The following is a 53,570-nucleotide window of genomic DNA, read 5'->3' on the forward strand; positions in this document are numbered from 1 at the left end:
AGCGCCCTCTACGACCAACTCCTCTCCGCCTCCCCCGCCAACCCCCACCTGATCAAGGCCCGCCAGGCCGCGAACCTGTGGGAGTACGGCCACGAGGCCGAGGCCCGCGCCCTGATCTCCGGCATCCGCGCCGCCGCCCCGACGGACCCGGCGCCCTGGGAGGTCATCGCGGAAGCCCTCGAATCCCACGACGAACTCGAGGCCTCCCACGAGTGCTTCACCGAGGCGGCCACCCTCCTCACCTCGGAGGCGACCCCCCTCACCCGCGCCACCACCGCGCTCCTGACGGGCCGCCACCGCGTCCGCCGGCTCCTGGCCCTCCCCCACGACGACTGGGACATGGTGGCCGACACCCGCCACATCGGCCCGATCCCGCTGGACGAACTCCACGACCCGAAGCGCATCTGGGCCCTGGGCTCCAACGACCCGGCCGAACTCCGCGCCGAGATCGCCCGCCTCCGCGCCGAACTCGGCGACCGCCGCGCCGCCCTGTCCCGCCCCTTCCCGGTGGCCATCCTCCACTGGCCGGCCCGCGAACTGTCCGAGCTCCTCACCTCGTACCCCACCCTCTCGACGGAGTACCCCTCCCACGACGCCCACCTCACGGCAGTGGAATCCTCCCTCCGCGCCCTGGCCGCCTCGGGCACCACGAACCTCGGCATCGTGACGGGCAGCGTCCCCTCGTACGAAGCCTTCGCGGCCTCGGAGAAAACCTCCCCGGCCTCCCCGGCCCTCCTCCCGGAATACGCCACCACCCTGGCCGCCCGAGGCAAAGCCACCCCCTGGCCCCCCACCCCCACGGCCCCCTGCTGGTGCACCTCGGGCAAGCCGTACGCGGAGTGCCACGGCGAGAGCACGGGGGCCGCGCGCGCATGAGCAAGGGACGTCTCGTCCTCCAGAAGCCGGGCGAGATCTGTACGAACACGGACCCGAGCGAGCACGTACTGCTCGCTCCAGGTGATGACACCGACGCTCAGACCGTCCTGAACTGGCTGCAGTCCTTCGATGTGGCCAGCGTGTACACGGGAGCCATCGCCAACGCGATCGACTACGTGCTGGACGGAGCACGCACCGGCCGTTACGACCTGCTCTCCCGCGAGGTCCACCCGGGCGAGAGGGCCTCGGTGGGAGCGAAGCTCGAGTACGAAGTCCTTCGGTCGTTCGGCCTTCCGAAGGAGCCTCCACTCGACACGCTCATCGGGAAGGTGCCGGTCGACATCAAGGCGACCGTCGGTTCGAACTGGGCGATACCGTCCGAGGCCCATTGCCAGCTCTGCATCTGCACTCAGATACAGCTCGGGCGGAGCCGGCACCGCTCATGGCTGGTACGCGCCCACCGCTCATGGCTCTACCGGGGCAAGGGCAACAAGGACGGCAAGCGGGGACTTGCCGTAGACGCCCGCAACCTGTGGAGCATTCCGCTCTACGACTGGACTCCGCTTCCGGTCAATCCGCTGACACTGCTCACCGCGGAACAGGCTGGCCGTGTCCTCGCGAAGCGACCCGGGCAGGAACACCGGTTCGCCATGATGTTCCGCTACCTGGAAGGCCACGTAATCCCGCGCAGCGTCATCTCCACGGTCGGCGCCGGCAACCTTGATCCGCTGCGCCGGGCCCGGAACATCAGAAAGCATCTCGCGCGGGATGGTCTTACGCTGCTGTGCGGGAAGTGGCGGGACCAGCAGGATCTGGCTGCCGCGCACAAGATCACACTGGGCCCGGAGGACTGGGTGGCGCTGCGGCTGGAGGAAGGGCGAACCCATGACGGGTGAGAGCCCGTGGCAGCCTCCCGAGGGTTCCTGGGCCTCCTCGGCTGCCCGGCGGCGCAACATGCAGGCGATCCGCAGCCGTGACACCAAGCCGGAGTGGGTCATCAGGCGTCTCGTTCACGCGCGCGGACTGCGCTACCGGGTCGCTGCCCGGCCGCTGCCCCAGCTCCGGAGGACGGCTGATCTTGTCTTCGGACCAGCGAAAGTGGCGGTCTTCGTCGACGGCTGCTACTGGCACGGATGCCCCGAGCACTATGTACCGCCCAAGACCAATCAGGGCTACTGGTCGGAGAAGGTCGCCCGGAACATCGCGAGGGACCGCGATACCGACCAGCAGCTAGCGGAAGCCGGGTGGCTCGTGCTCCGGTTCTGGGAGCACGAGGGATCCGAAGCCTGCGCGGCGGCGATCGCCGCCGCCGTGCAGGAGCGCCGACGTTAGTTCCCGGACGGCTTGGCCGCAGCTGCGCCGCGCAGCACCTGGGCGATGGCCTCGCCGACCTTGTGGGCCACGGGCGGCGGGAAGGCGTTGCCGACCTGGCGGTACTGCGCGGTCTTGCCGGGGAGCCTGCCCTCGGACCGGTCGCCCTCGAAGTCCCACTCCGGCGGGAAGCCCTGGATGATCGCGGCCTGCGTGACCGTGAGCATGGGGCCGGCGCGGAAAAGATCTCGCTCTGCGCTGTCCTTTTCCTCAACGTCCTTGGGTGAGTTTGCGACGCCGAGGGCGTTCACCCCCAGCTTCGCCCAGGCGGCCTTGGCCCGGCTCGGCCCGAGGTCGGCACCGCCGTGCTTCTTGGATCCTCCGACAAGGGTGGGCGCGATGCCGGTCGCCGCTTCGCGCCACTTCCTGAGCTTCGTTGCAGCCTCGTCGCCCGTCTTGCCGCCCTTTGCGATGAACGGCGCGTACCTCTCGGTCATCGTGGCCTCGAGGGCTTCACCCACCGTGGTGACCTTGTCGTTCGGTGCAGGCCACTCGAACTTCTGGCCGTCAAGGAACTCGGTGCGGATGGCAACCAGGATCGCTCGGGGCCGCAGCTGCGGCACGCCGAAATCGCTCGCTTCCAGGACCCTCCAGCCGCATACCTCATACCCGGCGCCGTCATATTCTTTCCGGACGCCCGTCACGGGATCAGTGGCCATGCCGCCTTCGAGACGCGCTTGGACCCATTCCCGGTATTCGCTGAATTTTTCGTCCTTGATACCGCGGACATTCTCAATCATTACTGCTTTGGGGAGCAGTTCGTCTACGAGATCCAGCATCCGCGGGAAGAGATCACGCTCATCGTCCTTCCCTAGCTGCTTTCCCGCGTGCGAAAAAGGAGGACACGGAACGCCGCCGGCGAGGAGATCCAGCTCCTTCTGCCTCAGTGGACGCTTAAGGAACTTCAGGGCCTTTTCCAGCTGCACCATCGGCTTGAAATCATTGACATCACCCTCGACGACGTCACAGAAATCCCGCTCGAAACCCCAGCCCTCCCGGTGGGTGATGTTGCGCCGGAGGGTTGCCGCGGCATGCGGGTCGATCTCAACGAGTGCGAGGTGCTTGAATCCAGCCTGATGGAGGCCGATGGCCTGCCCACCGGCGCCAGCACAAATCTCAATCGAGGTCAGCGCGTCGTCGCGGGCGCCCATCGAGTCCTCCAGGGGTGTAGCAGATGCAGACAGGCAAGTGTCGCATCTGCCACTGACAGCTGGGGCCACCTCAGTCCGCGAGGGTGTGCCAGCCCTCATCCGGCACACCCGTCGCCATTCGTTTCAGCGGGCGCCCGCGACTCGCACGTGCTCCAGCAGGGCTCGCATGTCCGCTTCGTCCATACCGGCGGTCACCGGCTGTTCCGTCTGCAGATCGCCCAGCTGCCGCACCGAGGGGTCATCCAGGATGGCTCCCATGAACTCCAGTTTCTCGGCGAGACGCAGGGCGACCACCTCGTCTATGGTGCCCTCCGACGCGAGCACCGTGACGCGGGTCTCGGTATCGGGAGCGAGGCCCAGGCGGTGGATGCGGTCCAGGCTCTGCAGGAACCGTCCCGCCATGAAGTCACGGTCCACGTAAACCGCGTCGTGACAGTGACGGTGCAGACTGATGCCCTCGCCCAGCGTGGCCGGGTTGGAGATCAGTACGAGGCAGTCGGGATCGTTACGGAACCGGCTGATCTGCTCCTCCCGGTCCTGCGTGCCGCCGTGCACCACGGCAGGGTGGAACTCACCCAGCAGCAGCTCCAGGCTCGTAATATTACGGACGAAGGTCGACCACACCAGGGTTTTCCGGCCTGCTGCCGCGTTCCTGGAAACGATTTCCCTGAGCTCCCTGTACTTGGGCGGCATCTCATACTGAGGAAGCCTTTGCAACAGGTTGTAGAGCGGCTCGTCCGCTGGAATGTCCAGCGGCGGTACCTGGAAATTGAGGGCCTCGTGCCTGCTGCTTCCCTCCACCAGCAGTGCGGGGCTGGTGGCAGCCATCAGCAGCCTGAGCATCGCCTTCCCGAGCGCGTCAAAGTCCTCCCTCGACAACTCGGCGCGCGCGGTGAACCGGCCGACGAGGGCATCGTAGATCTCCCGGTGCAGCCCCTCCAGCGGTACCGTCCGGATGACCGGCTGAAAGGGCGGCAGCCCCAGCTCCTTCTTCGTCGTGCGGGTGAACAGGGGACGGAGCACCGAACTCGCGTGGGCCAGATCGCCGCCCGCCACCGCCTGCGTGACTACCCGGCGTCCGTGACCAGGCCAGACGAACGACAGCAGGTTCTCGAGATCGCGGGCTCCGTTGGGGGCTGGCGTACCTGTAAGGATCAGGCGGCGCCTGCTCAGCGGGCCCAGCGCCATACAGGCACTCCCGTATGTGCCTTCGGCCCCCAGCTTCATCCGGTGCGCCTCGTCAAGGATCACCATCGACGGGACAGCCCGCAGCCATCCGGCGAGTCCCGTCAACGAGCGGTCGAGACGCTCGTAGTTGACCACCAGGATTTCGGCGTGCGGATCAGGGGTTCTGCCCATGACCGCGGTCACAGGCGGGTTCCCGAAGCACTCCCGGCTCTCGGAGATCCAGGACTCGTAGGCCGACTTCGGGCTCACCACGAGCAGCCGCCTGGCTGTCCCGCGTTCCTTCATCGCCGCGTAGACCGCCAGCCCGACTCTCGTCTTGCCGGCCCCGGGAACACTGAAGTTGGCGCCGTGCCGCATCGCGAGCAGTCGGGAGATGTCCCGCCGCTGGAAGCCGGTCAAGTCTGCGCGCCAGTCCTCACCGAGAAGACCGGGAACCGCGTCGGCATCCACTGGACCGGCTCCGCCGGAGCCGTCGGCCTGCGGAGCCTCGTCCAGGCAGGCAGCCGCCTGGTCCGCGTCGTCGAAGACGTCGTTGACGAGTGCGAGCAGGTCTTGCTCCCACTCGACGGAGTCGGGAGCCGGCCAGTCGGAGAGTACCTGCAGACCCGCCAGGAAGTCGTCGAGCGGGACCTCAAGCATGTGCGGACCGCGCTGTCCGCCGACCGGGAAGCCAGTGGCCACATGTGTCAGGTCAGCACCGAACGGCTCCGCAGCCCGCAGTACAGCCTTCGTCCGGGATACGTCGAAGGCCAAGTGCAGCGAGGGCTCGGTCACGCCTGCTCCTTCTCCTGCATGGCACCGAGCAGCCACACCACGCCATCACCGGGTTCCTGGATACGCGCCGCCTCGCGGGCGAGCTTCGTGAGGCTGGCCTTGAGCGCCAGAATCGCCTCGTCGAGCGTCTCCTCGTCCAGGTTGCGGGAAGCCCTGGCGAGGGTCATGTCAGTGACGCACTGATCGATGTCCTGAACGGCGTCGTGCAGCCGGTCAGGGGCAGCCTGCTTGCGCTTGCGCACACGTGCGTCCTTGCCCGCCGGAACAAGGGCCTCTTCCACCGCCTCCCTGGCCAGGCGCCACAGCTCGGCCGCCTCCTCGGACTCCTGCTGGTTCACCGCCCCGGGCGCCCGCTCCACCGCCTTCGCCTGAAGCAGCGAGTTGGTGAAAGCCTTCGCAACCGCCACGTGCGGGTTGTCTGCTGGGAGGGACCGGTTGAGGCCCGGGATGACGCGTGCCGCTGCGGGCTGGGCGGGCGCCTGCTTGAGCTGCTCCGGAAGGTGCCGCTGGAGGTACCGGCTGCGGAAGTCCACGTCCGCGAGGCGGACATCCGTCTTGGAGAACTCCAGAACGATGAGTGCGAGCCGGTTCTCCTTCAGCAGGTCAGCCTGCCCGGGATTCTGCCGGGACGCCTTGGCGAAGGCACGGTGCAGCTCGCGCAGCTTCTCCTGCTGGTCCTCGAAGTCCATCAGCTTGAGCTGGGCCGACGCCGTCTTGGACCGTGAGACGAGGTCATTGAGGGTGGACAGCACCCAGCGGTCCTGCTCAGCGGTCTCCGTCCGGATACGGAAGTCCTTTGCGATGTCGGCGAGCGGCCGGCCCGCCGTGGCCTGCTCCTCGATGGTGAGCAGCCGGTTGATGTACGAGTACGGCCGACGCGTGTCATGACGGAGCTGCAGCGACAGCTCGACCGCATTGATGTCGGACCATGTGCACGATTCCGGCAGCACGCCGACCCGGACGCTGGGAACCCCGAGTTCACGCAGGGCCGCGACGCGCGTGTTGCCGTTGACGAGGATCCCATCACGCGTGATGAGTCCGGGCTCGTTCTGGCGGTATTCCTTGAGGCTCGCCTTGAGCTCGTCGAAGTCTCCGTCACGCTTGGCCGGGTTCGAGGGGAGCGCCTGAAGCAAGAACCGGAGGTATTCCTGGCTCTCCGGCGCCCAGGGATTCGCGGTGAGCAGGCGGTCTTGCTCCATATCGAAGCTACGCTGAGCGCGGATCCGGTGTGTGGAGGGGTTGAAGTACAGCTGGTCGACCGGCATGTCGATGACCTGCACCACCTCCGGCTTCGTCCGCCATTCGACCGTCAGCGTCTCCTGGAGGCCGTCGCCCGCGCTGGCTTCCTTGAGCCGCTTCTCGACCAGTTCCTGGTTCTCAGCGGCACGGGGCGGCCGGCCGAAGTCCATGCTCACGGTGCGTTTCTCCTCTGACTGCATGTTCATGGGTACGTAGTTGGGCGGGGCGGTGGGGGCCGCGGCGCCACACGGCCCCCACGCCTACCTATTGTCAGACCGGCGGCAGCGAGAGGGCCGCACGGATCCTGTTCCTGGCTTCGGCCGGCAGGGTACGGAAGTCCGCCCAGAGGCGCTCCACCTCGGCGAACTCCCGCGCGTCGGCCGTAACCCACTCCGTCAAGGTCTTCCGGTCCAGCCCGCCGAGGCGGCTCAGGCGGGCAAGGACCGCTTCCAGATCAGCCGTCAGACCCTTTCCGCCCACGCGGCAACGGTTGCACTCAGCCACCTGTTCCACCTTGGTGCCGCCGTCCGGCTGGGTGACCGGCCGCCTGGCGATGTCGAGCTGGGCCGACACGAAGGTGCCGGCGTAGGTCTCCCCCGCGGTGATTCCACACGACCGGCAGTGGTGCCCGTCACGCGCCAGGATCTCCCGGCGCCGCGTATCCGTGATCGTCGAGGCCGGCCGGGTGCCCTTACCCGGTTCCCATACGGGCTCACCCTGGGAAACAAAGCGCTGTTCGTGCTGATTCAGCCCCAGGTCCTCACGGTTGGTGTCGATCCTCCACCCGAAGTCACGCAGATCACGCACCCGGCGGTCCGCCTGGCTCACGCCCGGGAAGGCCTGCTTCACGTCTTCCTTCGTGAAGACGTTCCCCTCCCCCACCACCGTGACGAGCCACAGCGCCGCGCGCTTCATCGTGCCGAACTTCGCATCCGTCCAGGACGGAAGAGTCATGCCCATCTCCTAATTTCTGGTCAGGGTGGAACTGTCCGGCTGTCTCCTCAGGCAGCTCGAGGAACCCCCCACCGGCACCTCAGCGAACGCCATAACTGTTGCTCAGCAGCACGCGGCAAAGCCAGTGTTGACGGGATATCGAGGGCAGATGAAAACTCCAGCCGGTTCACCTCACGCCCTTCTGCCGGAAGACTTCGGTGAGGAAATGAGGCTGGGACGAATGGAGTGGTGATGCCGCGGCGGACTCGTAAGTGGAAGGAACTGCCCGCGGAACTGTCGGCGGCACACCGGGAGCTCGTACAGATGCTGCGCAGGCTGCGCGACTGCAGCCGCAGGACCCAGGCCGAGATCGCCAAGTCGGGCTACCTGGTGCCGAGCAGTCTCTCCAACCACCTCAACGGCGGACGGATCCCGGAAGAGTCGCAGGTCACCGCCTTCTTCAAGGAGATTCTGAGTGAGTGCACGGGGCATGACGGAGGTGGGACGGAGCTGCCCTGTTCGCTCGATGAGCTGCTGGAGATGAGGCGACTGGCCCGTGTCCAGCACTGCGCTTGCGTCCCCCACACCACGGAGGCGGGAAACGAAGCAGCTGACACATCGCCGGCTCCCTCGGATTCCCGCCCTCCCGCGGATTTCACGGTCCGGCAACCACGCCGCGTAAGGCGCCAGCCCTCACAGGGAAGGGCCGCTACCCGCCGCACCCTGCAGAGGGCATTGGCCAGGGGTCAGGTGCCGGTCCCCCTCACGGAGGGGGACCGGCCGCGCCCCCAACTGCCAGCGGAGGCAGACTGGACCGAGCTGGAAACCTTGACGGCCTTTCTCACCGATGGCCGCTACCGCGACGCGGGACTGCTGCTGTGGCGGGCCGGGCGGACCCTCTCCGCGGCAGAACTCCTGCAAGCAGTCGGCGCCTGCCGGACCGCGGGACAGACCGATGCCGCCGAAGCCGTCCTGACCAGCGTGAGCGAACGCACAGACAAGCAGGCCGTCTTGAACATCGCGGCCGCGTTCCAGCACGCCGGACGGCCAGACGACGTGGCCTTCCTGCTGGCCGCTGCCCGGACCGCTAGCTGAACGGGAGCAACAGCTGCTGGTGGCCCCTGGCCAGGGCCGTGGGTGGGGTGGGGCGGGTGGCGGCCAGGGTGAGGAGGGTGCGGAGGGCTTCGATGACTTGCGTCGGGGTGTCGCGGATCATCGACGGGGTCGCGCTGACCACCAGGATCCCGTGGGCCTCCAGGCGCAGGCGCCGGCGGAGGGTGGCCTGCCAGGCGTCCCGCGTGTAGTGGTACTCCGCCGAGTCGACCTCCAGGGCCACGCCCTCGTCGGGCCAGTAGGCGTCCGGGCTGGCCAGGAAGGTGCCGTCCGGGGTGTGGAGGCGGGCATTCCACAGGGGGGTCGGGAGGTCGGTGCCGGTGAGGGCGTCGCGGGCGCGGGCCTCGGCCACCGAGCGGACCCCGGCCAGGAGTTCCGCCGCAGCGGCGCGGACGGCGGGGCGGGCCAGGAGGCGGGAAGCGCGGAGTTCGGCGTGGAGGTCGTGCGGGTGGCACCAGCCGGCCTGGACGACCTGGGCCAGGACCGAGCGGATCCGGTCGGGGTGCGCCTCGGGTCCCGGGCGGGCGGCGAAGTCGGCGGCGGCCCGGACCGGTCGGGCGCTGGGGACGCCCGCGACGGTGATGGTGCGTGGCCAGCGGGAGGTGGTCAGGGGCCGGACCTCCGGGGTGCCGGTGAGCCGGCGCCGGGCGCGGATCAGTACGTCGGCGGGGGCGGGCGGGGTGTCGCGGATGCCCAGGAGGGAGAGGGCGGCTGCGCCGGTGAGTGCGGCGGTCGCGCCGGAGAGCGGGTCCGCGGCCGGTTCGGCGGCGTAGAGGACCGCGGCCAGAGCCCGTTGCCGGTGGTCGGGCGGGCCCGTCTGGAGGAGGTAGACGCGGGGCAGCAGGCGTTGCCAGGGGCCGCCGGGGCGGGTGCGGGAGGTGATGGTGCCGCCGGGGACCCCGGCGGTGGTGGTGAGCTGGTGGCGGGTGGCGAGGCCGAGCTGGCGGCGGGCCACTTTGGCGGTTCCGGGCGTGATCATGGCCCGGGTATGCCCGTTCCGCATCCGGTCTAGCCGGGGCGGCCCGGGTGGGAGGGGGAGAGGAAGACGACCACGCCGGTCTGGGTGCCGGGCAGGGCCTGCACCTCGTGCCAGCCCAGGCGGCGGTACGTGGCCACCGTGTCCGTGGCCAGTCGGGAGGTGAGGAGCCAGGCCCGCTGCTGCGGCGCGTCCTCGGTGATCTCCGCGAGCAGGGCCCGCCCGGTGCCGCGGCCGCGCGCGTAGGCCCGTACGGCGAGCTCGTCGATCTCCAGCGCCCCGACGAGCAACTCCCGTACCCGGTCGGGTCCGAGCTGGGCCGCGACCTGGGGGTACGCGCGGTGCTGGGGGAAGGGATGCGGGGTCACCCAGGCGGTGGCGAAGCCGTCCACGCCGGTCTGGGACTGGGCGAAGGCCATACGGAACCCCGGGCGCCGGACGTCCGTCTGGAGGCGGGTGGAGAACTGACGAATGGTTTCTTCGCATTCGTTCCAGGGCGCGGCGGAGAAGACGTCGGCGTAGGCGTCGACCAGTTCGGCCTCAAGGTCCAGGACGGTGCGTCCATAGGAGATCACTGTGTCGACTCCTGGGTTGATTGGGCGTATTCCTGCTGGAAGACCGAATTTACGCCCAACAGGTTCCCGCGCCCGGCGATGCGCAGAACCGGCGAGTGTGCGACAAATCGCCTCCGCGGCGTCCGTGTCGCGGACCGGGGTGGGGCGTTGAGCAACCCGTGAACACGGACAGACTGCTGCTGGCGGCGGGCCGGTGCGCGCTCGCCTTCCTCCTCGTCCTCGGGATCGTCGCGCTGTTGCCGCGCGCGGTGCGGGAGGCGGTGCCGGACGCCGTGGTGGGCGGGGCGGTGCTCGTGCTCGGGGCGGTGGGGGTCCGGCGGGCGTCGAGGCGCCCGCGTTAGGTTTGACGGAGCGGGTGCGGCGCCGGTGGCGTGGCAGTGGCGGTGCCGGCCGTGTGCAGAGCAGTTCATGGGAAGACACGACGTGTGAGGGAGTTCGAGATGGCTCGGGTACCGAGTTCCGCGGTGGCGGCGGCAGGGCTGGTCGGCGGTTACGCCGTGGCCCGCTGGACGAAGAAGCGGCCGCTGGGCGGTGTCGTGCTCGGCGCCGCCGGGCTCGTGGCCGGGCGGGAGTGGCACAAGCGCGGCGGAGTGCCCGCGGCGGCCGGGCTGGGTGCGCTGTACCTCGCGGGCTTCGCGGGGGCGCATCCGCTGGCGAAGAAGGTCGGGGCGTGGCCGGCCGTTGTCGGGGCCGCCGGTGTCGTCGCCGCGACCGCCTGGGCCGTCGCGGACCGCACCGCCTGACCGGTCCCTCCGGGGTGGGGGGCCGCTCCCCTGGCGGGGTGTACGGGCATCCCGTTCCCCTGGCCGGAGCCGTTCCCCTGGCCGGGGGTGCGGGTGGGGCCGCTGCACGGAGCTGTCCCCTACCCGCCCTTCCACCGTTCCCCGGTCTCCGCCCGGACCCGCGCCTCAAACGCCGGCGAGGCTGGAGTTGCTGTAGCTGACGGGTATCAGCCACAGGCGGTCGCCGGACGCTGAGAAATGAGGAGCGCGTAGCGATCTGACGCGCCTGGGGGCACCGGAGGTCGCTTTCATCAGCCTCTCGTGCGCTTAGTCGCGCCCCGGCCCGGAATCTCGGCTCTTGAGGGCCCGGATGCCTGGCGGGCCGGCGCCCGGCCCCTCGCCTGGTCCCTGACACGGCCGTCCCTCCCACCATGGACCGTGCCGTTCTTTTGGGGGTTTCCCGGCAGTCTTTCGGCTTTCCGGGGCGGGTCGGTCGGTCAAGGGTGGCCGAAGGCCATCGCGTAGCGACGCGACCGAAGGGAGCGCTCTTGAGGGACCGGCCCGAACCGGAAGGACGATGGGACTGACGGGAAACCCCCAAGCCTCCCTGAGACCGCCCGAGGGGGTGCCGCTCCCCGGGCCCCCGCCCCACCCGCCCGCACCCGGGGAGGCGGGTGGGCAGCCACCGCCCGACCCCCACCCCTCGAGGGGGAGATAGCGGGCCCGCGCCGCAAGCCCCCCGCCCCGCCCCCTCCTCCCCCTACCCCCCCAACACCCGCGACACGGTATAGATCAGCAGCCCCGCCAGCGCGCCCACCACCGTGCCGTTGATGCGGATGAACTGGAGGTCGCGGCCGATGTGGGCCTCGATCTTGCGGGAGGTGTGTTCGGCGTCCCAGGCCGCCACCGTGTCCGTGATCAGCGAGGTGATCTCCCGGCGGTACGTTGTGACCACGTACACCACCGCGCCCTCGATCCAGCCCTCCACCTTCTCCTGCAGGCGGCCGTCCGTGGCGAGCCGGGCGCCCAGGGACATCAACGAGGACCGGACCCTCAGCCGCAGCTCGCTGTGCTCGTCCTCCGCCGCCGAGATGATCATCGTGCGGATCGCGGACCACGCCGAGGCGATCACGTCCTGGATCTCGTCCCGCGCCAGGACCTCGGACTTCATCCGCTCCACCCGCGCCCGCGTCTCCGTGTCCGACTGGAGGTCCGCCGCGAAGTCGCGCAGGAAGCGGTCCACCGCCCCGCGCGCCGGGTGGCCGGGCATGTCGCGCATCTCCGTGACGAAGCGCAGCAGTTCCTTGTACACCCGGTCGCCGACCTTGCGGTCGACGAAGCGCGGGGTCCAGCCCGGGGCTCCGCCCTGGACGGCGTCCATGACCGAGTCCCCGTGGGTGACCAGCCAGTCGTGGGCCTTGGCGCACACGAGGTCCACGGCGCGGTGGTGGCCCCCGTCGGCGACGACCCGCTCCAGGGTCTTGCCGATGCCCGGGGCGATCTCCGCCGCCTCCGCCCGCCGCGTGATCGCCTCGCCCACCACGGCCTGTACGTCGGAGTCCCGCAGCACGGTCAGGGCGCCGCGCAGCGCGGTGGCCAGCTCCGCCGTGACCCGGTCGGCGTGCGCGGGCTCGGCCAGCCAGGCGCCGAGCCGGCCGCCGATGCCGAGGGAGTGCAGCCGTGCGCGCACCACGTCCGCCGACAGGAAGTTCTCGCCGACGAACTCACCGAGGGAGATTCCCAGCTGGTCCTTCTTGGTGGGGATGATCGCGGTGTGCGGGATGGGCAGGCCCAGCGGCCGCCGGAAGAGGGCCGTCACCGCGAACCAGTCCGCGAGCGCGCCGACCATGCCGGCCTCCGCCGCGGCGGCCACGTACCCGGCCCAGGCGCCGGCTCCCCAGGCGTTCTGCGCGCACTTGGCCAGTACGTAGACCAGCGCGACCAGGATCAGCAGACCCGTCGCGGTCGCCTTCATCCGGCGGACGCCGCGCTGCCGCTCCTCGTCCGCCGTGTTGAAGACGAACCCGCCCCGTGGCGGGGCCGACGGGCCCCTCGTACGCTCACCCGTGCTGCTGTTCACGTGCTGCTCCTGCCCTTCCCCCGATGGCCGGTTTTGTCTGCATAGCATCCGACTCCCGGGAGGTCCGGGGAGTTCCCGGCGCGCCGCCGGAGGCGCTGTGACCGCCCTCCTAGAGCTCCTTGCGGGGCGTACTCCCGCCCAGCCCCTTCGCCCCCTTCGGCTCCTTGACCTTGACCGCGACCCCGCCCCAGAAGGCGAGGCCGTTCACGACGACGCGCGGGGCGCCCGGCTCCGGCCGGTTGTCCTGGGACTTGCCCTGGTCGAAGGCGCCCATGATGCCGATGCCGCGCACGTCGACCTCGACGCCCGGCGGGACGGTGATCTCGATGCCGCCCATGACGGCGACGCAGGTGATGACGACCTCGCGCTCCGCGAAGTCCGCCTCCCGCAGGTCCAGCTCACCTCCGCCCCAGATCGCCACGGCGTTGAACCGGGCGGGCACGGTCCAGCGGCCCTTGCGCTGGAAGCCCGACATGACGGCGACGGCGGTGGCGGAGGTCCCCGTACCGCCGATCCGCTCCGGCCATGCCGACGAGGGCGCCTGAGCAGAAGAAGGAACAGGAGAGGGGTCGGGCCCCGCCCCCGGCAGGTCGCGGGTCAGGGGTTCCAGCTCCGCGTACGTACGGGACTTGTACGCCGCCTCCAGCCGCTCCTCGAACTCGTCCATGTCGAGCCGGCCCTCGGCGACGGCGTCCCGCAGCCGGTCCACGACCCGCTCGCGGTCGGCGTCCGACGCCCTCAGCGCGGGCGGCTCCGCTGCCGCCTCCTCCGAAGAGGTCTTCTCCAAAGAGGTCTTCTCAAGCGAGGTCTTCTCCGGCAACGGCTTCTCCGGCCGCTCGTCACTCATATGGCCCACCCTATGCAGAGACCCGACGCCCCACCCCGGGGCGAACCCTGATTTCCCCCCTACCTCAAACCCCCATCCCTCACCCCCCACCCTCACCCCCATCCCTCACCTCCATCCCTCATCCCCGCCCCGCGTACATCCGCGCGATCACCTCCTCGATGTCCGGATCCCGCACCGACAGGTCCAGCAGCGGGTACCGGGCCGCCACCGCCGCCACCAGCGGCGCCGCCGACTCCCCCGCCGGGAACGCCAGCCACTGCCGCGGCCCCTCCACCCTCACCACCCGGGCCCCCGCCACCTCCACCGGCGGGAGCTCCCGCTCCAGGTCGACCACCAGCGTCCGCTCGCTGCCCTCCCCCAGGGCGTGCAGTCCGCCGAGCGCCCCGTCGTACATCAGCCGGCCGTGGTCGATCACCATCACCCGCTCGCACAGCTGCTCGATGTCCTGGAGGTCGTGCGTGGTGAGCAGCACCGTGGTCCCCAGCTCCTCGTTCAACTGCCGCAGGAAGCCCCGTACCTTCGCCTTGCTGACCACGTCCAGCCCGATCGTCGGCTCGTCCAGGTACAGCACCTCCGGATCGTGCAGCAGCGCCGCCGCGATGTCCCCCCGCATCCGCTGCCCCAGCGACAGCTGCCGTACCGGTACGTCGAGCAGCTCGGCCAGGTCCAGCCGCTCGACGCACCGCTCCAGGTTCTCCGCGAAGCGGGCGGCCGGGATCCGGTACATCCGGCGCATCAGCCCGTACGAGTCCTTCAGCGGCAGGTCCCACCACAGCGTCGTGCGCTGCCCGAACACCACCCCGATCCGGTGCGCGAGCCGCATCCGCTCCCGCGCCGGGTCGATGCCCGCGACGCGCAGCCGGCCGCCGCTCGGGGTGAGGATGCCGGTCAGCATCTTGATGGTGGTGGATTTCCCGGCACCGTTGGGCCCGATGTAGCCGACCACCTCCCCGCGCGCGATCTCGAAGCTGATCCCGTCCACGGCCCTTACCTGCCGTTTCTCCCGGCGCATCAGCCCCACCCGACGGCGCACGTCGAAGACCTTCTCGACCCCGTCCAAAGAAATCAGCGCATCACGGCCCACAGAAGCCACCGCCCCTAACTCCCCGTACTCCGGTACGAACGCACGCCCGCGCGCCACGCCAGCGACGCGGGCAGGAACACCGCGAAGGCCACCAGCGGGCTCAGGAACGCCACCCACCCCGGCAGTCCCAGCGGATCGGGCCGGCCCAGCACGTACAGCGCGGGCAGCCAGTTGACGAAGGCCAGCGGGACCACGAACGTCGCCCCGCGCAGCAGCTCCTTCGCGAACACCGTCGGCGGGTACTGGAGCATCGTGCAGCCCCCGTACGTGAAGGAGTTCTGCACCTCCGCCGCGTCCCCGGCGAGGAACTGGAAGGCCGCGCCGGCCACCAGCACCCCGCCGAAGATCCCCGCCCCGGCCACCACCATGACCGGCACCAGCAGCACCTTCGCCGGGCTCCAGTGCACGTCCAGCACCGAGACCGCCCAGCCCAGCACCCCCAGCCCCTGCACGATCCGCCCGAGCCGGCGCAGCGCGAACCGGTCCGCGGCGACCTGGGCGAGCAGCGGGACGGGGCGTACGAGCATGGTGTCGAGGGAGCCGTCGCGGATCCGGGCGCCGACCCGGTCGGTGTTGCCGAGGAGCAGGTCGGCGAGGCCCAGGGAGGCCGAGCAGGCCCCGTACAGCAGCGCGATCTCGGGCAGGGTGAAGCCGCCCAGCGCGTTCACGTGGGAGAACATGACGGCGATCGCGACGAAGTCGAGGGCCGTGATCGCCGCGTTCCCGAAGGTGGCCAGCAGGAACGACATCCGGTACGTCATCGTCGAGCGGATCCACATCCCGGCGATCAGCCCGTACCCGCGCAACCCCTCCCGGAACCGCCCGCCGGGCCCCGCCTTCCCCGCTTCTCCCGCCTTCCCCGTTTCTCCCGCCTTCCCCGCTTCTCCCGCCGACCCCGCTTCTCCCGCCTTCCCCCCTTCCCCGGCTTCCCCCTCCGCCCCCGTTTCCCGGGGACTCCGCCCCTCCCCCCGGGTCACCGCCGCCGCCTCAGCCACCCTGGACCACCACCTTCCGCGTCGCCGCCGACTGGACCAGCCGCCCCGCGCCCAGCAGGGCCAGCGCCCACGCGGCCTGGAAGCCGAGCGCCCGTACGGCTCCCCCTGCCCCGGTGTGGGTGCCGAGCAGCACGTCCAGCGGGACCTGGAGCATCGCGGCCCACGGCAGCAGCCGCACCAGTTCGCCGAAACCGCCCGGGAAGACGGTCAGCGGCAGCAGCATCCCCGAGCAGAAGATGGTCACGACGGTGGCCATCAGGTTGACGCCCGCGCCGTCCAGCAGCCAGAACGCCGCCAGCCCCAGCAGGTACCGCACCCCGAACCCGACGACCAGCCCGAGGCAGACCGACACCAGGAACAGCAGCCAGCGCAGCGGATCGGACGGCAGTGCCAGGGTGAAGGCGCACGCTCCGGCGACCAGGGGCACCACCCCGCGCCCCACCAGCTGGAAGGCCGCCCTGCCGAGGTCGGCCGCGAGCCACCACGCCTGGAGGTCGGCCGGGCGGTACAGGTCGACGGCGATGTCACCCGTACGGATGCGCTCCTGGAGTTCCTCCTGGAAGCCGCCGCCGATGAGCGAGCCGGCGGCCAGCAGGGACTGGCTGACCCAGACGAAGGTGAGGGCCTGGGCCTGGTCGTAGCCGCCGAGTCGGGGGCGCTCGTCCCACAGGGCGACGTACGTGTACGCGACGATGAAGCCGAAGACGGTGTTGGTGAACACCCCGGCGGCCGTCGCCGTCCCGTACGTGGCGTACCGCCGGAATCCGCCGGCCGCGACGGCCATGTACAGACGCACCGCATCCCCCCGTTTCCCACATCGTTCCCAGGTCGGCCAGAGCCATCGGCCTTACGTCGGCCGGAGTCATCGGCCTACGTCGGCCGGAGCCGTCGGCCTACGTCGGCCAAAGCGCGCGAGCTTAGTGCGGAGGGGCGAGCCACGCGACCGTTTTATGCCCGTCCGGAGCCAAATCACCGGCCATCGGGTAGACACCATGAGGTACGGATGTGGATATTTCTGACGGCCCCGAGGAGCCCCGGCGATGAGCGACCAGTCACCACCACCGGGCTGGACCCCTCGTGACCCGGACACCCCGGACCGACCCCCCGCCAGGAGTCCGGGCCCCAACTCCCGGCCCACCTCCCGGCCCAACTCCCGGCCCAACTCCCGGCCCGGCCCCCGGCGCACCGGGTGGCGCCGCTTCCTGCCCACCTGGCGCATGGTCGTCGGCACCCTGCTGCTGGTCGCCCTGCTGATCGGCGGCGCGCTCGTCGCCGGCTACCTGCTGGTCGACATCCCCCCGGCCAACGCCGCCGCCACCGCCCAGTCCAACGTGTACCTCTACGCCGACGGCTCCCAGCTCGCCCGCGACGGCGAGGTCAACCGCGTCAACGTCCCGCTGTCACAGGTCCCCCGGGGCGTCCAGGAGGCCGTACTGGCCGCCGAGGACCGGGACTTCTACTCCGAACGGGCGGTGGACCCCAAGGCGATGGTCCGCGCCGCCTGGAACACGGCGACCGGCAAGGGCACGCAGTCCGGTTCGACCATCACCCAGCAGTACGTCAAGAACTACTACCTGGGCCAGGAACAGACGATCAACCGGAAGGTCAAGGAGTTCTTCATCGCGATCAAACTCGGTCGCGAGAAGTCGAAGGACTACATCCTCGAGGGGTACCTGAACACCAGCTACTTCGGCCGCAACGCCTACGGCATCCAGGCCGCCTCCCAGGCCTACTACGGCAAGGACGCCAACAAGCTGACCACCGCCGAGGGCGCCTACCTCGCCACCCTCCTCAACTCCCCCAGCGCCTTCGACGTCGTCTCCCACCCCCAGAGCCGCGCCCGCGCCGTCGCCCGCTGGAACTACGTGCTCGACGGCATGGTCAAGAAGAAGTGGATGACGCCCGGGGAACGCTCCGCCGTGCAGTTCCCCGAGCCCGGCAAGGTCCGCGCGGCCGCCGGCCTGTCCGGGCAGCGCGGCTACCTCGTCGAAGCCGTCAAGGACTACATCTCCGAACACAAGATCCTCGACGACAAGACCCTCGCCGAGGGCGGCTACCGGATCACCACCACCATCGACAAGCGCCGCCAGACCGCCTTCGTCGACGCCGTCCAGAAGCAGCTGATGGACAAGCTCGACCCCGAGGGCCGCCCCGCGGACCGCGTGGTCCGGGCCGGCGGGGCCTCCATCGACCCTGCCACCGGCAAGGTCGTCGCCCTCTACGGCGGCATCGACTACACCAAGCAGTACGTGAACAACGCGACCCGGCACGACTACCAGGTCGCCTCCACCTTCAAGCCGTTCGTCTTCGCCTCGGCCGTCCAGAACGCCTCCCGCACCCAGGACGGCCGCCGGATCACCCCGAACACCATCTACAACGGCGACAACAAGCGCCGCGTCATCGGCACCCGCGGCACCTACGCCCCGGAGAACGAGGGCCAGCAGTCGTACGGGGACATCACCGTCAACACCGCCACCGACCTCTCCGTCAACACGGTCTTCGCCCAGATGGTCGTGGACGTCGGCACCGAGAAGGTCAAGCGGACCGCCATCGACCTCGGCATCCCCGAGAACACCCCGAACTTCGTCGTCGGCCCGGCCATGGCCCTCGGCACCATGCAGGCCAGCGTCGTGGACATGACCCAGGCCTACGCGACCCTCGCCGACCACGGCCGGTACACCCCCTACACCTTCCTGGAGAAGATCTCCAAGGACGGCGACGACGTCCACCTCCCCGACCGCACCCCCCGCCAGGCCGTCCCCCGCGAGGCCGCCGACACGACCACGTCCATGCTGATCAGCGTCGTCGACAACGGCACCGGCACGGAGGCCCTGGCCGCCGGCCACCCGGCCGCCGGCAAGACCGGCACCGCCGAGCTGGACCGCGCGGCCTGGTTCGCGGCGTACACCCCGGACCTCGTCACGGTGGTCTCGGTGATGGGCCAGGACCCCGACACCGGCACCCTCCAGTCCCTGTACGGGGCGCTCGGCGAGGCCCGCCTCGGCGGCGGCGGCTACCCCGCCCGGATCTGGGCCGCCTACACCAAGACGGCCCTGGAGGCCGCGGACCCCGAGGACTTCGACCTGGAGCTCCAGCCGGGCGCGGCCCAGCTCCCGCCGCCCCCGCCGGTCCAGCCCACCACCCCCCAGCAGCCCGAGGGCAGCCGCCCGCCGTGGCAGCGCCCCGACCGGCCGACCCCGCCGGGACCGCCCACCCCGCCGACCCCGCCGAACGGCGGCCAGACCGACGGGGGCCAGACCACCGGGGGCGAGACGACGGGCGGCCAGACCAACGGGGGCCAGACCACGGGGAGCGAGACGACGGGCGGCCAGACCAACGGGGGCCAGACGAACGGCGGCCAGACCACCGGAGGCGAGACGACGGGCGGCCAGACCACCGGAGGCGAGACCACCGGAGGCCAGACGAACGGCGGCACCACCCAGGGCCGCCGCCCGCCGTCACACTTCCTCGAATGAGGGTGATCAGTGCCCGGAGGTGGCCTTCAGACCCACCACCGCGACCAGCAGCAGACAGATGAAGAAGATCCGGGCGGCGGTGACGGGCTCCCCCAGCACCGCCATCCCGAGCACGGCCGCCCCGGCCGCGCCGATGCCCACCCACACGCCGTACGCCGTACCGATGGGCAGGGTCTTCGCCGCGTACGACAGCAGCACCATGCTGGCGACGATGCCGGCACCGGTGAACACCGACGGCCACAGCCGGGTGAAGCCCTCCGTGAACTTCATGCCGATCGACCAGCCGACCTCGAGCAGACCGGCGGCGAGAAGAAGAACCCAGGCCATGACAGGCACCTCCGGGACGAGACGGAAACGGGGGTGCGTCGTCTTTGCGTCCTGCTACCCGGTACGGCGCGTCTCGTCGGGGGTTCCGCCCCACCGTAGCAAAGGGCGGCAAAGGGCACACGAAAGGGCCGGTGACGCCGGTCACCGACCCTTTCGCAGATCCGAACCTCAGAGGTACAGCCCGGTGGAGTCCTTGGACCCCTCCAGCCGCTCCGCGGCCACGGCGTGCAGGTCCCGCTCGCGCATCAGCACGTACGTCGCCCCGCGCACCTCGACCTCGGCACGGTCCTCCGGGTCGTACAGCACGCGGTCGCCGGGCTCGACGCTGCGCACGTTCTGCCCGACCGCGACCACCTCGGCCCAGGCGAGCCGCTTGCCCACCGCGGCCGTCGCCGGAATCAGGATGCCGCCGCCGGAGCGCCGCTCTCCCTCGGGCGTGTCGGACTTCACGAGCACGCGGTCGTGGAGCATGCGGATGGGCAGCTTGTCGTGGGTGGTGTTCTCGCTCACGACCTGAACCTACCTGCCGCCGTCCACCCTGTATGCCGGAGGGTCGTCACCGCGTCGTCACCGCTTGCGGCGCGCGGAGGCCACGAGCAGCCCCACCACGCCGACCGCGAGGAGCGCGACCGGCACGATCCGCTCGAAGCGCGGGGCGCCGTCCTCGTGGCGCAGACCGTCCTTCACGTCGGTGACGAGCCGGTTCACGGCGACGAAGGCGCGGCCGGCGGTGTGGTCCACCGCCGAGGCGACCCGGGCCTTCGCGTCCCCGATGATCGTCTGCGGGTGCATGCGCACGCCGATCTCGTCGAGCGTCTCGGCGAGCTGCTCACGGCGGCGGACGATGTCCGCCTCGATCTGTGCGGGGGTCCTGGCTTCCGGCACCGCGCTGCCTCCGTCGTCGTTTCGTCGTCTGTGGGCTTGATCCGTCATGGACAGTCTGTCAGCTAAGTCAGCTTAGGCTCATGCCGTACGGATCCCCTCCCGAGGAGAGCACTGACATGAGCGAGCGACTCCAGCCGGGCGACATCGCCCCCGCCTTCACCCTGCCCGACGCGGACGGCAACGAGGTCTCGCTGGCCGACCACAAGGGCCGGAAGGTGATCGTGTACTTCTACCCGGCGGCCCTGACGCCGGGCTGCACCAAGCAGGCCTGCGACTTCACGGACAACCTGGACGTCCTGGCCACGGCCGGCTACGACGTCATCGGCGTCTCCCCGGACAAGCCGGAGAAGCTCGCGAAGTTCCGCGAGCAGGAGCACCTGAAGGTCACCCTGGTCGGGGACCCGGAGAAGGAGACCCTGACGGCGTACGGCGCCTTCGGCGAGAAGAAGCTGTACGGCAAGACGGTCACCGGGGTCATCCGCTCCACGGTGGTCGTGGACGAGGAGGGCAAGGTCGAGCACGCCTTCTACAACGTCAAGGCCACCGGTCACGTTGCGAAGATCATCAAGGACCTGGCCATCTGACCCCCGCTCGGCCCCGCACCCCCCGAAAGTCCCGCACCAGAAGTGGTGCGGGACTTTCCGTTTATCGCACGTAACCTCCCGTGATGCTGATCAGTTAGCCCGTACGAGGCCTCGCGAACGCGGGGCGGAGAACGGGGGCGGGATGCCGGCCAGTCCGTACACGAAGGAACGCCTGACGGAAGCGGCGAGCACGTCGAGAACGCTGTCCGAGGCACTGGAAAAGCTGGGGATGGATCCTCAGGGCGGATCCCGCCGGTACGTTCACGACAGGATGCGCAGGCTCGGCGTGGACGTCTCCCACTTCACGAAGGAGGGGGTGAAGTGGACCAAGGAGGTACTGGCGGAGGCAGTCGCGACCTCGACGAACATGTGCGAGGTACTGAGGCACCTGGGACTGGAAGTGGTGGGCGGCCACCACACGCACATCAGCCGCAAAGTGAAGGCCTACGGAATCGACACCTCACACTTCTTCCTGCCGTCTCCGGCAGGAAGAACCCGTACGCGCCGGACGCCCGAGACGGTTCTGGTCGAGCAACGCGGCGACAGCGCCCGACGGATCCCCGGCGACCGCCTCCGACACGCACTGACCACGCTCGGGGTACCCCAACGGTGCGCACTGTGCGGCAACGAGGGCACCTGGTCGGGACGGCCGCTCCCTCTGGAGGTGGACCACATCGACGGCAACTGGCGTGACAACCGCCGCGAAAACCTGCGCTTCCTCTGCCCGAACTGCCACTCCACCACGGACACCTACCGGGGACGCGCAAAGAGGCGGCGGCGGTGAGTACTCGCACGTATCATCCGAGGCCCTCAAGTACGGCGCTGCTCGAGGCCGTGGCCGCATCGGTCTCGCTGTCCGGAACCCTGAGCCTGCTCGGCCTTCCGGCGAACGGAACGCTCAACGAGAGGCTGAAGCGCTGGATACGCGAGGAGGGGCTCTCGACAGCGCACTTCCTGGGGCAGGCCCATCAGCGCGGCAAACCCGGCTTCTGCCTGCCGCGATCCGCTGACAAGATCCTCGTCAGGCGGGACGACGGGCGGCGCACGAAGACCGCGCAGCTGCGCCGCGCCCTCCGCGAAGTGGGTGTGCCCGAACGATGCGCCGAGTGCGGCGCTCCACCCGAATGGCTCGGGGTTCCCATGACCTTGGAGGTCGACCACGTCAATGGCGACCGGAGTGACGACAGGATCGGAAACCTCCGGCTGCTATGCCCCAACTGCCACGCAATCACCAGCACGTGGTGCCGAGGAGGTCGCCGCCGCAGTGAATGAGGCGTCCTTCGCCGCAGCTGATACTTGGCCGCTACCATGGCAGCACCTCGCGGCCGTGTCGTAACAGGCAGCCGAGCGGCGCTTAGAACGCCGTGGGAGAAATCCCGTGGGGGTTCGAATCCCCCCGGCCGCACCTGCCAGAAGGCCCCGTACACGCATCCGCGTACGGGGCCTTCGGCGCGTCCCGAGGACCTCAGCCCAGCAGCTCCCGCAGGACCGGGATCAGGCCGCGGAAGGCCTGGCCGCGGTGGGAGATGGCGTTCTTCTCGTCCGCCGTCAGTTCCGCGCAGGTGCGGGTCTCGCCCAGGGGCTGGAGGATCGGGTCGTAGCCGAAGCCGCCGCCGCCGACCGGGGTGTGGCGGAGGGTGCCCAGGAGGCGGCCCTCGACGACGCGTTCGGTGCCGTCCGGGAGGGCCAGGGCGGCGGCGCAGAAGAAGTGGGCGCCGCGGTGCTCGTCGGCGATGTCGCCCAGCTGGGCCAGCAGCAGTTCGAGGTTGGCGCGGTCGTCGCCGTGGGCGCCCGCCCAGCGGGCGGAGAAGATGCCGGGGGCGCCGTTCAGGACGTCGACGCACAGGCCGGAGTCGTCCGCGATGGCGGGGTGGCCGGTGGCCTGCGCCAGGGCGTGGGCCTTGAGGAGGGCGTTCTCGGCGAAGGTGACGCCGGTTTCCTTGACGTCGGGGATCTCGGGGTACGCGTCCGCGCCGACCAGCTCGTGCGGCAGGCCGGCGGCGGACAGGATGGCGCGGAGCTCGCTGACTTTGCCCGCGTTGCGGGTCGCGAGGATCAGGCGGGTCATGCTCCCCATTATCCCGGGGTGCAGACCTTGGAGATCTCCGCGGCGGCGTCGGCGACGGGCTTGACGTCGGGGGTGGTGTCGCCGTTGTTGACGGCGGTGCGGACGTTCTTGACGGCCGTGCTCATGGAGTCGACGGCCTTGCCGAGGTCGGCGTTGCCCGTCGTGTCCTTGATCTTCTTGAGGTTGGTGTCGATCCGGTCGAGCGCGTTCTGGGTGTCCTGGATGCTGTTGCCCGCGTTGGAGACGGCCTGCTGGAGGTCGTTGACGCTGTCCGCGATGGCGACGGCGGTGTTGGCGCAGTCCATGGCGGTGGCGACGGCGTCGCAGGCGGTCAGCGCCGGGACGGTGAGGGCGGCCGCCAGGGCGACGGCGGCGATGCGGAGTTTCGGCTTGCTCGGCTTCATTCGGGTCCCCCCGGGAAAGGCTCGGATGCGTGGACGGGCGCACGGTGGTGACACCGTGCGCCCGTACCCGACTAGACGCGCGCCCGCGCCCGGCGGTTGCCGGACACGACACCCCCTACGGGACCTGGAGGTCCAGGGCGCCGAGCTGGAGGGCCTCCAGGTCGGCGCAGCCGCCGGCGGCGAGGTCGAGGAGGGCGTTGAGTTCCTTGCGGTCGAAGGGCTCGCCCTCGGCGGTGCCCTGGACTTCGACGAAGCGGCCGTCGCCGGTGCAGACGACGTTCATGTCGGTCTCGGCGCGCACGTCCTCCTCGTAGCAGAGGTCGAGGAGCGGGACGCCGTCGACGATGCCGACGGAGACGGCGGCGACGGTGCCGGTGAGGGGCTTGCGGCCGGCCTTGATGAGCTTCTTCCGCTGGCCCCAGGCGATGGCGTCGGCGAGGGCGATGTAGGCGCCGGTGATGGCGGCGGTGCGGGTGCCGCCGTCGGCCTGGAGGACGTCGCAGTCCAGGACGATGGTGTTCTCGCCGAGGGCCTTGTAGTCGATGACGGCGCGCAGCGAGCGGCCGATGAGGCGGGAGATCTCGTGGGTGCGGCCGCCGATCTTGCCGCGGACGGATTCGCGGTCGCCGCGGGTGTTGGTGGAGCGGGGCAGCATCGAGTATTCGGAGGTGACCCAGCCTTCGCCGCTGCCCTTGCGCCAGCGCGGGACGCCTTCGGTGAAGGAGGCGGTGCAGAAGACCTTGGTGTCTCCGAAGGAGATGAGGACGGAGCCCTCGGCGTGCTTGCTCCATCCGCGTTCGATGGTGACCGGGCGGAGCTGTTCGGGCGTGCGGCCGTCGATGCGAGACATGGCTGTGAGCCTAGTCGGTGCGGGGGTACGCGTGGACCCCGTCCGGTGTTCCCGGTACGGGGTCCTCGTACTGCCTGGTGGTGCCTGCCGAGCGGTGGGCTCAGCTCACATCATGTCTTCGATCTCGCCGGCGATCGGGTCGGCGTCGGTGCCGATGACGACCTGGATGGCGGTGCCCATCTTGACGACGCCGTGGGCGCCGGCGGCCTTGAGGGCGGCTTCGTCGACGAGGGAGGGGTCGGCGACCTCGGTGCGCAGGCGGGTGATGCAGCCCTCGACCTCTTCGATGTTGTCGATGCCCCCGAGCCCGGCGACGATCTTCTCAGCCTTGGTGGCCATGTGTTTCTCCCTGAGTGGTTCGAAGAACGAGTCTCTGCGGCCGTGTCCGGCTACCCGCTGCGTCCGCTTTGTCACGGTAGCTCACGTCGCTCACGGTTGGCCTATCTGCGCGAGCGCGAGCCCGGCCCCTGCCGAAGGATGACGATCAGCAGCAGCCTGCCCACAACTGGTCTACACCAGTGTGCCGCACGTGCTGCCACCGCCAAAACGGGCCGGGCCGAGGAGGACGCGGATGAGCGCGAGCAGCGCAGCGGAGGTGCCGCGCAGGCAGTGGTGGAACGGCCTGTTCCAGGGTTTGCAGAAGATGGGGCGCAGTCTCCAGCTGCCGATCGCGGTGCTGCCGGCCGCGGGCATCCTGAACCGGCTCGGGCAGCCGGACGTGTTCGGCAAGGACGGTCTGGACTGGAGCGCGGTCGCGAAGGTGATGGCCGGTGCGGGCGGGGCGCTGCTGGACGCGGACCTCGGCCTGCCGCTGCTGTTCTGCGTGGGCGTCGCGATCGGCATGGCGAAGAAGGCGGACGGTTCGACGGCGCTGGCGGCGGTGGCGGGGTTCCTCGTGTACCGGGGGGTGCTGCACGCGTTCCCGAAGCCGTGCCCGTCGGGGACGAAGGACGTGGGGGGCGGCTGTCTGACGCCGACCGACACGTTCGCGGGGTACGCGTACCAGAACCCGGGGGTGTTCGGCGGCATCGTGATGGGTCTGCTGGCGGCCTGGTTCTGGCAGCGCTATCACCGGGTGAGGCTGGTGGACTGGCTGGGCTTCTTCAACGGGCGGCGGCTGGTGCCGATCATCATGTCGTTCGTGGCGATCGCGTTCGCGGCGCTGTGCCTGTGGATCTGGCCGCCGGTCGGTGATGCGCTGGAGAGCTTCTCGGACTGGCTGGTGGGGCTGGGCGCCTGGGGTGCGGGCATCTTCGGCGTCGCGAACCGGGCGCTGCTGGTGATCGGTCTGCACCAGTTCCTGAACGTGCCGGTGTGGTTCCAGTTCGGCAGCTACACGAAGCCGGACGGGGCGACGGTGCACGGCGACATCAACATGTTCCTGGCGGGCGACCCGGAGGCGGGGCTGTTCCTCTCGGGCTTCTTCCCCATCATGATGTTCGCGCTGCCTGCGGCGGCGCTGGCGATCACGCACTGCGCGAAGCCGCAGCGGCGCAAGGAGGTGGGCGGGCTGATGCTGTCGGTGGGCCTGACCTCGTTCGTCACGGGGATCACGGAGCCGCTGGAGTACTCGTTCCTGTTCGTGGCGCCGGCGCTGTACGTGGTCCACGCGGTGCTGACGGGTGTGTCGATGGCGGTGACGTGGGCGCTGGGGGTGCACGACGGGTTCAGCTTCTCGGCCGGTCTGATCGACTACGTCATCAACTGGGGGCTGGCGACCAGGCCGTGGCTGATCATTCCGATCGGGCTGGGGTTCGCGGTCGTCTACTACGCGGTGTTCCGCTTCGCGATCACCAGGTGGGACATCCCGACGCCGGGGCGGGAGTCGGACGAGGAGATCGCCGCGATGCAGGCGGAGAACACCAAGGCGTAGTACCCCGTGTGACACAAGGCCAGGGCCTTCGGATCCAGCGATCCGGAGGCCCTTCGTCCTGTGGCGTAGGCCACACAAAATCGAAGGTTCCTTATCTAACCCCGACCGTGCTACAACTGGTCTACACCACCCAATGGTGTAGACCATGCAGCTGCCGAGCAGCCATTGGTCCCCCACTTCCGAGACGCCGCCACCCCCATTTTCCATGTCCCCAGGCAGCGCCTTGTCCTCTGGAGGAACCCATGTCCACAGCGACCGCTGCGGAGAAGAAGAAGGGCGCTGGCGTGATGGCCGTCATGCAGCGCATCGGCCGGAGCCTCATGCTCCCCGTTGCCGTGCTTCCGGCCGGCGCTCTGCTCATCCGCCTCGGCCAGGACGACATGCTCGGCAAGGCGTCGCTGCCGGACTTCATCAACAAGATCGCCACCTACATGGCGGCCGGTGGTGACGCGATCATCGGCAACATGGCGCTGCTGTTCGCCGTCGGCATCGCGATCGGCTTCGCCAAGAAGTCCGACGGCTCGACGGCCCTGGCCGCCGTCACCGGTTACCTGGTCTTCCAGAAGGTGCTCGCCACGTTCACCGACCCGAGCCTGCCGAAGGTCGCCAAGGTGGTCGACGGCAAGATCGCTATGGTCGAGGCGCCCGTGGACGCCAAGGTCCTCGGCGGTGTCGTCATGGGCATCGTCGTCGCCCTGCTCTACCAGAAGTTCTACCGGACCAAGCTGCCGGACTGGGCGGGCTTCTTCGGCGGCCGCCGTCTGGTCCCGATCCTCTCCGCCTTCGCGGGCCTGTTCATCGGCATCGTCTTCGGTCTGATCTGGCCGGTCCTCGGCAAGGGCATCCACGGCTTCGGCGAGTGGCTGGTCGGCTCCGGCGCCGTCGGCGCGGGCATCTTCGGTGTCGCCAACCGCGCGCTGATCCCGGTCGGCATGCACCACCTGCTCAACTCCTTCCCGTGGTTCCAGGCGGGCGAGTACAACGGCAAGAGCGGCGACATCGGCCGCTTCCTCGCCGGCGACCCGAGCGCCGGACAGTTCATGACCGGCTTCTTCCCGATCATGATGTTCGCCCTCCCGGCGGCCTGCCTCGCGATCGTCCACTGTGCCCGCCCCGAGCGCCGCAAGGTCGTCGGCGGCATGATGTTCTCCCTCGCGCTCACCGCGTTCGTCACCGGTGTCACCGAGCCGATCGAGTTCACCTTCATGTTCATCGCCCCGGCGCTGTACGCGGTCCACGCGGTCCTGACCGGCGTGTCCATGGCCCTGACCTGGGCGCTCGGCATGAAGGACGGCTTCGGCTTCTCCGCCGGCGCGATCGACTTCTTCCTCAACCTCGGTATCGCGACCAAGCCGTGGATGCTCGTCCTGGTCGGCCTGTGCTTCGCGGCCCTCTACTACGTGATCTTCCGCTTCGCGATCACCAAGTGGAACCTCCCCACGCCGGGCCGCGAGTCCGACGAGGAGCTCGCCGAGCTGGCGAAGGCCGAGGCCAAGTAAGGCCCCGCCGGTCCGCCGGCCCCGCAGTTTTCGTAGGCGGCAACTACGCGACGGAGCCCCCGCTCTCCCGGAAGGGAGGCGGGGGCTCCGTCGTTGTGCCCACGGGGACCCGGGACCTCAGACCTCGTACACCGCGCCCGCGTGCGCGAGGTCGACCCGGCCGTCGTAGACCGCGCGGGCGTCCGCCAGGTTCTGCGCGGCGTCCGTCCACGGCGGGATGTGCGTCAGCACGAGCCGTCCGACCCGGCCGTCGCGCGCGTACTCGCCGGCCTCGCGGCCGTTGAGGTGGAGGTCCGGGATGTCCTCCTTGCCGTGCGTGAAGGAGGCCTCGCACAGGAACAGGTCGGCGCCCTCCGCCAGCATCTCCAGCTCGGGGCAGACCCCGGTGTCACCGGAGTACGCCAGCACGCGCCCGCCGTGCTCGACGCGGATGCCGTACGACTCGACCGGGTGGCAGACCTTCTCCGTGCGGACCGTGAACGGGCCGATCTCGAAGACGGCGGACTTCAGGGTCCGGAAGTCGAAGACCTCGCTCATCGAGCGCTCGTCCGGGACGTCCTCGTACGCCGTGGTCAGGCGCTGCTCGGTGCCCTCGGGGCCGTAGACGGGGATGGTTCCGCAGCGGCCGCCCTCGTGCCGGTAGTAGCGGGCCACGAAGTACGCGCACATGTCGATGCAGTGGTCGGCGTGCAGGTGGCTCAGGAAGATCGCGTCGAGGTCGTAGAGACCGCAGTGGCGCTGGAGCGCACCGAGGGAGCCGTTGCCCATGTCGAGGAGCAGCCGGAAGCCGTCGGCCTCGACGAGATAGCTCGAACATGCCGAATCCGCGGCCGGGAAGGACCCCGAACAGCCGACGACGGTGAGCTTCATGGAGCGTGAACCTCCGGGGACGGTCCGTGGACGGAATGCGGGCCGTGCGTGGGTCGAGCGTAAGGCGCGAAACCTCCGGTCGCTCCTCCGTGGCGGGCCGTTGTGGGGGGAATCACCTGTGCTGTCACCCAGGGGAGCGACGGGGGGCACGGGCGTTGCCGCGCCGGGGGCCGCGCGCGCGGCTACGGTCGGAATATGGACACGTCGTGGTGGCCCGCCGTACTGGCGGCGGTCGCCGTGGCGGTGGTGGTGCTGCTCCCCCGGCGGGCCACGGCGGTGGCGGTGGCGCCCCCGCCCCACGGGCAGGCGCCGCCGCCGCGGGTGCGGCCGGGTGAGCTGTGGCGGCTGGCGGACGGCCGGACGTGCCTGGTGCTGGCCGTGCGGGCGCACCGGGAGCAGCGGGCGCGGGTCGCGTGGGTCGCCGGGAAGTACGACGACCGGCGGGCCGGGGTGATCCCGCTGCCGCCGGGGATGGCCGGGTGGCACGGGCGGGGCGGTTTCCTGGAGGCGGACCGGCCCGAGGAGGTGTCGCTGTGGGAGTTCCGCACGCCGGTGGGGACACTGGACCCGGTGTTGTGGGACGAGGCCAAGGGGCTGGGAGGCGGTGCGGAGTGATCCGGCTGCGGCGCGTCTACGATCCCCCCGAGCCGGGGGCGGACGGCGTACGCGTACTCGTGGACCGGCTGTGGCCGCGGGGGCTGTCGAAGGAGGCGGCCGCGGTGGACGAGTGGCCGCGGGCGGTGACGCCGTCGGCGGAGCTGCGGAAGTGGTTCCACGCGGGCGGCTCGCCGGAGGAGTTCCGGCTGCGGTACGAGGCGGAGCTGGCGTCCCCCGAGGCGCGGGACGGCCTGGCCCGGCTGCGGGAACTGGCGGCGGCGGGCCCGCTGACCCTGCTGACGGCGGTCAAGGACCCGGACCACAGCCATGCGGCGGTGATCGCGGAGCTGCTGGACGGCGCATGAGCGCGTTCCCCGTTTCGCGTTCCGCCCCGCCCCTCCCCGCCGCGCGGGCGGCGGGGAGGGGCGGGGCGGAACGGAAGGCGCGGCGCGGGGCCGGGGTCAGATGTGGGCGACGGGCCGGTCCGTGCACAGGGCCCAGATGACGAACACCCCGATGGCGATCGCGATGAGCGCCCACAGGGGCTGGTAGGGCAGCCACAGGAAGTGGAAGATCACCGAGAGGGCGGCCAGGACGACGCCGGCGGCCCGGCCCCACTGGGCGCCCTTGAGGATCCCGACGCCGACGGCGAAGACGATGACGCCGAGGATCAGGTGGATCCAGCCCCAGGCCGTGAGGTCGAACTTGAAGGTGTAGTCGCCGACCGGCAGGTACACCTCGTCCTTGGCGAGGGCGGCGATGCCCTCGAAGACGCTGAACACGCCGTTGACGGCCATCAGGACACCGGCGAAGGTCGAACCGCCGGTGGCCCAGGCGTTGGGGGTGGTACTGCCCTGGGGGGTGGTACTGCCCGGGGTGGTGGTCATGTCGCCACCTTCCTGCTGGGGGGAACCGGTCGGTACCGAGCGTGCGCGCGCGGGGCCGGGCGGGCGACCCCGCGGGGGCCGGACGGGTGAACGGGGCCGCGGGCCGCCGGGCCGCGGCCCGGACGCAGGAACGCCGCCGGGCCCGCGTCGTGCGGGTCCGGCGGCGTCCGGTGCGTGCCGTGTGCACGGGCCGGGTCTACGGGCCGTGCGTGCGGGCCGTGCGGTACGGGCCGGGCGTGCGGGCCTCAGGCCCAGAGCTGCCCCTGGAGGACCTCGATGGCCTCTTCGGTCGTCGCCGCCGTGTAGACGCCGGTCGACAGGTACTTCCAGCCGCCGTCGGCCACGACGAAGACGATGTCGGCGGACTCCCCGGCGGCGACCGCCTTGCGGCCCACGCCGATCGCCGCGTGCAGCGCGGCTCCGGTGGAGACGCCCGCGAAGATGCCCTCCTGCTGGAGGAGTTCACGGGTGCGGGTCACCGCGTCGGCCGAGCCCACCGAGTAGCGGGTGGTGAGCACCGAGGCGTCGTACAGCTCGGGGACGAAGCCCTCGTCGAGGTTGCGCAGGCCGTAGACGAGGTCGTCGTAGCGCGGCTCGGCGGCGACGATCTTCACGCCGGGCACGTTCTCGCGGAGGTAGCGGCCGACGCCCATGAGGGTGCCGGTCGTGCCCAGGCCCGCCACGAAGTGGGTGATCGACGGGAGGTCGGCGAGGATCTCCGGGCCGGTGGTGGCGTAGTGGGCGCCCGCGTTGTCCGGGTTGCCGTACTGGTAGAGCATCACCCAGGAGGGGTTCTGCTCCGCCAGCTCCTTCGCCACCCGCACGGCGGTGTTGGAACCGCCCGCGGCCGGCGACGGGACGATCTCGGCTCCCCACATCGCGAGAAGGTCGCGGCGCTCCTGCGAGGTGTTCTCCGGCATCACGCACACGATCCGGTAGCCCTTGAGTTTCGCGGCCATCGCGAGCGAGATGCCCGTGTTGCCGGAGGTGGGCTCCAGGATGGTGCAGCCGGGGTACAGGCGGCCGTCCTTCTCCGCCTGCTCGACCATGTGGAGCGCGGGGCGGTCCTTGATCGAGCCGGTCGGGTTGCGGTCCTCCAGCTTGGCCCAGATCCGGACGTCCTCCGAGGGGGACAGCCGCGGCAGGCGCACGAGCGGGGTGTTGCCGACCGCCGCGAGCGGGGAGTCGTAGCGCATTACTTCGAGCCGCCGGCCACGGCCGGGAGGATGGTGACGCTGTCGCCGTCCTTGAGGGCGGTGGAGATGCCGTCGATGAAGCGGACGTCCTCGTCGTTGAGGTAGACGTTCACGAAGCGGCGCAGCTTGCCGTCCTCGACGATGCGCGCCGCGATGCCCTGGTGGCGGGTGTCCAGGTCCGCAAACAGCTCGGAGAGGGTGGCGCCCTCGCCGTTCACGGCCTTCTCGCCGTCGGTGTAGGTGCGGAGGATGGTCGGGATGCGGACCTCGATGGCCATGGCAGGCTCCAGTGTCGTGAAGGGGCGAAGAAGTGTGCGGGCGCGCGTTCGTGCAGCCCCCGCGCGGAAGGGGCCCGTGCTCAGGCGGCAGGACAGATGGCGCTGGCGAGGCGGCACAGGTCGACGTGCAGCCGCGCCACGAGCAGCAGCCTGCCGGGCGTCTCGATGCTCACGTCGTGGGAAACCATGCGGTCATGTTAACGATTCCCGGTCCCGTGTTTGGAGTGTGATCCCGCATCGTGGACGCCGACCGCTCACATAGTGGTCAGTAGGCGGCCACGACCTGCACTTCTTCCTCCGTGATCACACCGTCGACGATCCGGTAGGAGCGGAACTGGAACTCGCCGAGGCCGTCGTGGTCGGCCGTGGAGACGAGGACGTAGTGCGCGCCGGGCTCGTTCGCGTACGTGACGTCCGTGCGCGAGGGGTAGGCCTCGGTGGCGGTGTGCGAGTGGTAGACGATCACGGGCTCCTCGTCCCGGTCGTCGAGCTCGCGGTAGAGCTTGAGCAGATCCTTCGAGTCGAACTCGTAGAACGTGGGCGAGCGGGCCGCGTTGAGCATCGGGATGAACCGCTCGGGGCGGCCGGTGCCCTCCGGGCCGGCCACGACACCGCACGCCTCGTCCGGGTGGTCCTTGCGGGCGTGCTCGACGATCTGGTCGTACAGGGCCTGGGTGAGGGTCAGCATGAGCCACAGGATAAACAGACGGGCCCTCCCGTACCGAGGAGTGGTACGGGAGGGCCCGAATGGTGGACACATCGCCCTGGGCGCAGGGTCCGGGGCCGTGGTTCCCGGCCGCGGCAGGCGGCCGGGAACCAGGTTCAGCCGGTCAGCGGGTGACCTTGTTGAAGGCGGCCCCCTGCGGGTTGCGGGCCTTCAGGACCAGGTAGGAGACGCCCAGGATCAGGCCCCACAGCGGGGCGCAGTACAGCGAGACGCGGGAGTCCTTGTCGACGCCCATCATCACGATGACCATGCCGATGAAGAGCAGGGCGAACCAGCTGCTCCACGGGGCGCCGGGGGCGCGGAAGGCGGACTTGGGCAGCTCGCCGCGGTCGGCCTTGGCGCGGTAGCGGATCTGGCAGACCAGGATCATGACCCAGGCCCACATGCCGGAGATGGTGGCGAAGGAGACGACGTAGTCGAAGGCCTTGCCCGGGGCGACGTAGTTGATCCAGACGCCCACCAGCATCAGCGCGGCGGAGAAGGTGGTGCCGGCGAGCGGGGTGCCGTTCTTCGTGAGCTTGGTGAAGAACTTCGGGCCCTGGCCGTTGAGCGCGAGGTCGCGCAGCATGCGGCCGGTGGAGTACATGCCCGAGTTGCAGGAGGACAGGGCGGCGGTCAGCACGACGAAGTTGACGATCGCGGCGCCGATGCCGAGGCCCATCTTCTCGAAGGCGAGGACGAAGGGGCTCTCGCCGGCCTTGAAGTTGGACCACGGGATGACCGACATGATCATGATGAGCGCGCCGACGTAGAAGACGGCGATGCGCCACGGCACGGTGTTGATGGCCTTGGGCAGGGTCTTCGCGGGGTCCTTGGACTCGCCGGCGGTGACGCCGACCAGCTCGACCGCGAGGAAGGCGAACATCACGATCTGCAGGGTCATCAGCGTCTCGCCGATGCCGTTGGGGAAGAAGCCGCGGTCGTTCCACAGGTTGGAGACGGAGGCGGTCGCGGCGGCGTCGGAGAAGCCGATGGTGAGGATGCCGGCGCAGATCAGGATCATGCCGACGATGGCGGTGACCTTGACCATGGAGAACCAGAACTCCAGCTCGCCGAAGAGCTTCACGGAGATCAGGTTGGCGGCGTAGAGGATCACGGTGAAGATCAGCGCGTACGCCCACTGCGGGAAGCTGTCGTTCGTCCAGTACGACATGTACTTCGCGGCGGCGGTGACCTCGGTGATGCCGGTGACCACCCAGAACAGCCAGTAGGTCCAGCCGGTCGCGTAGCCCCAGAACGGGCCCAGGAACTCGCGGGCGTAGTCCGAGAAGGAACCGGAGACGGGCCGGTACATGAGCAGTTCGCCCAGGGCCCGCATGATGAAGAAGATGACCAGTCCGGCGATGGCGTAGGCCAGGATCAGGCTGGGTCCGGCCTTCGAGATCGCCTTGCCGGCGCCCAGGAAGAGGCCGGTGCCGATGGCTCCGCCGATCGCGATCATCTGGATCTGGCGGGCTCCGAGCGCCCGGTGGTAACCCTCCCCGTCGCCCTCGCCCTGACCGCCCTCGCCGGGCGTCCTGTCGTGCTGCTCGACCTGCACAGAGGTCATGTCTTGGTGCGCCTTTCTCCACGCCGACCCGCGCCTCGAGCGGCTGCGGATCGGGTTCCTCGATCCCCCCGGATACGGATGGAGTTGCACGCCGGCGGTCAGCCGGTTCCAGCGGGCCGGGGAACATGGGTGGCGTCCCGTCGGCGGTCGTGAAGATCTATCACGTGCTCGCGGGCGGGAAAAGGGCGCAAAAGCGGCGCCGGGCGCGGCAATATCAGGACATCGCAACAGAAACGCGTCAGATCACCGCATGGCGGTGATCTGATCGTTATCCGGATTTGAGCGTCCGCTGAGCGAACGCACACCTGGCTTGACGTCCGCCGGGCGGGCGGGTCCGCGTCAGAGGGTCTCGATGAGCGTCTCCTGGAGGCCGCCCAGCCAGAGGTACGCCATCACCATCGGCTTGCGCGGGTCGTCGTCCGGGAGCCGGAACAGCACCGCGCTCTCGTCGTCCTCGGTGATGTCGAGCCGGGCCGCGATGGTCAGCCGGAGGTCGTTGAGCGCGCCGAGCCAGCGCAGCGGCAGCTCGCCGGTCAGCTCCAGCACCGCCGCGCCGTCGCCGGCCGGGGCGAGGGAGTCGAGGCTGTGCACGACGGCCAGCGCGTCCTCCCGCTTGCGGGTGCGCAGGTCGTTCTCGGTGAAGCGGCGGAACTCCGCCGAGTGGGCCCGCAGCTCCTCGGGGTCCTCCCCCGAGGCCGGGCCGCCGGGGCCCCCGTAGGCGTCGGGGAAGAGCCGGGCGAGCGCCGGGTCGGACGGGGGCTCGGTGGGGCCGTCGGAGGCGAACAGCACCGCCAGCGGGTCGGCGTCCGCGGCGGGCTCCGGCTCGCCGGGGCCGATCAGCTCCAGCAGCTGCACGGCCAGCGAGCGCAGGATGGAGATCTCGATCTCGTCCAGGGCCACCGCGGCCCCGCCGCCCTTCAGGGGCTCGAACACGCCGCCCATCAGTTGCGGTCCTGCGAGAGGGTCGCCCAGAGCCCGTAGCCGTGCATGGCCTGCACGTCGCGCTCCATCTCCTCGCGGGTGCCGCTGGAGACGACCGCCCTGCCCTTGTTGTGGACGTCGAGCATCAGCCTGGTCGCCTTGTCCTTGGGGTATCCGAAGTACGCCTGGAACACGTACGTCACGTAGCTCATGAGGTTGACCGGGTCGTTGTGCACCAGGGTCACCCACGGGACGTCCGGTTCGGGGACCGCGAAGGTCTCCTCGGCCGATTCGGTGCGTTCGATCTCAATAGGAGCAACACTCACTTGTCCCATGCTGCCACTGTGGCGGGCCGGTCGCACAAACCGGCCCCTACATCTCGTCACTTTGACGAAATGTGCGCTAGCATCCGTGGCATGAACCCTGCGGACCTGGGCCTGCCGGTGGACGTGCCGTCGACAGCGCTCTTCACGGATCACTACGAGCTGACGATGCTGCAGGCCGCCCTGGCGAACGGCACCGCCGAACGCCGCTCGGTCTTCGAGGTCTTCACCCGGCGGCTGCCCGAGGGGCGGCGCTACGGGGTGGTGGCCGGTACCGGGCGCGTCCTGGACGCCGTGGAGAACTTCCGTTTCGACGGCGCGGTACTGGAATTCCTGCGGGAGCGGGCCGTCGTCGACATGCGGACGCTGGACTGGCTGGCGTCCTACCGCTTCTCGGGTGACATCTGGGGATACCCGGAGGGGGAGGTCTACTTCCCCGGGTCGCCGGTCCTGCGGGTCGAGGGCAGCTTCGCCGAGTGCGTGCTGCTGGAGACGGTCGTCCTCTCGATCCTCAACCACGACTCCGCGATCGCGGCGGCCGCCTCCCGGATGGACTCGGCGGCGGGCGACCGCCCGCTGATCGAGATGGGGGCGCGCCGGACGCACGAGCTGGCGGCGGTCGCGGCCTCCCGGGCCGCGTACGTCGGCGGCTTCACCTCCACCTCCGACCTGGCGGCCGGCTTCCGGTACGGGATCCCGACGGTCGGGACCAGCGCGCACGCCTTCACCCTCGTCCACGACGACGAGCGGGACGCCTTCACCGCGCAGGTGGCCTCGCTGGGCCGCGGAACCACCCTGCTGGTGGACACGTACGACGTCGCGGAGGCCGTACGGACGGCCGTCGAGATCGCCGGGACGGACCTCGGCGCGGTGCGCATCGACTCCGGCGACCTGCTGCTCGTCGCGCACCGGGTGCGGCAGCAGCTGGACGAGCTGGGCGCGACGCGGACCCGGATCGTGGTCACCTCCGACCTGGACGAGTACGCCATCGCCTCGCTGGCGGCGGCGCCGGTGGACGCGTACGGGGTGGGCACCCAGCTGGTGACCGGCAGCGGGCACCCGACGTGCTCGATGGTCTACAAGCTGGTCGCGCGGGCGGCGTCGGCCGACCCGAAGGCGCCGCTGGTGCCGGTGGCGAAGAAGTCCTCGGGCGGCAAGACGTCCGTCGGCGGCCGCAAGTGGGCGGCGCGCCGGCGGGACGCCGAGGGGGTCGCGGAGGCCGAGGTCGTCGGCACCGGGCCGGTGCCGGCCGCGCTGGCCGACTCGCAGCTGCTGGTGCAGCTCGTGAAGTCGGGCGAGGTCGTGGCCCGCGAGCCGCTGGAGGCCGCGCGCGACCGCCACCGGGCGGCCCGGGCCGGACTGCCCCTCTCGGCGACCCAGCTCTCCCGCGGCGAGGCCGTGCTCCCGACCGAATACGCGTAACGGGCAGGGTCTCCCCCGTTTCGCCGAGGGGCCGGACGGGGGAGAAGGCACCGCGGGGCCCCGCCGGACCGAACCACAGACGCCAACGCTAAGGACACGCGACATGCACCGCGCACTGATCGTCGTCGACGTACAGAACGACTTCTGCGAAGGCGGCAGCCTCGCGGTCACCGGCGGGGCCGACGTCGCCGCCGCGATCACGGAGCTGATCGGGCAGACCACCCCCGGCTACCGGCACGTCGTGGCGACGCGGGACCACCACGTCGACCCCGGGTCCCACTTCGCGCGGCCCCCGGCCGAGCCGGACTACGAGACGTCCTGGCCCGTGCACTGCGTCGCCGGGACCGAGGGCGTCGGGTTCCACCCGAACTTCGCCCCCGCCGTCGCCTCCGGGGCGGTCGCCGCCGTCTTCGACAAGGGCGCCTACGAGGCCGCGTACAGCGGTTTCGAGGGCACCGACGAGAACGGCCAGGGCCTCGCCCAGTGGCTGCGCGAGCGGCACGTGAGCGAGGTCGACGTGGTCGGCATCGCCACCGACCACTGCGTGAAGGCCACCGCCGTCGACGCCGCCCGCGCCGGCTTCACCACCCGCGTGCTGCTGGACCTGACGGCCGCCGTGGCCCCCCGCACCACCGAGAAGGCGCTGGAGGAGCTCCGGGCGGCCGGAGTGACCCTGGTCGGCGGGGAGTGACCCCGGTCGGCGGCTGAGCCCCCTCAGCCGCCCAGGAGGGCGCGGATCGGGTGCCAGAGTTCCTGCGCGACGTCCGGGGCCCCGCGCCACAGGAGCCCGTCGGGGTGGTGGAGGACGGCGGTGACCTCGTCCGGGGTGGGGGGCTGCGCGTTGCCCCGCAGGTACACGGCCCGCATCCCGAGGTTCCGCAGCCTGGTCAGGGCGCGGGCCCGGTTCACGGCGTGCACCAGCACGCGTACGTCGCCGCCGTCGCCGGACGGCCTCGGCAGCGTGAGCGCGACCACCACGCTGCCGCCTGGCAATCTGACGAAACCTCCACCGGGCATGATCTTCAGCTCCCCCGTCAATAAGAACAGTCGCCCCCGCATCTAAACGCGATCGGCCGCCGCCCGCTAGAGGGCGACGGCCGATCATGTTTTGACCTGCGGCTTTACCGAATTACTTGGCGGCGGGGCCGACCTCGATCGTCATCTGGAGACCGTCGTAGGTCTCCTTCGCGATCTTGATCTTGGTGTTGGTGTCAGTGACCTTCACCGAGCCGGTCGGGTTCTCGTCGTAGTAGTACTTGCCCTTGTGGTCGTCGAAGACCAGGTTCGCGGGCTTCGGCTTGACGAAGAGCGACTCGCCCTTGTTGTGCAGGGTGAACGCGTCCGTGGAGTACGCGCTGAACGTGGCGTCGTACGGCTGGATCTTGTTCCGCAGCAGGGTGCCGTCCGACCACTTCATCGGCTTGGCGTTGGCGTCGACCGGCAGGATCAGGCCCGAGCCCGGGTGCTGGCTGGTGTTGTTGTCCTTCTGGGACTTGTCCCACAGCCAGATCAGCAGGCCGTCCTGGTACGGGTAGTGCTCGACCCAGCCCGGCTTGGTGTTGGCCCAGCCGAAGTTGTACGGGCCCACCTTGAGGGTGGAGTCGTACGAGACGTAGCGGCGGTTCTCCGCGATGTAGTACTGCGCGTACTCCTTGGTGAAGCCCGCGCCGATGCGCTCGAAGCCCTTGCCGGTCCAGCCGTTGTCGCCGTTCTCGGCGCCGTCGGTGAACAGCGCGGCGCCGTCCGCGGTCAGGGTGACGGCGTCGGCCGTGAAGCCCTTGCCGCCCGCGCCGCCGTCCGTCTGGTAGCGGAAGCGGAGGTCGACCTTCTTGCCCGCGAAGGCGTCCAGCGGGAAGTTCAGGGACTTCCAGGCGCCGGAGGTACCGGTCAGCGACGGGCTGCCGGAGGCGTCGGCCGGGATGGCCGCGCCGTCGGCGGTGCCGGCCAGCGCGGTCCAGGTGGCGCCGCCGTCCGTGGACACCTCGGTGTAGAGGAAGTCGTAGTCGGCCTCGATGTCCCACCAGCCCTTGAGGGAGAGGGCGGCGGACTTCTTGCCGGTCAGGTCGACCGAGCGGGTCAGGGTGTTCTTGAGGTCGTCACCCATCTGGCTCCACCACTGCGAGGAACCCTCGGCGGGAGCGACGATGTCGGTCTTGACCTGCTTCTTCGGCAGCTCGACGACCAGCGCCTGCTTGTCCTTGGTGTTGTACTCCGACACACCCAGCTTGTGCGTCGACTTGGTCGCCGCCTTGGCCTGGTCGTAGTTCAGCCAGCCCAGCTGGAGCTTGTCCCAGGCGGTCATGTCGCCCGGGAGGTCGCCTATGGAGTCCTTGCCGTTGCCGAGCCAGGAGCCCGCCGACATCAGGGACCAGAAGCCGACCGAGTTCTCGCCGCCACCGGAGGTGTCGTAGAGGTCCGGCAGACCGAGGTCGTGGCCGTACTCGTGCGCGAAGACGCCGAGGCCGCCGTTCTCCGGCTGCATCGTGTAGTCGCCGACCCAGATGCCGGTGTCACCGATCTGGGTACCGCCGGCCTTGTTGTTCGCCGGGCCGGTCTTGCCGACGTCGGTGCCGTACGCGTACCAGCGGTGCGCCCACAGCGCCGTCTTGCCCTGCACGCCGCCGCCGGCCGACTCGTCCTCGCCCGCGTGGACGATCTGGAAGTGGTCGATGTAGCCGTCGGGCTCGTTGAAGTTGCCGTCGCCGTCGAAGTCGTTGCGGTCCCACTGGTCGTACTGCGCCAGCTGGGCCTTGATCTGCTCGTCGGTCTTGCCGGCCTTCTTCTGGGCCTCCGTCCACGCGGTGACGCCGTCACGGACGGTGTCCCACACGTTGGAGCAGTTGGTCTGGCCGCAGAAGTTCGAGCCGTAACGGGCCTCGTTGTACGGGACCTTGACCCAGTCGGCGACCTCGCCCTCGACCGAGTAGCGGCCCGAGGAGGTCTTCTCGTAGTAGGTCTTCAGCGAGTCCTTGCCCTGGCCGGTACCGAAGTACAGGTCCTGGAAGTAGTCCCGGCTGAAGTCCTTGCGCCAGGCCGTGCTGTTGTTGCTCGCGCGGTCGGGCTGCTGGATCGTGTTGTGCAGCGGACCAGGGGTGCCGCCGTACTTCGGCTCGGCCGGCTTCGGGCCCTCGGGGCCGTCCGGGTCGAACATGGTCGTACCGTCGACCTGGTCGCCGAACTCGACGAGGATCGTGAAGATCTTGTCGGTCTTCTCGCGGCCCAGCTCGACGTACTTCTTGTCGTCGAGCTTGACGACCTTCGAGGCACCGCGCTGCTCGACGTTCTTCTTGCCCGCCAGCACCTGGTCAAGGGCAGCCTCGCGCGCCTGCGCGTTCTGCTTGCTGAACGGGGTCTCCAGGTTGTGCTGGACCTGCTCCTTCGCGGGGGAGCTCGGGTCCTGCCTGTCCGCGGCCGGGGCGTCGCCCCAAGCGGTGGTGGCCTGGGCCGTGGTGAAGAAGGCGCCCGAGGCCGCGGTCGCGGCCATGGTCACGCCGACGGCGGCGGCGCGCAGCGCGCGACGCCTGGTGGAGTTTCCGGTCACTTGATGTCGTTCCCCTCCCGCGGCCGCGACATAGGTCGGAACATCTCCGTAGGAGTGGGGGGTTCCGCACGGCGCGCGTCTCAAGTGACGACATTTGACCGGAGAGTCTAAAGAAAAGACAGATCTTGACTTCTTCCTTACAACTGCACTATGCGGTCAGCGAGTTCCGCTATTCGGACGTTCCGTCGCCATACGGGCCCATCCGGGGCGAAGGCCTCCGGCTGCGGGGTCCCGCGACCGGGTGTGCGACGCCGTGCGCCCCTCCGTGCCCCGACACCGTGGGTAAGGTCACGCTTACCTGTTGCTCCGTCCGGGCATCCCCTACGGGAGTCACTTGACGCGTGCGCGAACTGTCGATGCGACTCCCCCCTCCACGCCTTGAGGACGGAAACCGCCATGCCGCGTCCGACTGCCGCACAGCTCGCCTACGGCTCCGCCACGGTCGTCGTGTCGACGATCGCCATGTTGCTGCTCTCGCAGACGAGCACCGGGATCGGGGTCGCCGTCATCTCCGCCGCCGCGCTCGCCCTCGGGCTGCTGGTCGCGCTCACCGTGCCGATCCCGCGGCGGCGGGGCCGGCACGCGGCGCGGCGCGGCGGTGCGCAGGCGCCCGCCGCCGGGGCACCCGGGGGTTCCGGCGGGGATTCCGGCGGGGGTTCCGCCGCGCGGGGCGGGCCGGCGGCGGGGCCGGGTGCCTCCCGGGTGCCCGGGCCCCGGGCCGCCTCCGCGGACCACCCCGTCCACCACTGACCGCACACCGGCGCGGGCGGCCGCCCCCCACCGGGGTCGGCCGCCCGCGCGTGTCCTCGTACGAAGGACTCCGGCTCAGGTCGAGGTGACCACCACCGTCTTGGCCACCTTGTCGTGGAGCCCCTGCCGGTACGGCTTGTCGACGAGCATCGACACGATCAGCGCGAGCGGCCACAGGCAGAAGCAGCACACCAGCGTCGGCACCCAGAGCACGGCGGCGCGGCCGAGCGCGGGGCCGGACGGCGGCACGCTGCCGTCGTTGAGCATCGCGACGCGCAGGCCCATGGCCTTCTTGCCGACGGTCCGGCCGTTCTTGTGCGTGAGCCACCAGTCGTAGCCGACGTACGCGAGGATCGTGATCAGCGTCCACACCAGACCCGTGCCGCCGTACGACTTCGTGATGACCTCGGTGACGTCCTCGCCCTTGTCGGTGTCCACGGTGTACCGCCGGGAACCGAAGGGAAGCTGGATGAGGAACAGCGGAATGCCGACGATCAGCATGTCGATCACGCGGGCGACGAGCCGCCTTCCGAAATCGGCCAGCGGGGGCATCCCGGCGAGCGGATCGGGCATGCCGTAGCCGCCACCGCCGCCGTACGGGTCTCCGGGCCCGCCGCCGTACGGGGGCGGGGGATAACCGCCGCCACCGGGGGGCGGGGGCGGCGGCGGGGGGTAGCCGCCGCCGTCGGGGGGCGGGGGCGGCGAGCCGTACGGCGAACCGCCCGACGGGGGCGTCGGATCGTGGGGCTTCTTGAGGAACGGGTCGTCCTCGGGGGGCTGGCCCGGCGGCGGTTGGTCGGTGCTCATGGCCCGAGTCGAACCCGGCTCCGTCCGCCCCGCAACGCGGCCGCGTCCGTCCGGGGCACGGGCCGCCGCAGGGGCGCCCGCGGCCCGGTCAGCGGGTCACGAACGTCCCGGCCGCGCGGTCGTGCCAGGCCCGCCTGCGGGGGCGGTCCACCAGGCACCACAGGCTGCCCGGCAGCCCCAGGAAGGCGTACACCAGCCAGCGGCGCAGGGCCGCGCCGAAGGTCGGCGGGCGCAGGGTGGCGGTGGCCAGCACGCGCACGCCGAGCAGCTTCTTGCCCGGGGTGCGGCCCCAACGGGCGGTGGGCAGGGCCTCGTAGAGGACCCCGAAGAGCAGGACGGCACCGAGTACGACGCCCAGCTGCCCGGCGGTGGTGGCGTCGAGCAGGTACACGGTGGTGGTGCGCCCGCTCGCCCGGGCCGCGTCGACCTTCTCCTCCAGATGGGCCGTCACCCGGGGTACGACGGGCAGCGCGACGGCGGCGGCCACGGTGGCGTGCACGAGGGAGTCCAGCAGCCGTGCCGCCCCCCGCCGCCCCAGCCCGGCGGGCCGCACGGCCCGCTCCGCCATCCGCTCGAAGACGGCCCGGCCGTCCTCCCGTGCCGGTGCCTCCGGCGGGGGTGCGGGGACGGCCGCGCGGGACCGCGCGGGCGCCGATGCCTCCGGCGGGGGTGCGGGGACTCGGCGCTCGGGCTCGGCGGCCCGGCGCTCCGGGCCGGGGGTTCGTACCGGCTCGGGGGCCCGGCGCTCGGGCTCCGCGGCTCGGCGCACCGGCTCGGCGGCCCGGCGCTCGGGCTCAGGGGCCTGGCGCTCGGGGCCTGGGGTTCGTACCGGCTCGGGGGCCCAGCGCTCGGGCTCCGCGGCTCGGCGCTCCTGGGCCGGGGACCGGCGTGCCGGGTCGGCGGCCCAGGACTCCGGCTCCGGGGCCCGTCGGGCCGGCTCGGCGGCCCAGGACTCCGACTCCGGGGACCGTCGGGCCGGGTCGGCGGCCCAGGACTCCGGCTCCGGGGACCGTCGGGCCGGCTCGGGGTGCGGCCGTCGCGGCGGGGCTTCCGGGGATTCCGGGGCGGCCTCCGGCCAGCTGGAGGTGAGGCCCGAGGAGCCGGCGCCGGGGGCGTCGGGCCAGGCCGGCGGGCGGGCCGACAGGATGCCGACGCTCTCGGCGGCGGCCTGCGCCGGGAGCCGGTGCGCGGTGGCGGCGGTTGCGGGCCGGGCCAGGGAGATCCCGGCGGGCCGGGCGGGCTCGGACTCCACCGGGTCGCCCCAGGAGACCCGCGCGTCGCGGGGCCCGCCGAAGCCGGCCTGGTGCACGGGATCGACCTGCCACCCGCCCTGCCCCCGCCCCGCCTCGGCTCCGGGCCCGGCTCCGGGCCCGCCGCCACCCGGGCCGGCCCCGGCCGGCCGGCCACGGCCCCCGTCGCCCGGCCCCGGCCCGGCGCCCCGGGCCTCCTCCGGGCCGGGGCTCGGGTCCCCGGCCCGGCCGTAGTCCGGCTCCGGGCCATCGGCCCCGCGCCCGGGCTCCCGGCCCGCGCCGGAACCCCACTCCCGGGCAGGGGCAGCGCCCGCCTGCGGGGCGGAGCCCCACGCGGGGCCCGGGCCGGGGTCCCGGAGGCGGCCCGCCCCGGCACCCCCGTAGCCGGTGGAGCCGAACGGCGTCGGGCCCGGGTCCCGCAGGGCCTCCGTCATCGAGGTGTCGTCCAGGAAGACCGGCCCCGTCTCCTCCACCCGAACGGCAGTGGGAGCGGTGGCGGGACGGCTCGTACCCGGAACCCAGGACGCGCCGTTCCAGTACCGGACGTACCCGGGGATGGACGGGTCGGGGTAGTAGCCCTCGCGGGCCGCGTGCTCTCCGTCACCAGGGGAGGCCGTCAATGTCCCCAACTCCGATCGTGGCTTGAGGCTTGTGCAGGGGAGGACCCAAGGGGAGGACCATAGCCAAGAACCCCCGCCCGGCAGGTCCGGTAACGGGAGATTCCAAGCGTTCGGGCGAACCTCGCCCCGCCCCCACCCCAGCCGACGAATTCCGGTCAGCCGACAGTTTTCGGCCAACCTGACATTCGGTGCGGAAACCCGCGTCATACCCGGGCACGAGGGAGCTCTCTCCTCGTGTGGGGCGAGAACCGCCCCCCGTCCGCCGACGAACGCACCGAAGTGAGGCCGCGATGCACCACCCCGTCATCGAGCGCGAACTCGAACTGAGGCTGGTCCTGTCCCCCGAGCGCAGCATCCCCGTCCCCGCGAAGCTGCTGTACCTCACCGACGACCCCTACGCCGTCCACGTCACCTTCCACACCGGCTCCAGCACCCCGGTCAACTGGACCTTCGCCCGCGAGCTGCTCGTCGAGGGGGTCTTCCGCCCCTGCGGCCACGGAGACGTCCGGATCTGGCCCACGAAGATCGACAACGAGTCCGTCCTGTGCATGGCCTTGAGCTCCCCCGACGGCGACGCCCTCCTGGAGGCCCCGGCCGGCTCGGTGTCGGCCTGGCTGGAGCGCACCCTGCGCGTGGTCCCGCCGGGGACGGAGGCGGAGCGGCTCGGCCTGGACGACGCCCTGGCCGCGCTGCTCACCCCCACCCCCGCCGACGAGCTGTGGCTGCGCGACCCGTGGCCCTCGGACGAGTCCGCGGACGGCGACCTGTGACCGGCGCCCCGTACGGAGGGACCTCAGAAGAGCTTGCCGGGGTTCAGCAGCCCGAGCGGGTCGAAGGCCTGCTTGACGGTGCGCTGCATCTCCAGGCCGACCGGGCCGAGTTCACGGGCCAGCCACTCCTTCTTCAGCACCCCCACCCCGTGCTCCCCGGTGATCGTCCCGCCCAGGGACAGCCCCAGGGCCATGATCTCGTCGAAGGACCGCCGGGCCCGCCGCGTCTCGTCCTCGTCGGCGGGGTCGAAGCAGACGACCGGGTGGGTGTTGCCGTCGCCGGCGTGCGCGCAGACGCCGATGAGGAGGTCGTGCGCCTCGGCGATGGCGGCCGTCCCGTCCAGCATCTCGGCGAGCCGCGACCGCGGCACGCACACGTCGTCGATCATCGTCGCCGGCCGGAGCGCCTCCAGGGCGGTGAGGGACATCCGGCGGGCCTGGAGCAGCAGTTCCGACTCCGCCTCGTCCTCGGCGGGTACGACGGCACCCGCCCCGGCGGCGGCGCACAGCCTGCCGACGGCCTCCAGGTCGGCCGGCGCGTCCGGGGTGTCGAAGGCGGCGAGCAGCAGCGCCTCCGTGCTCTCGGGCAGGCCCATCTTCCCGAGGGCGTTGACGGCGCGGACGGTCGTACGGTCCATCAGTTCCAGCAGCGAGGGCGTCAGGCCCGCCTCCATGACGGCGCAGACGGCCTCGCAGGCGGCCGCGACCGAGGGGAACTCGGCGGCGAGCGCCAGCTGCCGGGGCGGCGCCGGCCGCAGCGCGAGGACGGCCCCGACCACCACCCCGAGCGTGCCCTCGGAGCCGACGAACAGCCGCGTCAGGTCGTACCCGGCGACGCCCTTGGCGGTACGCCGGCCCGTGCGCAGCAGGCGCCCGTCGGCCAGGACCACGTCCAGCCCGAGCACGTACTCGGCGGTGACCCCGTACTTCACGCAGCACAGCCCGCCGGACGCGGTGCCGATGTTGCCCCCGATGGTGCACTCCTCCCAGCTGGAGGGGTCGGGCGGGTAGGAGAGGCCCCGTTCGGCCACGGCCCGCGAGAGGACCGCGTTGACCACGCCCGGCTCGACGACGGCTATCCGGTCGACGGTGGAGATCTCCAGGATCCGGTCCATCCTGACGAGGGACAGCACGATGCAGCCGTCGGTGGCGTTGGCGGCCCCGGAGAGGCCCGTACGGGCGCCCTGCGGGACCACGGGGACCCGTAGGGCGGTGGCGGTGCGCATGACGTGCCGCACCTGCTCCACCGTCCGCGGCAGGACGACGGCGGCGGGGGTGCCGGCGGCGCAGAAACCGGCTGTGTCGCGGGCGTAGGAGGCCGTCACCTGAGGGTCGGTCAGCAGCGCCTCGGGCGGGAGTCCTTCGCCGAGTCGCACCATGAGATCGTCATCCATGGGGCCACAGTGGCAGCCGGGGCCATCGGTGTGAACACGGCCGCGACCGGCTTCGGACACCTCGTCGGTCTCTTCATATTGACGCACAGTGAGCGCATGCACGGTTTCGACGAGCAATCCCAGCAGCCCGCGCCGCCCGTGACCTTCACCGGACGCAAGACGGTCGTGGCGGCCGCGGTCGCGGTGGTCCTGATCGCCGGGGCCCTGCTGATCCGCCCGGCCCGTACCGGCGACGACGCGCGCCCGCCGGGGCCGAGCGAACGGGCCGCGTCGGCGGTGGGCATGGGCGCACCGGCGGCGGCGGTGGACCTGACGGCGCTGGTGGCGGACCGGGAGAAGTGGGTCGCCGCACACGCCGACGACGACGCTTCGTGGGCGGTGCTCGGCTCGGCGTACCTGGAACAGGCCCGGCGGACGGCCGATTCCGCCTGGTACCCGAAGGCGGAGAAGGCGCTCAAGCGGTCGCTGGAGGTCCGCCCCGCCGAGAAGGGCAACTTCGACGCGATGACGGGCATGGGCGCGCTGGCCGGCGCCCGGCGGGACTTCGCGACGGCCCGGAAGTGGGGCGAGCTGGTACGGGCGCAGGCGCCGCGGCGCTGGGCGGCGTACCCGGTCCTGGTGGACGCGTACACGGGCCTGGGCGACTACAAGGCCGCGCAGCGGGCGATGGACCGGCTGATGGAGCTCCGGCCGGGTCTGGCCGCGCACCTGAGGGCGGCCCAGGTGTACCGCGACCGGGGCTGGCGCGAGGACGCGGTGGTGGCGCTGGAGGCGGCGGGCGGGGAGGCGAAGTCCCCGGCGGAGAAGGCGTACGTGCTGTTCCGGCTCGGGGAGCTGGCGTGGGAGCGCGGCGACCCGGGGGAGGCGCTGCGCCAGTACGAGGCGGCGCTGCGCACCGACCCGGCGCAGGGCGAGGCACTGGGCGGCCGGGCCAGGGCGCTGGCCGCGCTGGGGCGGGGCGGGGAGGCGGTACGGGACTACCGGCTGGCACTGGGCCGCACCCCGGTGCCGAGGCTGGCGCTGGAGCTGGGCGAGCTGCTGGACTCGCTGGACCGGCCGGAGGAGGCGCGGGTGCAGTACCGGTCCCTCGCCGTGCTGGCGGCGGCGAGCGGCGCGAACGGGGTCAACGAGGAGGTCGTCCTCGGCCTGTACGAGGCGGACCACGGCGATCCGGCGCAGGCGGTGCGCCGCCTGTCGGCGGAGTGGACCCGGCACAAGAGCGTGCAGGTGGCCGACGCGCTGGGGTGGGCGCTGCACAAGGGCGGTGAGGACGCCCAGGGGCTGGAGTACGCGAAGAAGGCGACCGACCTGGGGCTGCGGAGCGCGGAGTTCTCCTACCACCGGGCGATGATCGAGCGCGGGCTGGGCGACGAGGCGGCGGCCCGCCGGAGCCTGCAGACGGCGATGCGCACGAACCCGGTGTTCTCCCCGGTGCGGGGCCCGCTGGCGAAGGAGGCCCTGGCGTCGATCGGCCAGCCCCCGGCGGGCGGCCCGGAGAACATGCAGCCGCGCACTCCGTGGGTGGCGCCGGAACTCCCGAAGCCGAGGCCTGCGGCGCCGAAGCCGGCGGCGGCCCCGAAGCAGGAGCCGGCGGCGCCGAAGCCGAAGCCCTCGGCCGCCGGCACGTAGCCGGCCACTGCGCGGGGGTGGTCCCCTGCCCACCCTTCGCCCGTCCCCCGGGGGCTCCGCCCCCGGACCCCCGCGCCTCAAACGCCGGCGGGGCCGAATTCGGCCCCGCCGGCGTTTGAGGCGCGGGGCGGTAGCGCCGTGTGGTGAGCCGCGCCCGGCGGCTGAGGGCGGGGCGGGGAGCAGCCCGCGCCGCGGCACCCCCGTACCCGCCGCGCACGGCCGGCCCCGCGCAAGGGAACGGCCCCGCCGGACACCCGGCGGAGCCGCCCCCGACAGCCGGAGCCGCAACCTACAGGTTGCCGCGCTTCTCCTGCTCCCGCTCGATCGCCTCGAACAGCGCCTTGAAGTTGCCCTTGCCGAAGCCCATCGACCCGTGGCGCTCGATGATCTCGAAGAACACCGTCGGACGGTCCTGCACCGGCTTGGTGAAGATCTGCAGCAGGTAGCCGTCCTCGTCCCGGTCCGCGAGGATCTTCAGCTCGCGCAGCTCGTCGATCGGCACGCGCGTGTCGCCGACCCACTCGCCGAGGGTGTCGTAGTACGTGTCCGGCACGGACAGGAACTCCACGCCCGCCGCCCGCATCGTGCGCACGGTGGCGACGATGTCGTTCGAGGCCAGCGCGATGTGCTGGACGCCCGGGCCGTTGTAGAACTCCAGGTACTCGTCGATCTGCGACTTCTTCTTCGCGATCGCCGGCTCGTTGATCGGGAACTTCACCTTCTTGGTGCCGTCCGCGACGACCTTCGACATCAGGGCCGAGTACTCGGTCGCGATGTCGTCGCCCACGAACTCCTTCATGTTCGTGAAGCCCATGACCTTGTTGTAGAACGCGACCCACTCGTTCATGCGGCCGAGCTCGACGTTGCCGACGCAGTGGTCGATCGCCTGGAAGGTCCGCTTGGCCGGCGGGGCCACCATCGGCTCGACGGCCGTGTAACCGGGCAGGTAGGGGCCGGTGTAGTCGACGCGCTCGACGAGGGTGTGGCGGGTCTGGCCGTAGGTGGCGATGGCGGCGAGGACGACGGTGCCGTTCTCGTCCTTGACCTCGTACGGCTCGTCCAGGCCGCGCGCGCCCTGCTCGACGGCGTACGCGTAGGCGGCGCGGACGTCCGGGACCTCGATGGCGAGGTCGATGACGCCGTCGCCGTGCTCGGCGACGTGCTCGGCGAGGAAGCGGCCGTGGTCGGTGGTCGGCTTGATGACCGAGGTCAGGACGAACCGCGCGGAGCCGTTGGTCAGGACGTAGCTGGCGGTCTCGCGGCTGCCGTTCTCCGGTCCGGAGTAGGCCACGAGCTTCATGCCGAAGGCGGTCGAGTAGTAGTGCGCGGCCTGCTTGGCGTTGCCGACGGCGAAGACGACCGCGTCCATGCCCTTCACCGGGAAGGGGTCTGCCTCACGCGCGGTCTGCGGGGTGGTGTCCAGGGTCTCAGTCATGAACGCAGATTCCCGCTCTTCCACAAGCTGCGCAATAGTTTCCATTTCTGCTGTACAGAATGCCCAGCAGAGTCCGAGGATGACTGAGTGATCTGTGCAGTATGACCAGCCGATCGAGGGAAGGCTTCCATGGGCATCGACGAACTCGACGGCCGCCTGATCGTCCTGCTGGCGCGCGAGCCCCGTATCGGCGTGCTGGAGGCCTCCCGCCGCCTGGGGGTCGCGCGCGGCACGGTGCAGGCGCGGCTCGACCGGCTCCAGTCGAGCGGGGTGATCCGCGGGTTCGGCCCGCAGGTCGACCCCACGGCGCTGGGGTATCCGGTGACGGCGTTCGCCACGCTGGAGATCAAGCAGGGGCAGGGTGCGGACGTGCGGGCGCACCTGGCGGGCGTCCCGGAGGTGCTGGAACTGCACACGACGACCGGGCACGGGGACATGCTGTGCCGGCTGGTGGCACGGTCGAACGCCGACCTCCAGCGGGTGATCGACCGGGTGGTGGGCTTCGAGGGGATCGTGCGGGCGTCGACGGCGATCGTCATGGAGAACCCGGTCCCGCTGCGGATCATCCCCCTGGTGGAACAGGCGGCCGCGGACGACTGACCGCCCCCGGCCAGACTTCCAAAGAAAAGGTTGCAAAGAATCGCTTGCATAGAACTCTTTGCAAGCCTACGGTTGGGTCATGCCCGAGATCGAGAACGCCCCGGACGCCGAGCAGAACGAGCCGTCGGTCCACACGCTGGACGCCCGCTCACTGCGCGGTCTGGCCCACCCCCTGCGCATGCGCCTGCTGTCCACGCTGCGCAAGGACGGGCCGGCCACCGCCTCCCAATTGGCGGCTGCACTCGGCGAGTCCAGCGGGGCCACCAGCTACCACCTGCGCCAGCTCGCGGCGTACGGCTTCATCGTGGAGGCGCCCGAGCACGGCAAGGGCCGCGAGCGCTGGTGGAAGTCCGCCCACGACGGCACCCGCCTCGACGAGTCGCTGCTCCAGGACGACAGCCCCGAGACGCGGGGCGCCGCGGCGGCCTTCCGGCACGAGATCGCCACGATCCACGCGCAGGAGCTCAGCACCTGGCTCGGCGACTCGTACTCCTGGCCGAAGGAGTGGCGGTCCGAAGCCTCCGACATGAGCGACTTCACCCTGCGCCTGACGCCCGCGCAGAGCCAAGAGCTGATCCACAAGATGCACGAGCTGGTCAACAGCTACCAGGATGCGCCGCAGTCCGAGGACACGGAGACGGTCCGCGTCCACACGCACGCCTTCCCCCGGCACGGCCGCACCCGCCCGTAGCGACCCCGCCCGCGCGCTGAGCCATACCCCGAGATCTCACCTCCGCAGAAGGAGTCCCGTCATGCACGCCTTCCCGCACACCGAGATGCACGCCGCCCGCACCGCCGAACTGACCGCCGAGGCCGCCGCCTGGCGCCTCGCCCGGGAGGCCGCCCCGGCCACCGCCCCCGCCCTCCCCGCCCTGCGCAACCAGCTCGGGCAGGCCCTGATAGCCGCCGGAAACCGCCTGACGCGCCCGGCGCCCGCCCACGCCGCATGAGCCGCCGGCCCTTCGCGGCGGTCCTGGCCGCCAACACCATCTCCATCGCCGGTAGTTCGCTCACCCTGATCGGCGTCCCGTGGTTCGTGCTCCAGACCACGGGAAGCGCCGGCCGGGCCGGGATCGTCGCCTTCTGCGCCACCCTCCCGGTCGTGGTCGCCGCCCTGATCGGCGGCCCGGTCATCGACCGGATCGGCCGCCGCCGGGTCTCCGCGGCCTCCGACGTGATCTGTGCCGTGACGGTCGGGGCGATCCCCCTCCTCCACTACGCGGGGCTCCTCGACTTCTGGATGCTGTGCGCGCTGATGGCCGTCGGCGGCCTCGTGCACACCCCGGGCCTGACCGCCCGCTACGTCCTGCTGCCCAGCCTCGCCGAACACGCCGGCACCACCGTCGCCCGGGCGGCGAGCCTGTACGACGCCGCCTTCCGCGGGGCCCGGATGACCGGGGCCGCGGTGGCGGGCGTACTGGTCACCGTCCTCGGCGCCGAGACCGTGCTGCTCGTGGACGCGGCCACCTTCGCCGCGTCCGCCCTCCTGGTCTCCGCCTTCCTGCGCGGGGTCCCCGCCGCCGAACCCCAACGCACCTCGGAGAAGCCCTCGTTCGCCGCGTACCGGACCGATCTGGCCGAGGGCTGGCGGTTCCTGACCCGCTCACGGCTCCTGCTGGGCATCACCCTCATGGTGATGGTGACCAACGGCCTGGACCAGGGCTGGTCCTCCGTGCTCCTCCCGGTCCACGGCCGCGAGGACCTCGGCGGCGCCACCACCCTCGGCCTGATGGTCTCCCTCTTCGGCGGCTTCGCACTGCTCGGGGCCCTGCTCTACGGGGCCTGGGGCGAGCGCTTCCCCCGCCGGGCGGTCTTCGCGGGCGCCTTCCTCGTCTCCGGGGCCACCCGCTACGTGGTCGCCGCCGTCACCGACACCCCGCTGCCCCTCGCGGTGACCATGGCCCTGGCCGGCCTGGGCGCGGGCGTGCTGAACCCGATCCTGACCACCGTGGTCTCCGAGCTGGTGCCGGAGGAAATGCGCAGCCGGGCCTCCAGCGTGAGCATGGCGGGCAGCGAGCTGGCCATGCCGATGGGCGGCCTCGCGGCGGGCCTGCTGGTCGACGGCATCGGCGTGGCCCCGGCCCTGCTGGCCTTCGCCGCCGTCTACCTCCTGGCGACGCTGATCCCGCTGGTCTTCCCGTCCTGGCGCGGCCTCGACCGCAAGCCCTCCGTCAGCAGGACGGAACGCTCTCACTCCGGTTCAGCGCCCGCAGCGAGTTCACCGCGTCCGTCAGCGAAGTGACGGGGATCAGCTGGAGCCCTTCGGGGAGCTCGGACTTCGCGTCCGAGCACTCCGCCTTCGGTACGAGGAACACGGTCGCCCCGTCGCGGTGCGCGGCCTGCGTCTTCAGGCCCACTCCGCCGACGGCGCCGACCGTGCCGTCGGCGCTGATGGTGCCCGTACCGGCGATGCTGCGGCCGCCGGTGAGTTCGCCGCCGCTGCCGTCGCCGTCGATCTTGTCGACGATGCCGAGGGTGAAGAGGAGTCCGGCGCTCGGGCCGCCGACGTCGGCGAGGTTGAGCTGGACCTTGATGTCCTTGGGGTCCTTCTTGAGGTAGCCGAGGGCGGCGGCCGCGGCGGCCGACTGCGACTGGGTCATTTCCTCCAGGTTGTGCTCCTCGATCTGCTTGTCGCTTCCGCCCGAGGGATACACGGACTCGCGGGGCATGACCGCCTCGTCGGCCTTGAACCAGTGGCCGATCAGTTCGGGCAGCTTCATCGTCGAGGAGGGGCCGGTGGCCCGGATGGTGGTCATCCGGAGCTGGCCCTTGGTGTCCCGCACCGGGGCGCCGGTGACGGTGATCACCGGCTTGCCCTGGTCGGAGCCCAGGACGTCGGCCGTGGGGCCCGGCACGGCCACCACGAAGGGCAGCGGTGCGAGGGCCGCGACGGCGAACAGCCCGAGGACGGGCGCGGCGCAGACGGCCAGGGCGGCGGGACGCGGCAGACGTGTGAGGCGAGAGAGCACCCGGCCAATCTACCGACCCGGGCCGCCCGGCCCGCGCCGTCCGTGTCCGCGCCGCTCAGCGCAGGGCGTCGGCGACCTCGCGGGCCGCGTCGACCACGCGGGGCCCGACCCGCTCCGGCACGGCGTCGGCCAGCATCACGACGCCGACGCTGCCCTCCAGTCCGGTGATGCCGACGAGCGGTGCGGCGGCTCCGCTGGCGCCCGCCTCCAGTTCGCCGTGGGTCAGGGTGTAGCCGGGCTCGATGAGCGAGCCCTGACGGGCGGCCAGGATGGCCCGGCCTGCCGCGCCGCGGTCCAGCGGGTGGCGGAAGCCGGCCCGGTAGGCGACGTGGTAGTCGGTCCAGGTGGGCTCCACGACGGCCACGGCGAGGGCCTCGGTGCCGTCGACGAGGGTCAGGTGCGCGGTGGCCCCTATGTCCTCGGCGAGGGAGCGCAGCGCGGGCAGGGCCGCCTCGCGCACGAGCGGGTGGACCTGCCGGCCCAGGCGCAGCACGCCGAGCCCGACGCGGGCCCGGCCGCCGAGGTCGCGGCGGACCAGGGCGTGCTGCTCCAGCGTGGCGAGCAGGCGGTAGACGACGGTGCGGTTGACACCGAGGCGGTTGGAGAGCTCGGTGACGGTCAGACCGTGGTCGGTGTCGGCGAGCAGCTTGAGGACTCTGAGTCCTCGGTCGAGAGTCTGGGAGGTTTCCGCGGTCACGACGCCTCTCCCTCTGTTTTAGGTGGGCGGCGGTGACTCCCACGCGGTGCAGCGCTGCCGGTCCCTCGGCGACGCACGGAGAGGCCGCCGGTTGCGGCCAAGGCACCGGCTGCGCTCCCGCGGCGGCGCTGCCACGGGGCGTTCGATGCGGGGACAGTAGCGAGCGAGTCCGCTGAGCGAAAGGCCTCGTCCAGAATCCGGGCGCCTACTGCCGGTTTAAGCCGTTTTCTGAACAGAGCTGTATCGATTCGTAATGTCGATCGACCGAAAACCGGTTTACACGCCGCTTACTCTGATCGTGTTCAAAAACGATGTTGGGGGTGGGCGAGGCCGAACGCGCCTCGAACGCGACTTAGGGGAGAAAAACAACAGTGAAGCTCAAGCGCATGGCCGTCGTCGCCGCCGCCGCGGTGGTGGGCCCGACCGTCCTCATGGCCACGCCCGCGAT

At 71.1% G+C, this 53,570-nt stretch carries 59 protein-coding genes, 1 tRNA gene and 1 riboswitch (2 of these 61 only partly in view); of the genes, 25 read left to right on the forward strand and 35 right to left on the reverse strand.

Going from position 1 to position 53,570, the window contains the following annotated elements; all coding sequences use genetic code 11:
- The 3 genes in view from ACZ518_RS20140 to ACZ518_RS20150 are tightly spaced (each overlapping or abutting the next) and all read left to right on the forward strand, a layout consistent with a single transcriptional unit that may run on beyond the window.
- A protein-coding gene (locus ACZ518_RS20140) for an SEC-C domain-containing protein (RefSeq protein WP_469114326.1) crosses the window boundary here: on the forward strand, window positions 1-876 show its 3' portion. Its footprint begins 141 nt before the window's first position; only the last 876 of its 1,017 coding nucleotides appear in the window; the start codon falls outside the window, past its left edge; it ends in the stop codon at window positions 874-876.
- Window positions 873-1,772 carry a NaeI family type II restriction endonuclease gene (locus ACZ518_RS20145; protein WP_469114327.1) on the forward strand — a complete coding sequence of 300 codons (900 nt, stop codon included), beginning with the start codon at window positions 873-875 and terminating at the stop codon, window positions 1,770-1,772. Before ACZ518_RS20140 ends, ACZ518_RS20145 begins: the two co-directional genes overlap by 4 nt.
- Window positions 1,762-2,208 (forward strand): very short patch repair endonuclease, encoded by a 447-nt coding sequence (locus ACZ518_RS20150; protein WP_469114328.1) that lies wholly within the window; start codon window positions 1,762-1,764, stop codon window positions 2,206-2,208. The genes ACZ518_RS20145 and ACZ518_RS20150 overlap by 11 nt, the downstream gene beginning before the upstream one ends.
- Here the strand turns inward: ACZ518_RS20150 and ACZ518_RS20155 are convergent.
- The 4 genes from ACZ518_RS20155 to ACZ518_RS20170 form a co-directional block, all read right to left on the reverse strand.
- A complete protein-coding gene (locus ACZ518_RS20155; RefSeq protein WP_469114329.1) occupies window positions 2,205-3,398 on the reverse strand; it encodes a DNA cytosine methyltransferase in 1,194 nt (397 codons plus the stop codon). The two genes, ACZ518_RS20150 and ACZ518_RS20155, sit on opposite strands and share 4 nt — an antisense overlap.
- A 123-nt stretch (window positions 3,399-3,521) precedes the next feature.
- On the reverse strand, window positions 3,522-5,360 hold the full coding sequence (locus ACZ518_RS20160) for a DEAD/DEAH box helicase (protein WP_469114330.1): 1,839 nt from the start codon (window positions 5,358-5,360) through the stop codon (window positions 3,522-3,524).
- Complete coding sequence (locus ACZ518_RS20165; RefSeq protein ID WP_469114331.1) at window positions 5,357-6,775, reverse strand: ParB N-terminal domain-containing protein; 1,419 nt, start codon at window positions 6,773-6,775, stop codon at window positions 5,357-5,359. The genes ACZ518_RS20160 and ACZ518_RS20165 overlap by 4 nt, the downstream gene beginning before the upstream one ends.
- A 94-nt stretch (window positions 6,776-6,869) precedes the next feature.
- Complete coding sequence (locus tag ACZ518_RS20170; RefSeq protein ID WP_469114332.1) at window positions 6,870-7,553, reverse strand: hypothetical protein; 684 nt, start codon at window positions 7,551-7,553, stop codon at window positions 6,870-6,872.
- A 303-nt stretch (window positions 7,554-7,856) separates the two neighbouring features.
- On the opposite strand from ACZ518_RS20170, the gene ACZ518_RS20175 reads away from it, so the two are divergent.
- Window positions 7,857-8,627, forward strand: a complete 771-nt coding sequence (locus ACZ518_RS20175; protein ID WP_469114333.1) for a hypothetical protein — start codon at window positions 7,857-7,859, stop codon at window positions 8,625-8,627.
- Here the strand turns inward: ACZ518_RS20175 and ACZ518_RS20180 are convergent.
- Both ACZ518_RS20180 and ACZ518_RS20185 read right to left on the reverse strand, forming a co-directional pair.
- Window positions 8,620-9,624: a hypothetical protein gene (locus ACZ518_RS20180; protein ID WP_469114334.1), complete on the reverse strand. Its 1,005-nt coding sequence runs from the start codon at window positions 9,622-9,624 to the stop codon at window positions 8,620-8,622. The genes ACZ518_RS20175 and ACZ518_RS20180 overlap by 8 nt on opposite strands.
- Before the next feature lie 29 nt (window positions 9,625-9,653).
- The gene (locus ACZ518_RS20185) at window positions 9,654-10,196 is read right to left on the reverse strand and encodes a GNAT family N-acetyltransferase (RefSeq protein WP_469114335.1); all 543 of its coding nucleotides are present in this window, start codon (window positions 10,194-10,196) and stop codon (window positions 9,654-9,656) included.
- Between the two features lie 158 nt (window positions 10,197-10,354).
- Between ACZ518_RS20185 and ACZ518_RS20190 the strand changes: the two genes are divergently transcribed.
- Both ACZ518_RS20190 and ACZ518_RS20195 read left to right on the forward strand, forming a co-directional pair.
- Window positions 10,355-10,537 (forward strand): hypothetical protein, encoded by a 183-nt coding sequence (locus ACZ518_RS20190; protein ID WP_469114336.1) that lies wholly within the window; start codon window positions 10,355-10,357, stop codon window positions 10,535-10,537.
- Window positions 10,538-10,636: 99 nt separating this feature from the next.
- Window positions 10,637-10,939, forward strand: coding sequence for a hypothetical protein (locus ACZ518_RS20195; protein WP_469114337.1), 303 nt, complete (start codon window positions 10,637-10,639; stop codon window positions 10,937-10,939).
- A gap of 739 nt (window positions 10,940-11,678) precedes the next feature.
- Here the strand turns inward: ACZ518_RS20195 and ACZ518_RS20200 are convergent.
- From ACZ518_RS20200 to ACZ518_RS20220, 5 genes are all read right to left on the reverse strand, one after another.
- A complete protein-coding gene (locus ACZ518_RS20200; protein ID WP_469114462.1) occupies window positions 11,679-12,893 on the reverse strand; it encodes a DUF445 domain-containing protein in 1,215 nt (404 codons plus the stop codon).
- Window positions 12,894-13,107: 214 nt separating this feature from the next.
- Entirely contained in the window at window positions 13,108-13,845 is a 738-nt protein-coding gene (locus tag ACZ518_RS20205; protein ID WP_469114338.1) for a DUF1707 SHOCT-like domain-containing protein, read from the reverse strand.
- 118 nt (window positions 13,846-13,963) lie between these two features.
- Window positions 13,964-14,938, reverse strand: coding sequence for an ABC transporter ATP-binding protein (locus tag ACZ518_RS20210; RefSeq protein WP_469114339.1), 975 nt, complete (start codon window positions 14,936-14,938; stop codon window positions 13,964-13,966).
- A 5-nt stretch (window positions 14,939-14,943) separates the two neighbouring features.
- Window positions 14,944-15,924 (reverse strand): ABC transporter permease, encoded by a 981-nt coding sequence (locus ACZ518_RS20215; protein WP_469114340.1) that lies wholly within the window; start codon window positions 15,922-15,924, stop codon window positions 14,944-14,946.
- The gene (locus ACZ518_RS20220) at window positions 15,917-16,720 is read right to left on the reverse strand and encodes an ABC transporter permease (RefSeq protein WP_469114341.1); all 804 of its coding nucleotides are present in this window, start codon (window positions 16,718-16,720) and stop codon (window positions 15,917-15,919) included. The genes ACZ518_RS20215 and ACZ518_RS20220 overlap by 8 nt, the downstream gene beginning before the upstream one ends.
- A gap of 244 nt (window positions 16,721-16,964) precedes the next feature.
- On the opposite strand from ACZ518_RS20220, the gene ACZ518_RS20225 reads away from it, so the two are divergent.
- A complete protein-coding gene (locus tag ACZ518_RS20225) occupies window positions 16,965-19,400 on the forward strand; it encodes a transglycosylase domain-containing protein (RefSeq protein WP_469114342.1) in 2,436 nt (811 codons plus the stop codon).
- A 6-nt stretch (window positions 19,401-19,406) separates the two neighbouring features.
- Here the strand turns inward: ACZ518_RS20225 and ACZ518_RS20230 are convergent, their stop codons facing one another.
- The 3 genes from ACZ518_RS20230 to ACZ518_RS20240 form a co-directional block, all read right to left on the reverse strand.
- On the reverse strand, window positions 19,407-19,727 hold the full coding sequence (locus tag ACZ518_RS20230; RefSeq protein WP_385174639.1) for a DMT family transporter: 321 nt from the start codon (window positions 19,725-19,727) through the stop codon (window positions 19,407-19,409).
- Window positions 19,728-19,759: 32 nt separating this feature from the next.
- Window positions 19,760-19,830: riboswitch (guanidine-III (ykkC-III) riboswitch) on the reverse strand.
- 65 nt (window positions 19,831-19,895) lie between these two features.
- Window positions 19,896-20,237: a GroES family chaperonin gene (locus ACZ518_RS20235; RefSeq protein ID WP_079427293.1), complete on the reverse strand. Its 342-nt coding sequence runs from the start codon at window positions 20,235-20,237 to the stop codon at window positions 19,896-19,898.
- A 57-nt stretch (window positions 20,238-20,294) separates the two neighbouring features.
- On the reverse strand, window positions 20,295-20,612 hold the full coding sequence (locus ACZ518_RS20240; protein ID WP_469114343.1) for a DUF3618 domain-containing protein: 318 nt from the start codon (window positions 20,610-20,612) through the stop codon (window positions 20,295-20,297).
- 116 nt (window positions 20,613-20,728) lie between these two features.
- On the opposite strand from ACZ518_RS20240, the gene bcp reads away from it, so the two are divergent.
- The 4 genes from bcp (at window position 20,729) to ACZ518_RS20260 (ending at window position 22,601) form a co-directional block, all read left to right on the forward strand.
- A complete protein-coding gene (gene bcp / locus ACZ518_RS20245) occupies window positions 20,729-21,196 on the forward strand; it encodes a thioredoxin-dependent thiol peroxidase (protein WP_469114344.1) in 468 nt (155 codons plus the stop codon).
- Between the two features lie 142 nt (window positions 21,197-21,338).
- On the forward strand, window positions 21,339-21,980 hold the full coding sequence (locus ACZ518_RS20250; protein WP_469114345.1) for an HNH endonuclease: 642 nt from the start codon (window positions 21,339-21,341) through the stop codon (window positions 21,978-21,980).
- Window positions 21,977-22,468 carry an HNH endonuclease signature motif containing protein gene (locus tag ACZ518_RS20255; RefSeq protein WP_469114346.1) on the forward strand — a complete coding sequence of 164 codons (492 nt, stop codon included), beginning with the start codon at window positions 21,977-21,979 and terminating at the stop codon, window positions 22,466-22,468. The genes ACZ518_RS20250 and ACZ518_RS20255 overlap by 4 nt, the downstream gene beginning before the upstream one ends.
- 49 nt (window positions 22,469-22,517) lie before the next feature.
- A tRNA-Leu gene (locus tag ACZ518_RS20260) sits at window positions 22,518-22,601 on the forward strand.
- A 60-nt stretch (window positions 22,602-22,661) separates the two neighbouring features.
- On the opposite strand, the gene rdgB is transcribed toward ACZ518_RS20260, so the two are convergent.
- The 4 genes from rdgB to ACZ518_RS20280 all read right to left on the reverse strand — a co-directional run bounded on the left by rdgB (window position 22,662) and on the right by ACZ518_RS20280 (window position 24,932).
- Entirely contained in the window at window positions 22,662-23,264 is a 603-nt protein-coding gene (rdgB, locus tag ACZ518_RS20265; protein WP_469114347.1) for an RdgB/HAM1 family non-canonical purine NTP pyrophosphatase, read from the reverse strand.
- Window positions 23,265-23,272: 8 nt separating this feature from the next.
- Window positions 23,273-23,668 (reverse strand): hypothetical protein, encoded by a 396-nt coding sequence (locus ACZ518_RS20270; protein ID WP_469114348.1) that lies wholly within the window; start codon window positions 23,666-23,668, stop codon window positions 23,273-23,275.
- A 115-nt stretch (window positions 23,669-23,783) separates the two neighbouring features.
- On the reverse strand, window positions 23,784-24,518 hold the full coding sequence (gene rph / locus ACZ518_RS20275) for a ribonuclease PH (protein WP_469114349.1): 735 nt from the start codon (window positions 24,516-24,518) through the stop codon (window positions 23,784-23,786).
- A gap of 105 nt (window positions 24,519-24,623) precedes the next feature.
- Window positions 24,624-24,932, reverse strand: a complete 309-nt coding sequence (locus ACZ518_RS20280; RefSeq protein ID WP_469114350.1) for a PTS sugar transporter subunit IIB — start codon at window positions 24,930-24,932, stop codon at window positions 24,624-24,626.
- A 157-nt stretch (window positions 24,933-25,089) separates the two neighbouring features.
- On the opposite strand from ACZ518_RS20280, the gene ACZ518_RS20285 reads away from it, so the two are divergent.
- Window positions 25,090-26,391: a PTS transporter subunit EIIC gene (locus ACZ518_RS20285; protein ID WP_469114351.1), complete on the forward strand. Its 1,302-nt coding sequence runs from the start codon at window positions 25,090-25,092 to the stop codon at window positions 26,389-26,391.
- Window positions 26,392-26,633: 242 nt separating this feature from the next.
- Entirely contained in the window at window positions 26,634-27,890 is a 1,257-nt protein-coding gene (locus ACZ518_RS20290; protein WP_469114352.1) for a PTS transporter subunit EIIC, read from the forward strand.
- A gap of 117 nt (window positions 27,891-28,007) precedes the next feature.
- On the opposite strand, the gene ACZ518_RS20295 is transcribed toward ACZ518_RS20290, so the two are convergent.
- On the reverse strand, window positions 28,008-28,760 hold the full coding sequence (locus ACZ518_RS20295; protein WP_469114353.1) for an MBL fold metallo-hydrolase: 753 nt from the start codon (window positions 28,758-28,760) through the stop codon (window positions 28,008-28,010).
- Window positions 28,761-28,955: 195 nt separating this feature from the next.
- Between ACZ518_RS20295 and ACZ518_RS20300 the strand changes: the two genes are divergently transcribed.
- Both ACZ518_RS20300 and ACZ518_RS20305 read left to right on the forward strand, forming a co-directional pair.
- Window positions 28,956-29,375, forward strand: a complete 420-nt coding sequence (locus tag ACZ518_RS20300; protein ID WP_469114354.1) for a hypothetical protein — start codon at window positions 28,956-28,958, stop codon at window positions 29,373-29,375.
- On the forward strand, window positions 29,372-29,722 hold the full coding sequence (locus ACZ518_RS20305; protein ID WP_469114355.1) for a DUF488 domain-containing protein: 351 nt from the start codon (window positions 29,372-29,374) through the stop codon (window positions 29,720-29,722). The genes ACZ518_RS20300 and ACZ518_RS20305 overlap by 4 nt, the downstream gene beginning before the upstream one ends.
- Before the next feature lie 96 nt (window positions 29,723-29,818).
- On the opposite strand, the gene ACZ518_RS20310 is transcribed toward ACZ518_RS20305, so the two are convergent.
- From ACZ518_RS20310 to clpS, 8 genes are all read right to left on the reverse strand, one after another.
- On the reverse strand, window positions 29,819-30,244 hold the full coding sequence (locus tag ACZ518_RS20310; RefSeq protein ID WP_469114356.1) for a DUF7144 family membrane protein: 426 nt from the start codon (window positions 30,242-30,244) through the stop codon (window positions 29,819-29,821).
- A gap of 245 nt (window positions 30,245-30,489) precedes the next feature.
- Window positions 30,490-31,440, reverse strand: a complete 951-nt coding sequence (locus tag ACZ518_RS20315) for a PLP-dependent cysteine synthase family protein (protein ID WP_469114357.1) — start codon at window positions 31,438-31,440, stop codon at window positions 30,490-30,492.
- The gene (locus ACZ518_RS20320; protein WP_469114358.1) at window positions 31,440-31,718 is read right to left on the reverse strand and encodes a MoaD/ThiS family protein; all 279 of its coding nucleotides are present in this window, start codon (window positions 31,716-31,718) and stop codon (window positions 31,440-31,442) included. Before ACZ518_RS20320 ends, ACZ518_RS20315 begins: the two co-directional genes overlap by 1 nt.
- Before the next feature lie 80 nt (window positions 31,719-31,798).
- Complete coding sequence (locus tag ACZ518_RS20325) at window positions 31,799-31,906, reverse strand: putative leader peptide (RefSeq protein WP_311736929.1); 108 nt, start codon at window positions 31,904-31,906, stop codon at window positions 31,799-31,801.
- 77 nt (window positions 31,907-31,983) lie between these two features.
- Window positions 31,984-32,406, reverse strand: coding sequence for a M67 family metallopeptidase (locus ACZ518_RS20330; protein WP_469114359.1), 423 nt, complete (start codon window positions 32,404-32,406; stop codon window positions 31,984-31,986).
- Between the two features lie 142 nt (window positions 32,407-32,548).
- Window positions 32,549-33,994 carry an amino acid permease gene (locus tag ACZ518_RS20335; RefSeq protein ID WP_469114360.1) on the reverse strand — a complete coding sequence of 482 codons (1,446 nt, stop codon included), beginning with the start codon at window positions 33,992-33,994 and terminating at the stop codon, window positions 32,549-32,551.
- 339 nt (window positions 33,995-34,333) lie between these two features.
- On the reverse strand, window positions 34,334-34,936 hold the full coding sequence (locus tag ACZ518_RS20340) for a DUF2017 domain-containing protein (RefSeq protein ID WP_469114361.1): 603 nt from the start codon (window positions 34,934-34,936) through the stop codon (window positions 34,334-34,336).
- Window positions 34,936-35,250, reverse strand: coding sequence for an ATP-dependent Clp protease adapter ClpS (clpS, locus tag ACZ518_RS20345; RefSeq protein ID WP_125596099.1), 315 nt, complete (start codon window positions 35,248-35,250; stop codon window positions 34,936-34,938). Before clpS ends, ACZ518_RS20340 begins: the two co-directional genes overlap by 1 nt.
- Before the next feature lie 81 nt (window positions 35,251-35,331).
- Between clpS and ACZ518_RS20350 the strand changes: the two genes are divergently transcribed.
- Together ACZ518_RS20350 and ACZ518_RS20355 are read left to right on the forward strand one after the other, a co-directional pair.
- Window positions 35,332-36,660, forward strand: coding sequence for a nicotinate phosphoribosyltransferase (locus ACZ518_RS20350; protein ID WP_469114362.1), 1,329 nt, complete (start codon window positions 35,332-35,334; stop codon window positions 36,658-36,660).
- Between the two features lie 103 nt (window positions 36,661-36,763).
- Window positions 36,764-37,351, forward strand: coding sequence for a nicotinamidase (locus tag ACZ518_RS20355; protein WP_469114363.1), 588 nt, complete (start codon window positions 36,764-36,766; stop codon window positions 37,349-37,351).
- 23 nt (window positions 37,352-37,374) lie between these two features.
- Here the strand turns inward: ACZ518_RS20355 and ACZ518_RS20360 are convergent, their stop codons facing one another.
- Complete coding sequence (locus ACZ518_RS20360) at window positions 37,375-37,677, reverse strand: hypothetical protein (RefSeq protein WP_469114364.1); 303 nt, start codon at window positions 37,675-37,677, stop codon at window positions 37,375-37,377.
- A 112-nt stretch (window positions 37,678-37,789) separates the two neighbouring features.
- Window positions 37,790-40,144: an immune inhibitor A domain-containing protein gene (locus tag ACZ518_RS20365; RefSeq protein WP_469114463.1), complete on the reverse strand. Its 2,355-nt coding sequence runs from the start codon at window positions 40,142-40,144 to the stop codon at window positions 37,790-37,792.
- A gap of 453 nt (window positions 40,145-40,597) precedes the next feature.
- Here ACZ518_RS20365 and ACZ518_RS20370 point away from each other — a divergent pair, with 453 nt between their 5' ends.
- Window positions 40,598-40,951 (forward strand): hypothetical protein, encoded by a 354-nt coding sequence (locus ACZ518_RS20370; protein ID WP_469114365.1) that lies wholly within the window; start codon window positions 40,598-40,600, stop codon window positions 40,949-40,951.
- A gap of 75 nt (window positions 40,952-41,026) precedes the next feature.
- Here ACZ518_RS20370 and ACZ518_RS20375 read toward each other — a convergent pair whose 3' ends face one another.
- Window positions 41,027-41,758, reverse strand: coding sequence for an RDD family protein (locus tag ACZ518_RS20375; RefSeq protein WP_469114366.1), 732 nt, complete (start codon window positions 41,756-41,758; stop codon window positions 41,027-41,029).
- Between the two features lie 88 nt (window positions 41,759-41,846).
- A complete protein-coding gene (locus ACZ518_RS20380) occupies window positions 41,847-43,628 on the reverse strand; it encodes an RDD family protein (RefSeq protein WP_469114367.1) in 1,782 nt (593 codons plus the stop codon).
- A gap of 290 nt (window positions 43,629-43,918) precedes the next feature.
- Here ACZ518_RS20380 and ACZ518_RS20385 point away from each other — a divergent pair, with 290 nt between their 5' ends.
- Window positions 43,919-44,398: an SsgA family sporulation/cell division regulator gene (locus ACZ518_RS20385; RefSeq protein WP_469114368.1), complete on the forward strand. Its 480-nt coding sequence runs from the start codon at window positions 43,919-43,921 to the stop codon at window positions 44,396-44,398.
- A 23-nt stretch (window positions 44,399-44,421) separates the two neighbouring features.
- On the opposite strand, the gene ACZ518_RS20390 is transcribed toward ACZ518_RS20385, so the two are convergent.
- Window positions 44,422-45,792 carry an FAD-binding oxidoreductase gene (locus ACZ518_RS20390; protein WP_469114369.1) on the reverse strand — a complete coding sequence of 457 codons (1,371 nt, stop codon included), beginning with the start codon at window positions 45,790-45,792 and terminating at the stop codon, window positions 44,422-44,424.
- 96 nt (window positions 45,793-45,888) lie between these two features.
- On the opposite strand from ACZ518_RS20390, the gene ACZ518_RS20395 reads away from it, so the two are divergent.
- Window positions 45,889-47,421: a tetratricopeptide repeat protein gene (locus ACZ518_RS20395; RefSeq protein ID WP_469114370.1), complete on the forward strand. Its 1,533-nt coding sequence runs from the start codon at window positions 45,889-45,891 to the stop codon at window positions 47,419-47,421.
- 289 nt (window positions 47,422-47,710) lie between these two features.
- Here ACZ518_RS20395 and hppD read toward each other — a convergent pair whose 3' ends face one another.
- Window positions 47,711-48,856 (reverse strand): 4-hydroxyphenylpyruvate dioxygenase, encoded by a 1,146-nt coding sequence (gene hppD, locus ACZ518_RS20400; RefSeq protein WP_469114371.1) that lies wholly within the window; start codon window positions 48,854-48,856, stop codon window positions 47,711-47,713.
- 129 nt (window positions 48,857-48,985) lie between these two features.
- On the opposite strand from hppD, the gene ACZ518_RS20405 reads away from it, so the two are divergent.
- From ACZ518_RS20405 to ACZ518_RS20420, 4 genes are all read left to right on the forward strand, one after another.
- Window positions 48,986-49,456 carry an Lrp/AsnC family transcriptional regulator gene (locus ACZ518_RS20405; RefSeq protein WP_469114372.1) on the forward strand — a complete coding sequence of 157 codons (471 nt, stop codon included), beginning with the start codon at window positions 48,986-48,988 and terminating at the stop codon, window positions 49,454-49,456.
- 79 nt (window positions 49,457-49,535) lie between these two features.
- On the forward strand, window positions 49,536-50,147 hold the full coding sequence (locus ACZ518_RS20410) for an ArsR/SmtB family transcription factor (RefSeq protein ID WP_469114373.1): 612 nt from the start codon (window positions 49,536-49,538) through the stop codon (window positions 50,145-50,147).
- Between the two features lie 61 nt (window positions 50,148-50,208).
- A complete protein-coding gene (locus tag ACZ518_RS20415; protein WP_469114374.1) occupies window positions 50,209-50,406 on the forward strand; it encodes a hypothetical protein in 198 nt (65 codons plus the stop codon).
- Complete coding sequence (locus tag ACZ518_RS20420; RefSeq protein WP_469114375.1) at window positions 50,403-51,698, forward strand: MFS transporter; 1,296 nt, start codon at window positions 50,403-50,405, stop codon at window positions 51,696-51,698. The genes ACZ518_RS20415 and ACZ518_RS20420 overlap by 4 nt, the downstream gene beginning before the upstream one ends.
- Here the strand turns inward: ACZ518_RS20420 and ACZ518_RS20425 are convergent.
- Together ACZ518_RS20425 and ACZ518_RS20430 are read right to left on the reverse strand one after the other, a co-directional pair.
- The gene (locus tag ACZ518_RS20425; RefSeq protein ID WP_469114376.1) at window positions 51,628-52,425 is read right to left on the reverse strand and encodes a S16 family serine protease; all 798 of its coding nucleotides are present in this window, start codon (window positions 52,423-52,425) and stop codon (window positions 51,628-51,630) included. The two genes, ACZ518_RS20420 and ACZ518_RS20425, sit on opposite strands and share 71 nt — an antisense overlap.
- Before the next feature lie 55 nt (window positions 52,426-52,480).
- Complete coding sequence (locus tag ACZ518_RS20430; RefSeq protein WP_007264382.1) at window positions 52,481-53,122, reverse strand: IclR family transcriptional regulator; 642 nt, start codon at window positions 53,120-53,122, stop codon at window positions 52,481-52,483.
- Window positions 53,123-53,493: 371 nt separating this feature from the next.
- Here ACZ518_RS20430 and ACZ518_RS20435 point away from each other — a divergent pair, with 371 nt between their 5' ends.
- Window positions 53,494-53,570, forward strand: partial view of an LPXTG cell wall anchor domain-containing protein gene (locus tag ACZ518_RS20435; RefSeq protein WP_469114377.1) — the 5' portion only. Its footprint extends 919 nt past the window's final position; only the first 77 of its 996 coding nucleotides appear in the window; it begins with the start codon at window positions 53,494-53,496; its stop codon lies off the right edge, out of view.

This window comes from Streptomyces sp. NPDC033966, from assembly GCF_055575955.1.

Bases quoted from the DNA above. Each gene is read 5' to 3' on its own strand.
- ACZ518_RS20225 (WP_469114342.1), top strand. From the start codon at position 16,965: ATGAGCGACCAGTCACCACCACCGGGCTGGACCCCTCGTGACCCGGAC.
- ACZ518_RS20360 (WP_469114364.1), bottom strand. From the start codon at position 37,677: ATGCCCGGTGGAGGTTTCGTCAGATTGCCAGGCGGCAGCGTGGTGGTC.
- ACZ518_RS20250 (WP_469114345.1), top strand. From the start codon at position 21,339: ATGCCGGCCAGTCCGTACACGAAGGAACGCCTGACGGAAGCGGCGAGC.
- ACZ518_RS20180 (WP_469114334.1), bottom strand. From the start codon at position 9,624: ATGATCACGCCCGGAACCGCCAAAGTGGCCCGCCGCCAGCTCGGCCTC.
- ACZ518_RS20370 (WP_469114365.1), top strand. From the start codon at position 40,598: ATGCCGCGTCCGACTGCCGCACAGCTCGCCTACGGCTCCGCCACGGTC.
- ACZ518_RS20385 (WP_469114368.1), top strand. From the start codon at position 43,919: ATGCACCACCCCGTCATCGAGCGCGAACTCGAACTGAGGCTGGTCCTG.
- ACZ518_RS20420 (WP_469114375.1), top strand. From the start codon at position 50,403: ATGAGCCGCCGGCCCTTCGCGGCGGTCCTGGCCGCCAACACCATCTCC.
- ACZ518_RS20175 (WP_469114333.1), top strand. From the start codon at position 7,857: ATGCTGCGCAGGCTGCGCGACTGCAGCCGCAGGACCCAGGCCGAGATC.
- rph (WP_469114349.1), bottom strand. From the start codon at position 24,518: ATGTCTCGCATCGACGGCCGCACGCCCGAACAGCTCCGCCCGGTCACC.
- ACZ518_RS20290 (WP_469114352.1), top strand. From the start codon at position 26,634: ATGTCCACAGCGACCGCTGCGGAGAAGAAGAAGGGCGCTGGCGTGATG.
- ACZ518_RS20310 (WP_469114356.1), bottom strand. From the start codon at position 30,244: ATGACCACCACCCCGGGCAGTACCACCCCCCAGGGCAGTACCACCCCC.
- ACZ518_RS20365 (WP_469114463.1), bottom strand. From the start codon at position 40,144: ATGGCCGCGACCGCGGCCTCGGGCGCCTTCTTCACCACGGCCCAGGCC.
- hppD (WP_469114371.1), bottom strand. From the start codon at position 48,856: ATGACTGAGACCCTGGACACCACCCCGCAGACCGCGCGTGAGGCAGAC.
- ACZ518_RS20285 (WP_469114351.1), top strand. From the start codon at position 25,090: ATGAGCGCGAGCAGCGCAGCGGAGGTGCCGCGCAGGCAGTGGTGGAAC.
- ACZ518_RS20325 (WP_311736929.1), bottom strand. From the start codon at position 31,906: ATGGTTTCCCACGACGTGAGCATCGAGACGCCCGGCAGGCTGCTGCTC.
- ACZ518_RS20150 (WP_469114328.1), top strand. From the start codon at position 1,762: ATGACGGGTGAGAGCCCGTGGCAGCCTCCCGAGGGTTCCTGGGCCTCC.
- ACZ518_RS20320 (WP_469114358.1), bottom strand. From the start codon at position 31,718: ATGGCCATCGAGGTCCGCATCCCGACCATCCTCCGCACCTACACCGAC.
- ACZ518_RS20340 (WP_469114361.1), bottom strand. From the start codon at position 34,936: ATGGGCGGCGTGTTCGAGCCCCTGAAGGGCGGCGGGGCCGCGGTGGCC.
- ACZ518_RS20390 (WP_469114369.1), bottom strand. From the start codon at position 45,792: ATGGATGACGATCTCATGGTGCGACTCGGCGAAGGACTCCCGCCCGAG.
- ACZ518_RS20330 (WP_469114359.1), bottom strand. From the start codon at position 32,406: ATGCTGACCCTCACCCAGGCCCTGTACGACCAGATCGTCGAGCACGCC.
- ACZ518_RS20375 (WP_469114366.1), bottom strand. From the start codon at position 41,758: ATGAGCACCGACCAACCGCCGCCGGGCCAGCCCCCCGAGGACGACCCG.
- clpS (WP_125596099.1), bottom strand. From the start codon at position 35,250: ATGGGACAAGTGAGTGTTGCTCCTATTGAGATCGAACGCACCGAATCG.
- ACZ518_RS20335 (WP_469114360.1), bottom strand. From the start codon at position 33,994: ATGACCTCTGTGCAGGTCGAGCAGCACGACAGGACGCCCGGCGAGGGC.
- rdgB (WP_469114347.1), bottom strand. From the start codon at position 23,264: ATGACCCGCCTGATCCTCGCGACCCGCAACGCGGGCAAAGTCAGCGAG.
- ACZ518_RS20270 (WP_469114348.1), bottom strand. From the start codon at position 23,668: ATGAAGCCGAGCAAGCCGAAACTCCGCATCGCCGCCGTCGCCCTGGCG.
- ACZ518_RS20295 (WP_469114353.1), bottom strand. From the start codon at position 28,760: ATGAAGCTCACCGTCGTCGGCTGTTCGGGGTCCTTCCCGGCCGCGGAT.
- ACZ518_RS20200 (WP_469114462.1), bottom strand. From the start codon at position 12,893: ATGAAGGCGACCGCGACGGGTCTGCTGATCCTGGTCGCGCTGGTCTAC.
- ACZ518_RS20350 (WP_469114362.1), top strand. From the start codon at position 35,332: ATGAACCCTGCGGACCTGGGCCTGCCGGTGGACGTGCCGTCGACAGCG.
- ACZ518_RS20195 (WP_469114337.1), top strand. From the start codon at position 10,637: ATGGCTCGGGTACCGAGTTCCGCGGTGGCGGCGGCAGGGCTGGTCGGC.
- ACZ518_RS20170 (WP_469114332.1), bottom strand. From the start codon at position 7,553: ATGACTCTTCCGTCCTGGACGGATGCGAAGTTCGGCACGATGAAGCGC.
- ACZ518_RS20415 (WP_469114374.1), top strand. From the start codon at position 50,209: ATGCACGCCTTCCCGCACACCGAGATGCACGCCGCCCGCACCGCCGAA.
- ACZ518_RS20205 (WP_469114338.1), bottom strand. From the start codon at position 13,845: ATGAGTGACGAGCGGCCGGAGAAGCCGTTGCCGGAGAAGACCTCGCTT.
- ACZ518_RS20230 (WP_385174639.1), bottom strand. From the start codon at position 19,727: ATGGCCTGGGTTCTTCTTCTCGCCGCCGGTCTGCTCGAGGTCGGCTGG.
- ACZ518_RS20145 (WP_469114327.1), top strand. From the start codon at position 873: ATGAGCAAGGGACGTCTCGTCCTCCAGAAGCCGGGCGAGATCTGTACG.
- bcp (WP_469114344.1), top strand. From the start codon at position 20,729: ATGAGCGAGCGACTCCAGCCGGGCGACATCGCCCCCGCCTTCACCCTG.
- ACZ518_RS20410 (WP_469114373.1), top strand. From the start codon at position 49,536: ATGCCCGAGATCGAGAACGCCCCGGACGCCGAGCAGAACGAGCCGTCG.
- ACZ518_RS20405 (WP_469114372.1), top strand. From the start codon at position 48,986: ATGGGCATCGACGAACTCGACGGCCGCCTGATCGTCCTGCTGGCGCGC.
- ACZ518_RS20300 (WP_469114354.1), top strand. From the start codon at position 28,956: ATGGACACGTCGTGGTGGCCCGCCGTACTGGCGGCGGTCGCCGTGGCG.
- ACZ518_RS20315 (WP_469114357.1), bottom strand. From the start codon at position 31,440: ATGCGCTACGACTCCCCGCTCGCGGCGGTCGGCAACACCCCGCTCGTG.
- ACZ518_RS20155 (WP_469114329.1), bottom strand. From the start codon at position 3,398: ATGGGCGCCCGCGACGACGCGCTGACCTCGATTGAGATTTGTGCTGGC.
- ACZ518_RS20355 (WP_469114363.1), top strand. From the start codon at position 36,764: ATGCACCGCGCACTGATCGTCGTCGACGTACAGAACGACTTCTGCGAA.
- ACZ518_RS20395 (WP_469114370.1), top strand. From the start codon at position 45,889: ATGCACGGTTTCGACGAGCAATCCCAGCAGCCCGCGCCGCCCGTGACC.